Raw genomic sequence first — 56,717 nt, forward strand, 5'->3', positions numbered from 1 at the left:
GATCACTTGAGTGGCTTGGGCGGATCAGCAGTGCCTTGATGTAAGTCGAGAGTTCGGGTGTGGTGCCCTTAATTTTAGCGGCCAGGATTTCAAGTGCATTGCGATAGTGAATTTTAATTTCATCGGCAAGTGTTTTGCAAAGTGGTGCCACCCGCCTTGGTTCCCGCATAAAAATATCTTTGTCATTCACGATCATGAGATCGAAATCGTCAGTAAATAAATTCAGATCGCAGAATGCATCTCGTACTGGTCGACCTCCAGTCGTCAGATAAATTTTGAACATCAGTTGAGTGACATAAGCATTCCATGATTCACACAGCGACTTACTGTTGATCGTTTCTTGAAGATGCTGGGCTATCGCTTCTACATCTAGTTTGAATTTTTCTAGATCAAATGCGTAGGGAGAGCCAGCCAGGTTTATGCCGTCTTTGACCACAGAGTAATAAGCGCACTTTGAGTGTAGTTCTGAGCGAGCATTCTTCTGTAGCAGCATTGCCGCGGGTTCTGAATCGCCCCGTTCTAGAAGCATCAATCGGCGGCTGCTTTGGAGCCAAGCTTGCGACTCAAATCCGAAGTGTTCTTTGACAAGATCAACGACTTTTGAATCGAATTGTTTTTCAATCGCTAGATCGAGAAGACGCACATGATTGTGGGCGTCCCAATGGGTTTTCAGATAATCGGAGAGCCTGGACGGTAGTAAGCGTCGTTCTACGATCTCATGCTTTAGCAGAGACTGATGTTTGAACGTTGTTTTCCCGACATGTTGAAGTGTTGGGCGCCTCCTCCAGATTGCAGACAAGTCTCCCGTAAGTCCAAACTCTGGTTCCACAAGATGATGAACTTTGACGCTCAAGGCGCCCCTAAGGTCCGCGCCGATTTGAAATCCAATCCAAATTAGGAAATCGGCCAATTGATCATGGGTGATCGGATTGGTGTTCCCAGCCTCCAAGATCTCGTAAGCATCCTTGGGCTTAACCTTGCGAGGTAAATGGGGGTTGGTTGGGAAATAGGTCGAATGATTTAAATCCAGTAACACTTGGCCGATTGAATCTTGGGTTAATTCAGGGGCGATGTGCTGTTGGGGTGTCGCATTATTTTGCGAAGTGCCTTGTTCCGTTTTGACGGCGTCCGGATCTCTGTTGGAGTAGTTCTTTAATTGGCGGACTGCCTTGCTGTCGCTTTCAGTTATTTCATACTTAGTGGTTTCCTTTGGTCGAGCGTCTGAAGGGGTGTCTGGTCCAAAGAAAAGGGCTGGTTTGGCAGAGGATGAAAAAAATTTTAGAAAAATTTGCTGAATTTTTTTAGCATAGTTCGTTTGGTTGTCGCTTGGGACAATCGCTGTCGCACTTGATACACGAAGCTCGACTTCCAGTTTGTCTTTGAACAGCCTGTGGTTTGAAAATGGCTGATTGAGGTTCCTAAGCAGATGGGCTAGAAAATCTCGATTTAGGTTTTGGTTGACGGGTGCGAAGGTTTGACGAAGCTCGGAGAGAAATTTAAGGTGGGATTCCCGAAAGATCACACGGCCATTGCTTGAGCTATAGGACTCATACAGTTCTTTTAAAATCACCAGGACGGTTTGCGTGTAACCGAAATTTGGTTTCTGCTGCCAGCTTTGAAAAAGCAGCTCAACGATCGGATACTGACCTCGCGATATTTGCTGAGCCCTAAAGATCGGCCGTTTGGTATTTAGAGTTAAACGCTGCTCATCGCAAAGGCGGTATGCGTTGCATTGCCTGATCAGATGTACCAGTTGGTAAAGCATGCTGTAAAAGTCATCTGTATCCGACCAGATCTTTAGCGTTTGCTGATAGTTCGATGTGCACAGCCATCCTAGACAGTAGTGGAGAAACCCTCCCCCAGCGAAAGGAACCGTAACCTCAGATTCGACTTTGTGATTACGAAGGCCTTCGTGTAAGCGCAAATCTTCCCCGATTGCCCAACTCCGTCTCAAATTAGTGACAAAGTGATCCGACAGGCCTGTTTTTTCTGTTTCTGATGCAAGTGCATCCTCAAACTGGCCACAGTCCACGATTAGGTTGGGATTCCATGTCGGTATAGGGTTCACTAGGAGCGGTCCCTCCCGGGCGATATCGCCGCCGACGGCTTTGCCATCCCGTCAATAGGACTTGATCTGAGAGTTGTACATCGCTTACACTTCGGATAAGTGGATTGGGGGTTCCCGGTCGGCGTTATAGCCTCGGTGGGTTTCATCGGGGCTTTTCGCTTTTCTCAAGGGGATAAACCTTCAATCCCCAGTTTTCGTATCCGCGACCGACATTTTGCCGGCCCCCAGAGCAATAAAACTTCTCTTTCAACACGTCAAAAGCACTGTTTGGTTGACCGGGGCGCAGAATACTTAGGCCAATCGGTCTTGCAACCAGGTCAGCAAGTTGCAGCCCCGGCGAATCCACCTTTTTATCCGCGAAAACAATCTCAAAAGGAAGGTTGATTCCGGCGCGATTTGCCCCATTGGTCATTCGGCGGAACTCGAGTTCTAGCTCGTTATCCTCTTTTTTGCCCCGGCATTCAAAAACGACATGGGTAATGAGGTTTTGCTGGTTTTTCTCTTGCAAGAACTCATGCAACGTCTCCAAACAAAAGCCAAGAGCTAGGTGATAAGGATTCTTATTTTGATCAGAAGTGCCGCTTAGTTTGGATTTATCGATGACACAAGACACCAAAATAAAGTTGTGGACCCGGATCAGTTGGCTTAGCTCGTCAAGAAACTGAGTTTTTTGATGCTTACCTTTAAAGGTGAACGCACCTTTCTCTTTCCGGATTTCGTGTTCATGTAGCACGACCAAGTCATGACCGAAGTGCCGAAATTTAAATTGGTGCAGTGCGGAAACAACTTGGTTGGCGTAGTGTCTTTTGTGAAATATGCAGAAAGCAAGGACGAAAACCGGGTAGTTTGGATCCAGGTTTTGCATCCCGTGGTCACCGCTCTCATCAACATAGACGATGTAGTCGCTAAAAGCGCTGTTTGCTGTTTGGTTCAATTCGGTGCCCATCATGATCTCGCAGTGACCTTTTAAAGCTCTGTGACGAATTCAATCCAATCGTCAGCAGATACGCGAAAAGTGGGCTAATGCTCCCAGAAACCTCGAAAATAGCGAAATGATGCCGAGACGTTAACTGGTGTTATCTCACAGTTAGTGTGCGAAAGCAACACTATAGAGGTGAGGCGCTGCCCCTGAGAAGACAGTTTGACGTCGTTTCAGGCGGATATAGGGCTTTTGAGATGAATACTTCTAGCTTGGCCTCCGAAGTTCGATCCCCGCCGGCCGCGCCAACTGTTTTGAACTGGAAAGCCCCGCTGGTCGGGGCTTTTTTGTTTTTAGGGTTGGGAATTGCCAACCTGTCGAATATCTGCTGTGACAGCTCTGTGACAAATATTTGTCACAGGCCCTAGCCTGAGTATTGGTTGGCAGCTGCCTTATTGCAGGATGACGGCTTCTCGGCCGAAGGGGACATTCCACTATGATCTGCTGAAAACCTGCTTTTGGGGTAAAAAACAAGCCACGTTCTAAGCTTAAAGCACAGCGGACTAGAGGGGGGAAGAAGCGATCAACATGCATTTAAAAGTCATATTCACCCTTGACCACAAGAAAAATGGGTATTTCTCACCTCCCACCTATTTTTGTTAGGCTCCCCCTTCTTGAAAAACCCTGTGAGAAGAGCTTTGGCAACTATTCAGTTTCTAAACGCAGAAAAAAGCCTGCAGTTTGTCTCAGCGTACTCAAGGTCGGTGCTTACAGACATTATGCGAACGGCAGGTGTGCCATCGATTCTGATCACTAGTACTGCGCGTACCCCTGCGGATCAAGCTCGCATCATGTATGAAAATATTGAACGCTATGGGGCTGAGCACCAAAAATTGCTCTACAGCAATTATGGTGACCAAGTGATTGACGAGTACTTAAAGTACAAATCGAAAAAACATCATAAGCAGTTCATCATTTCAATGATGCAGGCGAAGATTATTGCGCTTGATCCATCAAAGATTTCAAATCATGTTGCTGATCCAATGAAGTTAAATGTGATCGACATTGCGCCCTCTAGCATCGACCCAGGCTTACGCGACCTGTTTGTCGCGGCAGTACAGGGTGAAAAACGAGTAGCGAAATACATTGTCCCACCCAAAGACCCTGCCTATCACCTGGAAATTCCACAACTCGAGAAATCATGATTAAGAAAACAGCTTTGTATTTTCTCTTTTGGTGTCTTTCAATTTCCCTAGCGCCTGCTTGGGCAGGTTCCGGAAGCGACTGCATCTATGAACAAAGTGGGGTTGATGTACAGCAATTTAAAAAATCGAGGCATGTGATTGGCTTTGAGAAGTTGGAGACAAACACTGGTTACATGGGTGCCCTGAAAGGCATTGGTGGTTTTCATTTGCAACTTTTCAGCTGCGCGCACTACGGTGCAACGCTGACTGTTCTCCTCGGCCCCCACCCCATGGCCGAGACAGTGACTAAAACCTTTGATGCTTTGCCAGCTTTGTTATTCCCTGCAGTGGATGTGGCAAGGGTCAAGGCAGCGTTAAAGCAATTACCGTTAAATGCTTTGTACACACCGCAGCACCTCGAACCTTTGGCTGCTAAAGTCGGCATGACTGATATAAGCGTTCAAATAATTAATGCAGGAGGTATGGGTGTGTTGGTGTTTGGATTTTATGGGGGGTGAGGCCTGTTGGGCCTGATCATTTGCCCCTCTGAGGGCCGTCGAAGCCCAACCGGTGCGGCAAAAACCCTGCTTAAAGTTGCTGTTATGCACCCAGAGGTGCTGCGAGAAATCGGTGCGTAAGAAACAGAACGTACCCCGGTTTGTGTCAAAACGCCCGTGGCTAATTGACTGCACGGCGGCTAATGGGTCCCGCCCATCGGGCAACCCCTCTCTGCATGGCAGTGGTCTCTATCGATTGTTTGAAGATTCGGAATAGGTCTGTCTGCCAGTCGTTGGCTGATAGCGAAACTGTTGAGCCCAAGAAAGCACTCGCCTGCAAATCAAACACCGCCGGTAACGCATCGCGCAAAATGCTCCAGTCTTCGAAGATGGCTGTTCGCCGTTCCTCCAGCAGTTCAATGGTGGGCAGTTTGTCTGACTTGTTCAAATTCACCTTGGGGTCTGCTTGAAGCAGGTTCCACAGGTCGTTGCTGCCCCACAGTGAAAAAGGAATGGCGTGATCCACCACAAAATTTCCGGACAGCCGTTTGCCAGTCCAAGTACACCGTTTTTGGCACCAAATTTTGCAGACAGGTTTGCCCAGCGCAAAACCACCGCTTCTGAAATCCAGTGGCCCATCAGCACCAATTCCCGCCAGATGGCGGCAGGCACCAGCACATGTTTGCTGCTTGGGTCGTATCCAAAAATGGGCCCACTGTCCAACGCGCCACCGGCGTACGTTACAGGGCCAGCCACAATTGTGTCCGCAATGTCCTTCAGGGCTTTTCGTTGTTTTAGTATGGTCTGCGGTCGCATCGTATTCGCTTGGTTTTCCAAGTACCAGGCCGTGAATCCGCCATGGGTACCTTGGTCCCTGTACTCGTCAATCAACCCCAACAATGCGGCCCGAAACTTCATGCACTTGCCACCGCTGCCTTCAGCGTTGGATTGTGGGATGAACTTGGGTGAGGCAACAATCGGCCAGTAGTAACGCAGCCACCGGTTGGCCAGTAATGCAAGCGGCACACCCACATGCCTGTTGGGGTGCCACACGGCGCTTCGTTCGTTGACCTGCGCGATGTCGGCCAAAGCACGAAACAAGGCCAGTTTGTAGGTGGCCTCTTTTCGATCGCGATTCAGCACCGCTTCAATTTGGTCCAGTGGGCGAACACCCGTTTGCGCTCTGTACTCATAAAGTTGCGTGAACCAAGAGTTGCCCGTTCTTTGAAGGGTGTCGTCTGTGTCCCACCGGGAAATCAGCACAAACCCAAGGCGGGTGAACAGCGTTTCGATCTGGTCGGGTGTGTAGGGGTAAAACAGGCGGCTATGCGGGTCTCGGTGTGTGTGGTCGGTATCGCCACGCGCCAGTGGAAGCGACAACAACAGCCGCCCGTTGACCTTTAATGAATTCCGGATTTGTAGCGCTGAATCGAACAACAAATGGGGTGCGATGTGCATGAGCACTGCGCTGCACAGCACGCCATCAAATGTGGCTTTGCCCAGATGGAGCTCAGGCAATGCGCCTTCCCGCAGTTTGCCAACAAGTTCAGGGTGAAAGTGTGTGGCTGCATCCCGCAGGGTTTTTGAAGGTTCAACGCCAAGCACGTCCAACCCACTGGCGTGTAAAGCGGCCAAGTCTCGGCCCGAGCCCGTGCCGATTTCCAAAACCGTTGAACCTGGTAGAAAGGCTTGCGAAAAGTATTGAGAGACCGGGCTGCCGACTGCTTCATATCGCTTGGCGATGTCCGCACCATGGTCGTCGTAGTATTGAATGGTGTTGCTGTCCATGCCGGCTTTTGTTCTCAATATTGGGTCAGCATACCAGAGCGAACGTCCTCGAACTTCCTGTATTGAAAGCGCACTAAACTGTTCTGAATCACCTTTCAAATCGCCATGCGCCCACGCTTGCCTCTATTTGCCGTCTGTTTGCTTGTCTGCCTGTCGGCCCTGCAACCGGTTTTTGCCGCGCAGTGCACGCTAACCCCCGTGGCAATTCAGCCTGTGGGTGCCGAGCCTGCAGAGCAATATGTGGGTTCGGCCCAAGGTGTTGAATTTCGTTTTCACAACGACAAGCGGGAATTGCCGGTCTCGGTGTTTCCCGAGCCCCCCTTGGAGGTTGTCCATTCGTCTACTCGCCAGGCTTGTGAAATCAAGCAAGGGGGTGTTTGGGTTCGCGAGCATGTGTATGTCAATCGGGATGCCTCAGTGCTCGTCACGCACGAATACAGCGGCTCGAACGACGCATTGAATTTCTACAACACACAAACCTGTCAGCGCGTGGCTTCACTGGATGTATCCGGTGCCCGCTGGGCGATTCAGCCCGGCGCAATCGTGGTCCGTCGTCTCACTGGAAACTGGGCGGTTCGGCACCTCAAGCTGAACAGCGCTTGTTTGCCTTCCGGCCGCTGATTACTTTTTCTTGCATTAGCGCCATCGTTATGTCCTTTCATTTGGAGACCATCCATGCCGAGCCTCGACGGCTGCATCATTGAGCAGTGCAATGCAGTTTGGGATGAAGAATTTCTCAGTGGTGTAAAAAACCGCAACAACTGCTCGGGCTTTGTTAAAGCAGTTGCAAAACGCTTGGGTATTCCACTGCCCGATACGGCCACTGCGGATGGCATTGCGGCTGCTGTGGAAAGCAACTGGACCAAAGTGGAGTCAGGTGCCGAAGCAGCACGGTTGGCCTACGCCGGCCAGTTTGTGCTGGCTGTGTTGAAAGCAAAAGACCACCAACCAAAGCGCAGCAACGGGCATGTGGCCATTGTGGTGTATGGAGATTTATACCGACACCGTTACCCCAAGGTATGGGGTGGAAGCATTGGCGCAGCACAAAGCCGTGGCGACAAGTCGGTGGGCGAGGTTTGGAACAATGTGGACCGCGACCAGGTGGGCTATTTCGCCTATGGGCTCAATGTGTGTAAGCGTTGAGGGTTAAGGGCACCACATCCAACCCCAACCCGTTGCAGTATCAAGGTGACCATTCACCACCCACTGCACCATGAAACTCCCTTTGCCTTGGTTTCCCCTTCAGCCTGTTGCTGATGAGTCGTTTTTCGACACCGCGCCCATTCGCTTCACCTACGTGATGAACCTGGCCGCTTCGGCCGATGATGTGTGGGCGGGCTTGGTGGCAGACCGCCCATTAACCTGGTGCAAAGCGCTCACGGTGCAATACACCTCACCACGCCCCTTTGGTGTTGGCACGCGCCGCGAGGTGGGTGCGCAGTTCAACCTGGTGCGCCTTAAGGAACGCTTTTTTATTTGGGACGACGCAGCCCGCCGCCACGCGTTTTATGTGGAGCAGGCCAATGTGCCCTTGCTGTCGCAGTTTGCGGAAGACTACCAGGTAACGCCCACCGAGCAGGGCTGCCAGTTTGTGTGGCGCTTTGCCATGGCGGGCCGCCCGGGGTTGGCCACGGCGCTGCAACTTACGCAGGCCTTGCCCAAGCGCCTGGTGTTTGATGGCTTGGTGCGCGACACCGAGCGCCATTTCAAAACAGCCTGAGTCCCTCACCTAAGCCCTCCAGCTAAGCCCTTCAACCCAAGCCGTATTCCTTCACCAGCGCGGCTTTTTTGCCGGGCAGGAAGTTGATGCGGCTGGCATCGTGCCCCACCGCGTCAATCAACCGGGGGTTCATCACGCGGAACCACAGCGGTGGAATGTAGGCCACCAGGAACATGGCGAAGTAACCCGACGGCAGGCTGGGCAGTTCCGGAAAATCCCGCAGGCTTTGAAAACCCCGCGCCGGGTTGGCATGGTGGTCGGAATGGCGTTGCAGTTGCAGCACCACCAGGTTGCTCACCAGGTGGTTGCTGTTCCAGGAGTGGTGCGGCTGGCAGCGTTCATATTGGCCGTTGGCCAGTTGTTTGCGCAGCAGGCCGTAGTGTTCAATGTAGTTGGCCGAGGTGAGCTGGAATGCACCCCACAGGCTGACCACCAGCAAGGCCGTTACCGCGGGCCAGCCAAAGGCAAACACCAAGCTGCCGTGCAACAGGGCGGTCATCGCCAGCCCTTGCAATATTTCATTGCGGGCATTCCAGCGGCTGTGCCCTTTGCGCTCCAGCCGTTCGGCTTCCAGTGCCCAGGCCCGTTTGAAGGCGCCGGGCAGCTCGCGCAGCATGAAGCGGTAAATGCTTTCGCCCATTTTTGAGCTGGCTGGGTCTTCGGGCGTGGCCACGTCGCGGTGGTGGCCGCGGTTGTGTTCAATCGAAAAGTGCCCGTAGGCCCCCAGCGATTGCGTCCACAACGCCAGCCATTGGTCGAGTTTGCGTTTTTTGTGGCCCAGTTCGTGGCTCACATTCAGGCCAAAGCCCAGCATGCTGCCCGTGGTAATGGCCACGGCCCACCAGTACACCGGGGCCAGGGGCTCGGTCGCCAAAAAGGCAATGTTGAACACAAAGCAGCCGGTGAGGATGGGCACCAGCGCGTAGGTCACCCAGCGGTAATAGGCGTCGTCTTCCAGCCGGGGCACGGCGGCCTCGGGCGGGTTGTGGCGGTCTTCACCAAACAGGCGGTCCAGAATGGGCAGGCCCACATAAAACAGTGCCAGAAATATCCACAGCCAGGTGGTGTTGCCGGTTTGCAGGTAGAGCACCGGGCCCAGTGGGGCAGCCACCGGCGCAACAACAGCCAGCAGCCACAGGGGCTTTTTGCTGTCGCGGTACTGGCTGGGCAGGGGCAGGGCGGTGTTGGGCGTGCTCATGGGGCAGGTCTCCAGGTTGTTTTTAGCAGATTAGGCCGATGGGCTTGACAGCAACACCGCCTTCTGTGGCATAAATTCGTCATTCAGTGACAAAACGGGGGCGTGCGGTATGCAAACGGTGGATTGGGCCCTGCGGCCTGCCTTGCACCCGGTTTATGCGCGGCTGCTGTGTGCCGAGCTGTTGCGTCGGGGCCTGGCCCGTGAGGCCATCACCACCGGTTTGTCGGTGGACTGGGAGGCCCTCCACACCCAAAACGGGTTTATCAGTGCGCAAACCATGCAAGCCTTGGCTGTGCGGGGCATGGCGCTGACGGACTGCCCTTGGCTGGGGTTGGAGGTGGGCTTTCGCACCCAGGCGGCTGCCCATGGTGTGCTGGGGGCCGCCATGATGGCCAGCAGCAGCCTGGCCGAGGCGGCTTTGCTGCTGCAGCGCTATGCCCGTTTGCGGCAAAACCTGGCTGTACTCAGCATTGTGCCGGGCGAGCACTATGAACTGCAGTTGGTGCCTTCGGTGCCTTTGGGCCCGGTGAATGAATACCTGCATGGCCAATTGGTGGCCGGGCTGTTGCAGTTGTTTTCCACCATCACCGGGCTGGACTTGCAGACCCACCTCACGGTGCATTGGCCGTTTGAGCAACCCGAGTGGTATGACCAGTACCAGCGGGTGGCGCGGGTGAATGTGTTTGGCGCACCGGCCATGCGCATCAGCCTGCCGGCCGATGTGGCGTTGTCCCCCTCGATTGCGGCCGATGCTCAAGCCCTGCGCGCCCATTTGCAGGAATGCGAACTGGCCTTGCACCGGGCCTGCGCGGGTGAGTCCTTGGCCGACCGGGTGCGGGTGGTGTTGGAAAGTGGAGATGACAGCTTGGGCCTAACCCTGGATGAGGTGGCCAACCGCCTGCACCTCACCCGGCGTACGCTAATCCGCAAATTGGCTGCAGAAGGAACCCGTTTCCAGGCCATTCACGACGAGTTGCGGAAAAATAAGGCCTGTTGGTTACTGATGAATACCAACACGCCGGTGGATGCGGTGGCTGCCCAGGTGGGTTGTGGCGATGCCAGCAATTTCAGCCGCATGTTCAAGCGCTGGGTGGGGGTGGTGCCGTCGCAGTACCGGCTGGTCGGGCATAGAAGCTGAATTCATTGTCATCACGAATCAGCAGTGCCATGAGCTTGGGGTGGATAAAGACTTTCTCCTTGCCCACCTGCATTTCCGTGAGCACGCCAGCCCCTACCAAGTCTTTTAGGTAGCGTGATGCAGCCTGCCGCTGAGCAATGTCTTTTTCGACCAAATTGCCAATGCGGCAATAGGGTTGTTCAAAAATCACATCCACCAGTTCACGGCTGTATATCTTGGGCAGTGTCTCGCGCACATAGGCGGTTGTGTGGTCAGCCAGTAAGCGGATTGCGCTGATCTTGGCCGTTGTCCAGCGTGCTGTTTCTTCAACCGCCGTCAGCATGAACAACACCCACGCCTCCCAGTCCTGCTTGCGCGTTACATCCAGCAGCAGGCGGTAGTAGTCAGCCTTATTGGCGATGATGTAACGGCTAAGGTACAGAATGGGCAGGGTGAGCAAGTCCTGTTCAATCAGGTAAAGGATGTTGAGCACCCGCCCTGTCCGCCCGTTACCATCCATAAAAGGATGGATCGCTTCAAACTGATAATGACCAACCGCCATACGGATCAGTGGATCAATATCTTCGGCGTTGTGAAGAAATCGCTCCCAGTTGGCCAATAAATCGCGCAGTACGATTTCACCTTCTGGTGGGGTATAGATAACCTCACCCGTCTTGTCATTGGCCAGTTTCGTTCCTGGCGTGCGACGAATGTCCATGTCAGCCCCCTTGAGGGTCTGGCAAATTTCAACTGCGGTTGCGGTACACAAGGGACGCGTTGTCAGGGAGCGATAACCCCGGTGTAATGCTGTGCGGTAGCGCAATGCTTCCTTGGTGGCAGAATCAGCGGCGTTGTCACTTTGGGCAAATTGAAACAGACGGTCCGTGGTGGTGACGATGTTCTCTATTTCGGAGCTATCCTTGGCTTCGAGCAGCGGGATGATATTGATCAGCATGCTTTGATTGGGGATCAGCTCGGCTGCTTGTTTCAATGCGGCAACAGCGGCTCGGGCGTTAATACAACGCTTGAGTACGGCCCGCGTTTCCAGCTCGGTAGCCGGCGGCAGCGGCGGCAGGCTGTTATAAGGTTGTTCTGGATGCCAAGCGTAGGCCGACATAACCTTTCCCGTTGTCATGGTGTCAAAACCGGTTTTTTGCGACAGATGGGCAGGATATGTCGCTGGCGACGACAGGTCAAGAAAATATGTCGCAGAAAGCTTGTTTTTGCGACACGACTGGAGTTGGCCATCCCGGCGGCACGGGTTTAACTGGTCGGAATGAGAGGATTCGAACCTCCGACCCCTGCGTCCCGAACGCAGTGCTCTACCAGGCTGAGCCACATTCCGATCTGAAAATTTTATCAGCTTGTTTTGGGTTTGGGTTGACGCTGCACATCGTCCCCAAAAATGCTGCTGGCCCCTGCGCGGATGAGGTCCACAAAGCGCCGCAGGCGTGCCGGGTAAAAATGGGCATAGGGGTACACCAGGCTGACGGGCAGGGGTTCGGCCTGCCAGTCGGGGGCCAGGTGCACCAGTTCGCCGGTGGCCAGGGCGTCGCCCATTACCCAGGCGGAGGCCAGCCCAATGCCCACCCCCTGCAGGGCAGCGCTGCGCATGGCGTACAGGCTGTCGGTGCTGAAGCGGGGTTGTATCGCCAGGCGTTTTTGCTTCTGCGTGGTGGTGTGGGTCAGCACCACTTCATTGCGGTAAAAGGTGCGCAAGGCCAGCCAGGGCAGGTCGGCCAACTCGTTCGCATCCTGCGGAATGGGGCGACCTTCCAGCAGCGCGGGCGAACCCACCACAATGCGGGCCACTTGGGCGAGCGGTATAGACACCAGGCCCGGGTCGGTCACCTCGCCCACCTGGATCGCGCAGTCAATGCCCGCGGCGATGTAGTCCTGAATGGCCCGGTCGTCGTGCAGCAGCCATTCCACGGCCATGCCGGGGTGTTGTCGCAGGTAGGCGGCCAGCGGCTCAATCAGCCTTTCCTGTCCAAAGGCGTGCGGCACAATCACCCGCAGCACGCCCTCGGGCTCCTCCCGTGCGCCTTTCAGTTCCGACTCAAACCGGGCCCAGGTGGTGAGCAGGGTTTTGGCTTGCTCGTAGCAGCGCTCGCCATCTTGTGTCAGGCGCATGGTGTGGGTGGTTCGTTGTATCAGCCTGAGGCCCAACGCGGCTTCCAGCGCTTTCAGCCGCCGGCTGATGGTGGGTTGGGTGGTGCCCAGTTGGCTGGCCGCGGCCGACAGGCTGCCCGCTTCCACAATGCGCAGGAAGGTCAGCATGAGCTCAATGCGCTCGCCGGTGCCGGGTAGCAGGGGGGCTGCAGGTACAAGGGGTTTGGTCATGCGTTAAATGTATAACAAATCTGCCTGATGTGGGTCTACCCATGCGCAGCCAGTAAGGCCATGATGCAGGCTGCTGGAGTTTTCAAGGTGGTACCCATGTCGTCCAATCCCGCTGTTTCCCTGTCAACACCCGCGTCCACCGCTCAACCGGCGGGCTTGTCGCCCTTGCTGGTGTGGATGCTGGCCGCTGGCGCGGCGTTTTCCGTGGCGTGCCTGTATTACAGCCAGCCCATGCTGGGGGTGTTGGCGCAAAACCTGGGCGCCTCTGATCAGGCGGTGGGCTGGGTGCCCACGCTGACGCAGTTGGGCTATGCGGTGGGCATTTTGCTGCTGGCCCCTTTGGGCGACCGGCACGACCGCCGCAACATCATCGCCATCAAGGCGGCGCTGCTGGTGGTGGCGCTGGTGGTGGCCACGGTGTCGCCCTCGCTGGTGCTGCTGTTGCCGGCTTCCTTGCTGATTGGTTTAACCGCCACCATGGCGCAGGACATTGTGCCGTCTGCCGCTGCGCTGGCCCCGGAACAGCAGCGCGGCAAGGTGGTGGGCACGGTGATGACGGGCCTGTTGACGGGCATTTTGTTGTCGCGGGTGTTGAGTGGTTTGGTGGCGGCGCAGTTTGGCTGGCGCGCGGTGTTCGGGATGGCGGCCGTGACCATTGTGCTCATCACCCTGTGCATTCGCCGGGTGCTGCCCCCCATGGCACCGGTGACCCAACTGCCGTACCTGCAACTGCTGGCCTCGTTGAAAGGGCTGTGGAATCAGCATGCGGCCCTGCGGCGCGCCGCCATTGGGCAGGGTTTGCTGGCCACCGGGTTCAGCGCATTTTGGTCAACGTTGGCGGTGTATTTGCATGGCGAGCCGTTTGGCATGGGCAGCGCAGTGGCCGGCAGTTTTGGCTTGGCCGGTGCTGCGGGCGCTTTGGCGGCTCCCTTGGCTGGCCACATGGCCGACCGGCGCGGGCCGCAAGTGGTGACGCGCCTGGGTGCCGGCCTGGCGGTGGTGGCTTTTGCGGGCATGGGCTTGGCAGCCGGTTGGCCGGTGCATTCTCAACTGGTGGTGCTGGCGGTGGGGGCAGTGTTGTTCGACTTGGGTGTGCAGGCCACGCTGATTTCGCACCAAACGTTGATTTACAGCATCGACCCCGGTGCCCGCAGCCGGCTGAATGCCGTGCTGTTTGTGGGCATGTTCACCGGCATGTCGCTGGGTGCGGCGCTGGGCAGTGCCTTGCTGGCCCATGTGGGCTGGGGTGCGGTGATGGGCATGGCCGCCTGCACCTCACTGGCTGCCTTTGGGGTGGTGTGGTTTCACCGGCCGATTCGATAAAAACGGGTTGAGCGAGGTTTACAATATTGTCGCCTTAAGTTTACAATATTGGCAATCTCGGTTTACAACACCACCATGGCCATTGAATCTCGATTTGCGCAAATTGTTCACACCGTTAGCCAAGATGTTCTAGACCACCCGCGTGATCTAACCCGGTTTTACGCCGAAAAGTTTTCCATCTCTCGGGTTGCCGCCAATAAGCACGTCAAAAAGCTGGAGGAAGAGGGGTGGATTACACGGACTGGGCCCTCCACACACCCGGTATTCATTCCCGGGCATAAGCGCAGCGTGTCGAAACTTTATTCGTTGCAGAATCTGGAGGAAGATTTGGTTTGGAGTCGGGATTTCAAGCCGCATCTCTCGTTGTCCTCCAACGTGCAAGCCATTGTGAGTCACGGCTTCACTGAAATGCTCAACAATGCAATTGACCACTCCGTGGGGCAATCTGTATTTGTGTCGGCTTGGCAGGATGACCAAACCTTCCGTTTGGTTATTTCAGACGATGGTATCGGGATTTTTGCAAAAATCACCGAAGCCCTGAAACTACCCGATATGCGACAGGCTATTTTCGAACTATCCAAGGGAAAATTAACCACCGATCCCAGTCGACATTCCGGTGAGGGTGTTTTTTTTACATCTCGAATGTTTGATAGTTTCAGCATCTCCGCTAATGGCCTTGAATATTTGCACGACGCAGTACTATCGAATGACTGGTTGCATGAATTCGAAAGTGGTTTGTTGCCGGGCACGACCGTGCACATGGGTATTCAACTGGCCAGCACGCGCACCACGAATGATGTGTATTCAAAATTTACGGACGCCCCTGAGGACTATGATTTCTCCAAGACCATCGTGCCCATGCGTTTGGCGGCGTATGGTGATGAAGCACTGATCTCTCGGTCACAAGCGAAGCGGCTCATCGCGCGGTTTGATCGATTTCGAACAGTGATACTTGACTTTGATGGGGTCGATGAAGTTGGGCAAGCATTTGCAGATGAGTTATTTCGGGTGTATGCACTGGGTCATCCTGGTGTGGAACTGCTGCCGGAGAACATGACGGCTCAGGTTGAAAGAATGTATCTGCGTGCGGTGGCCCCTCGCCAATAAACAACACATGACGGAGACTCGAATTGAACACATCCATTCTGACCCGCTTGCAAGGCCTGTTGGGCGCTGCCCCATTCATGGCTTTTACCAAGCTGGGCGCTGCCGAACGGCGCACGGGCGACGGCACGGCAACCGCCGCCACCTACCTGCCTTTTGAGCCCCATTTGAAAAACCACATTGGCACCCAGCATGCCGGTGCCCTGTTTACCGTGGCGTACACCAGTGCCCGCGCCGCTGCTGAAGAAGCCTTGGGTGGCGCACCGTTGGCGGCTGCCAGGTTTGAGTCCTCTATTCAATTTCGCAAGCCTGGCAAAGGGGCTGTGTGGGTGAGCAGTCAGGCTCATGCCGTGAGCCCAGGCGAAGTGCGCGTGGACAGCACTTTGCACAGCGAGGGTAATGAGCCCATTGCGCAACTCACCATCACATTCACCACCACACCCACTGCTTGAGGAGCCGCACATGGAAGGCTTGATGAACAAACTGATGCGCCCCGTCGTGAAAATGCAGATGGATGGCAAGGTGCCATTTGCCAAAGCCTGTGGTGTGCGGCTGGAGCACATGGACTATGGACAGGCGCGCAGCGCCATGGAGCCCAAGGCCGAGTTGCAGGACGACACCGGGCATGTGCACCCGGGTGCCTTGTTCACGCTGGCCGAAACCTGTTCGGGTGGCGCCATGGCGGGCGGGTTCGCCTCCATCATTCTGAAGGTTCGGCCTGTGGCAGCCCAGGTGGAATTTCAGTTGAAAGCACCCGCGCAAGGCCGCTGCACCGCGCATTCCCGCGTGGAGGGCAATATTGGCGAGTTAAAGCGCCTGTTGGATGCCGAGGGCAAAATTAACTTCCCGGTTCAGGTGGAGGTAAAGGATGCCCGCGGTACCGAGGTGGCCAGCATGACGGTGTTGTGGAATTTGAAGCGGACTTGAGCCCGATCGGCCTTTGGAAAGGGCGGGGCTGGTGAATTTGCTGATGAAAAATGACGGATTGTAAAAATGAGGAGGCTTGCGTACAGTCCAAACACCACAGCCACACCGCCGAGCCCCCGCCATGTTTCGTTTCTTCACCACTGCCCTTGCTGCCACTGCTGTGCTTGGTTTGTCTGCCTGCATGGGCGGGCAAGGGGACGGTTCGTCCAGCACGGTCAATTCGTCTGGCAATGGCACCCCAGTGTTGACCTCGGAAAGCCTGCTTGCGGCCATGGGTGGCAACCAGCCACCAGCCGGTGTGGGGTGTGGTTGGGGTGTGGCGTCCGACCCCGACAAGGTGAACGTGGCGTTTCCGGACAGTGCGGCCAAGTATTGGGTCACGCTGGCCCCCATCACGCCTGGCACCCGCCTGAAAATTCAAGGTAAATTTCCCGACGCCCGGTATTTCTCATTCAATGCCTACGACGCAGCCCAGCGCCCCACCGATGCGATTGCCGACGTGGAGCTGGAGCCCGATGGGGGTTCCGTGAATTCATTCCGCCAGGTGGCGGCTGCCGGTGGTGCATACACCGCGTACCTGCAATTCGGGGCCTCACCCACGCAACAGCCCAGTGTGCCGAGGGCCAAAAACACCCTCTACGCCGGGGATATTCAACTGGGCACGCGGGCGGTGCCCAACAGCGGTTTGGTGATGTTGATTTACCGCGTGTATGTGTCGGCCAAAGGCGAGTTTGCAGATGGCGGCGTGGGCTTGCCCACGCTGACCGTGGAAACGGCGGACGGTGGCCGGGAACTGGGCACCTTGCCCACCTGTGCTGAGCCACCCCTGCCCAACCTAGGCGGACAGTTGCCCCCGCTGGGCCTGAACGACCGCCTGTTGGCGCTGGACTACCCCAACCAACTGGCGCTGGATTTCCCGACCGCTGCTTACCCACCCCGCACCAATCGGTTTTATGGCTTGGGTGAGGTGGGCACGCAAGTGCTCAATGCCCGGCTGGGAACCGATATTCAAACGCCCGGTTCGGTCAGCTTGGGAGCGGGTGGTTTTTTGAGCAACATTCACAATGCGTACACGTCCACCACGTTTTCCCGACGGTTTGGCAGCCTGGCACTGGTGCGGGCCAAGGCGCCCACATTCCGCAGCCAGCCTGGTGTGGATCGGGGTGCTGAAAACCTGCGGTATTGGTCGCTGTGCGCCAATGAGTTTGCCACGCAGCGGTTCACCGCCTGTTCGGCCGATTTCCAAACCCCCGTGGATGATGACGGTTATTTCACCGTGGTGATTTCTGACCCGGCCGATCGACCTGCCAATGCAACAGCCGCCAATGGCTTTGCCTGGCTGCCTTGGGGGCCGTATGCCGACCAGGTGCTGATTTACCGCCACATGCTGGAGAACCCAGGCTTTGCACAGGCCATTCAGCGGGTACCCAAGGGCACCCCCATCCGCGAGGTGATGGGTGACTACACCCCGCTGGGCACCTACTGCAATCCAGCGGTGTTCACGCAAAGTGTGCGGCCTTCGGATGTGTTTGCGGCCTGTGTGGCTGAGCAGGCGCAAAATCCGCCCACGCTGGTGCTGGGGCGCTGATAGACTGAACATTGGTTCGCCTGCACGACATAAAATATTTACATAGTGTTGACATCCAGGCGAACTCCGTTGCAGTATCAACACAACAAGGGCCCGGTGAGGCCCACCACTGAACATGAGGAGACATTGTCGATGAAATTGAAAACGTCGGCCCGGCCATGGCGCCAGGGTATGTTGGCAGCAGCCTTGCTGTTGTCGCTGGGTGCAGCGCAGGCCCAAAGTTTGGATGAGTTGGGCAAGTCGCTCACGCCGGTGGGCGCCGAGCGCAAGGGCAATGCGGCTGGCACCATTCCCGAGTGGACAGGCGGTATCGCCAAGGCACCGGCCGGGTTTAACATCGACAAGTTTTCCACGTACCCGTTTGCCGACGACAAGCCCCTGTACACCATCACCGCGGCGAACATGGAGCAATACAAGGCCAACCTGACACCCGGTCAGATGGAGTTGATGCGCCGCTACCCCAGCTACAAGCTCAATGTGTACACCACACGGCGCACTGCGGCCTACCGCCAAAGCGTGTATGACAATGCCAAGGCCGAGGCATCCAGTGTGAAGCTGGTGGAAGGTGGCAACGGTGTGACGGGCATCAAGAAGTCCAACATTCCATTCCCGATCCCCAAGAGCGGTATCGAGGTGATCTGGAACCACATTTTCCGCGACCTGGGTGGCTCGGTCACTCGTTACTCCGCAGACTTTCCGGTGCAGTCCGACGGCTCATTCACCGCGGGTAAGCGGATTGAAACCATTTCCTGGGCGTCTTACATGGACAACCCGGAACCCAACCGCATTCTGTACTTCATGAACCAGATTACTGCGCCTGCCAACTCGGCCGGTGAAGTGGCGCTGGTGCATGAGCCCATCAACCAGGTTGAAGAGCCCCGCCTGGCCTGGCAGTACAACCCGGGACAGCGCCGCGTGATTCGCGCGCCTGAATTGGCTTACGACAGCCCGGGTATTGGCGCGGACGGCCTGCGTACCAACGACGATTTGAACGGTTACAACGGCGCCCCCGACCGCTATGACTGGAAGTTGGTTGGCAAGAAAGAAATGATCGTGCCGTACAACAATGCCAAGCTGGCCGACCGTTCGCTGAAGTACACCCAGATCATCGGCAAGACCAACATCAACCCCGACCTGCTGCGCTATGAGTTGCACCGGGTGTGGGTGGTGGAGGCCAACCTGAAGCCGGGCAAACGCCACATTTACGCCAAGCGCGTGTTCTATGTGGATGAGGACTCCTGGGCGGTGCTGCATGCCGACCAGTACGATGCACGTGGCCAGTTGTGGCGTGTTCGTGAAGTGTTTGGCACGCAGATTCCGTATGTGCCCACCTTCGCTTCGTCGGGTGAGGTGTTGTATGACCTGCAGGCCCGCCGCTACCTGGTGAATGCGCTGACCAACGAAGAAAAGCAGCCCGAATTTGGCAAGAAGTACGAAGTCAGTGATTTCTCATCCGCCGCATTGCGACGCATGGGCCGGTAACAAGAACAACAGGTTGTTGTTGTAACTTCAACGGCGCAACTCCCTTCACGGTTGCGCCGTTTTTATTGGTGCTGTTTTATTTCCAGCGGCCCTCAGGCCAGAAGGCCGCGCCACGCGGTTCGACCACTTCGTCTGCATGCTGGTGCGCCCACTGCAACGCCTTGCAAAATTCCTCGGCCAGCGGGTTCTCATCCACCACATGGCGTTCCATGAAGTTTTTGGATTTCACGAGCGCACGCAGTTCATCCAGCAAACCGGGTGTGTTGATGTAACGCACAGCACCTTGCACGTAATTGTCCACACTGGTGGCCACGCAATAGTCTTCCAAACCGAATGCGGCCAGCACATCGTAGTCGCTGCGCGAATGCGGTTCTTCGCCCAACCAGGCCACCACGGGCATGCCCAACACCATGCAGTCGATGGTGGAGGTGGCATTGCCAAACGGGAACGGGCTTAAGGCGAGGTGGTTTTGGGCCAGCAGCGCCAGGTATTGGTCGTAACTGGTGCGGCGGGCCACAATGGCATTGGGGAAATGCGCCTTTAGCCGTTTTTCGGTGGAAAGGTGGCCCAGCCCGAATTCATTGGGGAAGAACATGAAGCGAACGGGCTTCTCTGCTTGCCGTTCAATTTCCTTCAGCGCTGCAATGAAGTGCAGGTTGATTTTCATCACATTGCAGGGCACCGCAATGGACACAAACTCATCGCTGAGTACCGCTTGCTCCGGCAGCTTCAGGTGTTTGTGCTTTTCAATGAGGCTGCCGATTTCGCTGTCCAGCACCAGCATGTTTTCATGCACCACGCCAGTGTCGACCACCGTGCGGGTGTTGATGAAGGCCAGGTCCATGGTGTTTGAAAAGCTGCTGGCCGGGTGACCAAAACTCATGACCTGCAACGGTGCCCAGCGCAGGTTGGCCATGGAGATGCCCCAGGCCCGCATGCCCACGCTGGTGAAGTAGGCAATGTCGGGGGTGCACTGGTTCAGCACCGGTTGCAGGTTCATTTCGTCCACGGGTACTTCAATATAACGGTCAAAGAGTGCAATGGCGTCGTCGTCCACATCGGCCTTCAGACCGACCAGCACCATGTAGTAGTCGTGCTTCAACTGTTTGATGATGGGGGCATACCAGCGGTACATGGCATGCAGCGAGTTGAAGCTTTCGGCCACCACGGCCATCACGGGCTTGTGTTGTGTGTTGCCCGGTTGCGGCACGCTGCCGGTGGGTTTGGGGGCAATGCCTTTGGCTTTGTGCAGGCGCTTGAACCAGTCATTTAAGTGTTGCTTGATGGTGTGCTTGCGGCCAGCCGTGCTGTAGCTGCACAGCATCCACACATTGGCAATGATTTGCGCATAGTGCTCAATCGGCCGAAGCGCATGGAAGGGGTTGTACTCTTCCAGCAAAAATTTGCGGGCGGCTTCACCGTTCATCGTGACGGGCAAGCGGTCCAGCAACAGCCCCAGGGTAATGAGCGCTGCAGGCTCGGTTTCCTCCAGCGACAGTTCCACCAGGTCGGCCGTGTCAATGTCGCCCAATGTGGCGAGCAGCAGCAGGCGCAGCATGGCTGGGTTGTCGGTCAGCTTCTGGGTTTTCTTCTCGCCGGCTTTGGCCTTCAGCAGCTTCAACACATGGGTTTGGCTGCCGTAGCCAGACACCTCAAACACATAGCCGATGAAGCGTTTTTGGCAGGTGAGGTGAAACACCTCATTGATGGTGAACTTGTGCGAAAAGTCGGTGAACACGCGGATGTACAGCGCTGCAATGCGGGTGCACAACTCGGTCACACCCACCAGGTTCAGTTGCAGCAGGTTGGCGTACGGTTTGCGCTCGCACTGTTCAACCAGTTTGCCGAGCAGCCGCACAGCCTTCTCGGCCGGTGTGGTGTGCAGCAGCAAAGCATTTTCCAGTTCGCTGACCTGTTCGGCCAGTTCGGTGTAATGCACTTGAAATTGTTCTTCGAGGGTGGTGTTCATGCCGTGGCCTGTGGGGTGCGCAAGGTGTGGAGGTGGGCCTGCACAGTGTGCGGGCCAGGGGGCAAGTCGTGTTCAATGGCGGCGCGCAATGCGGGCAGTTTGCAATAGGGCACAGCCGGGTACATGTGGTGTTCAATGTGGTAATTCATGTTCCAGTACAACCAGGACCAAAAGCGGGGCAGCAGCAGCGTACGGCTGTTGGCGCGGTAATCGCTGTGGTTGGAGGCCAGCCCGCTGTGCTGCAGTTTGGCCAGCATGCGGTTGGGCAGGGTGCAACAGAAAGGGGCCAGGGTCAGCAGAAACAGCCCTTGCCAAAAACCGGTGGCGGCAAACAGCGCCAGCAACAGCGCGTGCCCGGCCACCGTGTACCGTGCTGTGCGCACCAGGGCCTGCCGTGCAGCGCTGGCAGGTGGGAATGTGGCTTCACCAAACGGACCTTTGACGCGGTTGCAGGCGTTGTCCCACACAATGGTGGTGGCGCGTTGGAAGGCGGCCCAATCAAACAGGGCAAATGCCCACCAGCGTTCCAGCAGCGGGTAGGGGGCCGGGTTCACTTCAAAGTCCACACCGGTGTGCAAGGTGTGTTTGTGGTGGTGGCTGTGGCTGTGGTCAAAGTACACCGGGTTGTTCCAGGTCAGGAAGGACACCAGCCGGTATAGCGCCTTATTCAGCCATGGGGAGGAAAACACCGTGCCATGTTTGAGCTCATGGCCCAGGCCGGCATACCCCAAAAACGTGTACACCATGCCGTGGAACAACAGCACGGGCAACGCGGCCAGCAAACGGGCATTGAGCGATTGGGTGAGTGTTGTAAACAGCCAGCCCGTCAACAGCAACAAACCGGCATGTGCAGCCAGTTTGAGGGCGCTCTGCCAGTTGTCGCGCTGCGACAGTGTTTGCAGAAATTCGCGGTTGATGGGGCTTCGGTACATGGTGTATGACTCTACAGGCTCACTTCATGAGCCCGACAGCAGGGTGGAAAAGTCACCCAGGAGTTCAAAGGCAATCATGGTGTGTTCCACATGGTAAATGCGGCGGCCCTGTGCGTGCCCGTTCAAAAACTCGGTCACATCCGAGTGGATGTTGGAGGCATAGTCGTGCCACAACACCACTGCATTCTTGCGGGCCATGCGATAAGCATTTTCCGTGTCCTTCTTCACGATGTCGAAGTGGTGTCCACCGTCGATGAAGATGAAATCAAACTGGTGCTCAAAGCCTTGTTCACGCACGTCCAGCGTGGTGCTGTCTTGCAAAATTTGTTGCACCTTGCTGTGCACGGCCGCATCGGCGCGGGCCAGGCAGCGGGCACCTTGGTCTGCAAAGGCGCTGCGCAGGTAATCATCATTGGCATCGCCGTCTTTCAGCACGTCGCCGGTGTGGGTGCTGCTGACTTCGTCAGGCGGCAGGTCGATGGTGACCACCTGCGCATCCACGGGTGTGTTTTGCGCTAACAACAGCGTGGTGGCACCCATGAAGGTACCGAATTCAAACAGGGAGCTTGCACCCGTAAGTTTGGCCAGGCTCACCAGCACACTGCTTTCCAGCAGGGTCATGCCCCCAATGTCCGGGCTGGGAATGTTCACGGTAAAGCCCACGTTCTGCCCGGGGAAGCGGTTTTCAATCGCTTTGAACAGCACTTTGGGCCGAATGGCTTGAATCACGGTGTGGTCGGGAAGGCGTGCGTTCATGCAGGTATGCTCCGGTTGGTGGGCGTGGGGTTACTGCTGGTGTGGACGGTATTGCCCAGTTCAATGGTGTGGCCTGTGGCGGATGCGCGTGCAATGGCCTGCGCCAGTTCAAGCCCTTCGGTGGCCACGCCCACCGACAGGGTGTAAGGGTTGAGTTGACCTTCGCGCAATGCACGGGCAATGTCGGTGTAGTAATTGGCAAAGGCTTCAATAAAGCCAGCCGGGTGGCCTGCTTTGAAGCGTTGGTATCGGCCTTGTGGGGTAATGCTGGAGCTCGATGAAATGCGGTCCAGAATCATGCGGTTGCCCAAGGCATCGGCAGCCCGAAGCAACTCGGGTTCTTCTTGAAACCATTCCAGGCTGCCTTGCGTGCCAAACACACGGATGCGCAGGCCATTGCGCTGGCCCAGCGCGGCCTTGCCATACCAGGCATTCAACAGCAGGTTGTTGTCGTAACGCACCACGGCGTCCACATCGTCAATCAAGCCGGGCGACACGCCACTGATGGAGCGTGACCAGGCATTCACCGACACCGGTTTGGCCTTGCACAGAAAATTCACCAGGCTATGCACGTGAACAAACAGGTCCAGCGATACACAGGCAATGTCGCCATCGCGCAATCGCCAATCCTGAATGGCGGTGGTCTTGTTCTGGTTCTTCAGGCGCATGTAGCTGTCCTGTGGCATTTCTGCCATCACCCGAAACACCTGGCCAATCTGGCCTTGCTCAATGCGGGCTTTCATTTCACGCACCACGGGGTAGCCGGTGTAATTGAACACCGAGAACACCTCGGTGGTGTCGCTGTCCACGCGAGTCAGCAAATCACGGCACTGTGCCACATTGGCCAGCAGCGGTTTGTCTGAAATCACGGCCAGACCATGGTCCAGCGCGAGGTGAATGTAATCGGCGTGCGAGTCAATTGGCGTGGCAATCACCACAGCATCCAGTTCGTCGGCTTCGGCTTGAATGAGGTGCTCAGCACTGGGGTACACCCGGTTGGCGGTAACACCATACTGACGCCCGCTCTCGGCATTGAACTCGGCATCCCGGCTGAAGCAACCGGCCTGCAGGTCGAATTCGCCATCCATTTTCAGGGCAATTTCATGCACCCGGCCCACGGCCGAGTTCACGCCACCGCCAATCATGCCCACGCGGATGGGTTTGCCAAAACGGGGCTGTGTGTGATTGTTCATGGCTCATTCCTCCGTGAAAAACATCACGGTTTCTGACCAACCCTCGGTGTAATGGCGAAGGCGGACTTTGTAACGTGGGTTCAGGCTCATCACGTGAGCCCACACCTCCCGAAAATGCGAGGCCTGGTGGTAGACCGAAATAGCCAGTTTGGGCTTGTGCTTCAAAATCTGTTGGCGACAACCCGCCAGTGCATGCAGCTCCCAGCCTTCCAGGTCCATCTTGATGAAGGTGGCGGCTTCGGTTATTTCGGCGTCCACCGTGTTGACCCGGATGCTGTGTTGACCACCCTGGCCCACGGCCGAGGCCGAGCCTGCGTCGGGATCGAAGTCCAGTTGACCGGGCGCATCCGACACGCCCAGCGGTTTGAACACAATGTCGCGATGCTGCGCCAGGCGCCGCTGTGCCGCCGCCATGTTCACCGGCGACGGTTCAAACAGATACACCCGGCGGTAAGCTGGGTCTCGCTTGCAAAATTCTTCGGTGGTGTCGCCATCAAATCCGCCGCAATCCACAAACACTTCGCGGTTCAGGTTCAGGAAGTCTTCAAAATATTGATCACGGAACCGAACCGTGTAACCCTGCATGCTGGATGCGTCTGCACTCAGGCGAAAGGCCAGTGTATTGATCAAGGTGTGCCGTGATTCATCGTCGGCCAGTTGGGCAAACAGGGTTTCCCAATCAGCCCGGTGCTTCATCCATTCCAGCCGTTGTTCACGCACAAAGGCTGGCATCAGGGTGTTGGCGGTGGCCGGGTAACGCAGAAAGTCTGCCAGGCTCAAAATCCGTTCGAACCCGCGCGCGCTGAGGGCTTTGTGAACACTCACCGGAACAATCGAGGTTGAGCAGTTCACCACCCAGGCATGGGTAGGGACCTGTTTCATGGTCAGCACGGGCAAACCTGCCCACTCGGTGCCTTCAAAACGGTCGTCAATCCAGCCATCCAGCCGCACCTCACGGGCCAGGGCCAGGCCTTCCGGGTTGCGGCCAATCGCATAACGCAGGGCGGGTTGGCGAGGGTCGAGAAATTCCGCAATCCAGCGTGTGGTTTTCGGGTTGTTGGGCTGGTGCAGCTGGGCATCCAGTTGCTCGCCCAGGGTGTGTTCCATCACTGGCATGTGGGCCTCGCAGGGTGAATGTCGTACAACTGGCGCTGTTGAGCAGCCTGGCTCAGGTCCAACAATTCGCTGCTGGACGCGGCCTGCGCAAACAGAATCGCAATCCGGCTTTTGGGGCTGGGCGCAATGGCATCACCACTCACCGCCAGTGGCACCCAGCGCGTGACCATCAGTGGGCGCTTAAAGTCCAGGTGCGCCATCACCGCGCCCTTGGGCAGGGTGAGGGTGTGTCGCAATATCCATCGGGCATCGCCCCCTGGCATGGACGCTGCCTTCAAGCCCACAAAGGGGCTGGCATAGCTGGCTGCATAGGGGTAAGCGGTGGACAGTTCAATCAGTTGGCTATACAGGTCGCCCGGGCAACGGCGGGTCATTTCAACCCAGGCAAAGCCCTGCTCGGTGAGCAAAAACTGGCCATGCACCAGGCCATCGGTCAGGCTCAAACGTTGAGCCATGTGCTCCACTTCGGCGCGCAACTGTTTCAATGTTGTGTTGGGAAAATCAATGGCGAGGTGGCTGGTGTCGACCACAAAGGGGTTGGCTGAGCCGTGTTCTATCACGACGAAGTCCTGCACCACACGGCCTTGTTGGATGAATGCCGAATGGCTGTGCAGTTGCCCTTGAACATGGGTTTCGATGACACAGTTGCCGGTTTTGCTCACGGCTTTGGCTTGTTGTACCGCCTGCTGAAGGCCCGCTGCGTCACCCGCGCGAACCACCGTGATGCCCAAGCCACTGAATGCGTCGACAGGTTTGACGATTACCGAGTCGTGGGCTGGCACGGCGTCTTCGGTATGCAGTGCGGGTGTGGACAAACCCTCGCGCAGTGCGAGTTGCCGGAATGTCGCTTTGTTGGACAGCGCCAGGGTGGCTTCCAGTGTGTCAATGCCCTGAAATGCCTGCTGGGCGTTGACCAGGGCACAACTCAGGTAAGAACGGTCATTGCAACCAGGCACCAGGTGGTCCACATGCAGCTCGCGGGTCAAGGCCAGCAAGGCTTCAGCGTCTGAATAGTCCAGTTGAATATAGCCGGGGTCGTTTTTGGCCAGATAGTCCTGGGGGTTCCCGCCGCAGCAATACACCGTGTGGCCCAGGCTCCGGAGGAACTCCAGAATCGGCCCCGATGAAAAGTTGGTGTCAACCACCAGCACCTTAGCCACGGTCAAGCTCCGACGTTGATTTGTTTAAAGGGTGGAACACCAGTTCTGGCCGGTTGGGCGACAGGTCCAGCGCAATTTCAGCATCCAGGTCCTCGGCTTCGTGTTCAGCCAGTTCCAGCGCATGCATTTGCGCGGCTTTCAACGGCGAGACGATGCAGTCGCACACCTGTTCAATGTCTTTGAAGGTGAGGGCCGGGTAAATCGGCAGGCACAGCACCTCGGCGGCTGCTTGTTGCGCCACCGGTAGACGGTCGGGGCTGGCCGATGGCAGCCCTCGGTACATGGGCATGTCGCTGATCAGCGGGTAAAAATAGCGGCGAGCATAAATGCCGTGTGAGCGCAGGTGTTGGTACAGGGCATCCCGATTCATCGGGAAGGTGTCCTTCACAAACACGGGGAAATACGCACCATTCCATTGAACCGTGTCCGGAATGTCCAGCATCTGCAAGCCGTCCACGCCCGCCAGCAATTCGCGGTACATGGAGGCAATCTCCAGGCGGCGGGTCAGTGATTCATCCACGGTTTTGAGCTGCAGCAAACCCACGGCGGCATTGATTTCACTCATCTTGCCGTTGATGCCGGGGGCCATCACAGTCACTTCATCGGCAAAGCCGAAGTTTTTGAGGTAGTCGATCCGTTGTTTGGTTTTGGCGTCTTTGCAGACAATCGCACCGCCTTCAAAGGTGTTGAACACCTTGGTGGCATGCAGGCTGAGCACCGACAGGTCGCCCGCATTCAGCACGCTGTCATCGGCCTGCCGTACACCAAAGGCGTGGGCTGCGTCGTAAATCACTTTCAGGCCGTACACATCGGCAATCCGTTGAATTTCGGCGGTGTTGGCCGGCAAGCCATAGCAATGCACCGGCAAAATGGCGGTGGTTTGGGGCGTGATGGCTTCTTCAATGCGCCGTGGGTCGAGGTTGAACGTTACCGGGTCGATGTCCACAAACACGGGCTTGAGGTTGTTCCAGATCAGCGAGTGGGAGGTGGCCACAAAGGAATAGGGGGTTGTGATGACCTCACCCGTGATCCGCAGGGCTTTGAAGGCGGTCATCAGGGCCAGTGTGCCGTTGGCGAACAGGGATAGGTGTTCCACACCGAGGTATTCACACAAGGCCGCTTCCAGTTGTTGGTGGAAGGGACCGTTGTTGGTCAACACCTTGTTGTCCCAAATTTGTTCGAGCAGGGGGACAAACTCCGCCAGCGGCGGCAGCACGGGCTGGGTCACGTAGATGGGTTTGTCGCGCATGCCGGTCTCGAAAGGCAGTGGTCAGGCTTTCATTATTGACAGGCTGAGCGATACCCCATGGCTTGAAAATCAGGGGTTTATCCCCTCAGTCTTGGGCTTTCCACCCCTACAAAGGGGCGGAAAGGGCGGTTTTCTCCCCCAAAAGTCGGATAATGGCGGCTTGTCCTCAATCCAGCCTGTTTCCCCATGGCCCTGCGCGCAACCGTTTACAAAGCCCAGTTGGATGTGTCCGACCTGGACCGCCCCCACTACGGCCAGTACAGCCTCACCCTGGCCTTGCACCCCTCCGAGACGGAGGAGCGGCTGATGGTCCGTTTGCTGGCGTTTGCCCTCAATGCCGGTGAGGACCTGCAATTTGGCAAGGGCATTTCGGCAGAGGATGAGGCGGCCGTGTGGGAAATTGACCCCACCGGTGCCATCCGCTTGTGGATTGAACTGGGGCAACCCGATGAGGCCCGCGTGCGCAAGGCCTGTGGCCGTGCAGACCGGGTGTGGGTGGTCAGTTATGGCCGTTCAACGCCGGTGTGGTGGAACAATAACCAAAGCTGGTTGAACAAGCTCGAGAAAGTCGCCGTGTTGCAAATTACCCCTGAGGATGGGGCGGCCATGGCTGCACTGGCCCAGCGCAACATGGCGCTGGCGTGTACCGTGCAGGAGGGCGACGTGTACCTGGGCGAGGCGCACCTTCAACCGGTGTGGTTGAAGGCTCCTTCATAATCAGCGATCAGGCGCTGCGTTCAATGGTGTGGTGCATCACCGCACCGGCTGCAATGCTCAACAACCAGGTGCCCACAAAAGCCGCGACATGAAACCCCAGGTTGTCATAGCCCAACCACACCACCACACCGCTGGTGAGCATCAGCAGCGGGTAGTGGATGAGAAACACGGAATACGAGATGTCGCCGAGTGTTTGAATGGCCCGGGAATGCACTTTCTCCACCCATGGGCGAATAAGGTCGCTGCCCATCAGTAGCAGGGCGGTGATGCCAGTCAATATCAGGCGTTCACGCCAATTGAACCACAGGGCGGCCAGCACCATGCAGGCCACCAGTGCCATCACCGGTGCCCGGCGGTGTTTTTTTACTGCCCAAAACGACAAAATGCCCAAACCGTACGCACCGAAAAAATAAATGCCCCATTCGTCCAGCTTTGGGTTGGTGTTCCACCAGAACAGCGAACACACCGTCAGCCCCAGCGCCAGCAGCATCCACACCCGGGCGGGCTCCAGCCAGGCCAGCAAGGCCGTACCATTGAGGTTGCGGCTGAACCACACCATGAGCACCAGCAGGGCGTACAGTTGAAAATCGATGGCCACGTACCACACGCCAGCCGACAGCGCATGCACACCGACAATGTCGTGCACCATGAAAATGTGCGAGAAAATTTGCGCCAGGGTTGGGGGCTCAACCAGATCCGGGAATGCATCAAACCAGGACAGCCCGGCCGCCAGCGCAGCCGCTGCCGCAATGGCCACCCAGTAGGGTTTGGCCAGCCGAATGTAACGCTGCCAAATCAGCTTGGTGGCGGTGGTCAGCTCACTGGCCTGGGGTTGTGCCAACAGTTTCCACATGGACTGCGCTGCCAAATAACCCCCGATCACCAAAAACACCTGCACCACGTACCGCGCCTGGTCGCCCAATACGGCAAACAACCCTGGCCACAGGGGCTGAAGCTCTTTGGCCATGGGGCTGTACAACACCAGGTGGTGCAACACAATGATTTGCGATGCGACAGCCTTCAGGCAATCGACGAGTGGGTTGCGCATGGATGGGTACTGCATGAAATCAATAAGTTGCGCGAAGTATAAGGCGGACTTGCCCGGTGCTCTTGCACCCACACTCTAATTCAGGCCATTCCGTGCATGCATGGAATGTGCGGCCAGGTGTTCCCGCAGGATTCGGCGAATTTCCACAATGGCCTGTGGCCGCTCCTGCACGCTGTGCCAGCTGGGAATCACCAGTTCTGACGCAGCCCCTTCCAGGTGGGCGCTGCGGTAGGGCACCACACCGTCGTTGCTGTCTTCCAATGGCAAGTCCGGCGTGTCGTTGCCCACAATCGTGTGGTACTTCACCCGGTTGGAAATGGGCAAGGTGGCTGCCAGGTTGACAAAGGGGTCTTGATTGCTGAGGTTGTTGATGCTGTTCAAGGGCCGGGTGAGTGCGGCCGGTGCGGCCGAGTCGGGGTCGACCAACAACTGGGCAATTTCCGTGACCCTGGACAACACGCTGGCTGGCAGCCGGATGATGCCGGAAACAAACCGCGCGAACCGGTTTTCTGCAAATTCAGTGCCTCGGTGGGGGGTGGCCACAAAAATGGCCCGGCTCACCTGGGGCATGGCCGAAAACTTCAGCAAGGGCTCCAGTTTTGAGCGCAAGCGCTGTTCGCGGTCCGGCGTCACAGCGTATTCGGAGAGCAGCCCATCCCACAGGGTGCTGCCCGCGTCCGACACCATCAGGCGTGCAATTACGCCGCCCATGCTGTGGCCCAGCAACACCATGTCGTGCGAGGCCGGGTTCACGCCTTTGGGGTCGAAGGCTTTCAGCGTCTCGGAGAGGGCATCCCGAATGGCCCGGTTGTTGAAAGCCAGCGGAAGGTTGGTGGGGTAATACACCTGCCAAATCTGGTAGTTTTCCCGCAGCACGGCGTCACCCAGCACTTCGTTGGCCACGTTCACCCAGGCCTCCGGGCTGCTGGCCAGGCCATGCAGCATCACCAACACCTTGCGTTTGGGGTCGTAGGGTTGCATCAGGTAAATGCGGGGTTTTTCCAGCGCATCGCCCCGGCCCACCAGTGTCAACAGGCTTTGCTGCGCAAAACCCGAGCGCGCCAGCCACAAACCGTAGCCCGCTGTGAAATTGGCGGCCAGCGGTACCTCGGTACCCGCCATGAAGGTGGACTTGGACCGGTAGGGGTCGTAGCCCAACCATTCCACGTTTCGGGTTTTCAGCACTTCGTCCAGGCTGTTGCCCTCAAACTTCAGCAGGACCGTAAACACTGGGAAGGTCATCTCGTTCCAGGGGGTGTTGGCGTCGGTCGCATTCACCACCCGGTCGCCAAAAGCGGCCACCAGTTCTGCGCCCAGGCCGTCGCGTCGGTATTGGTTGCGCAGCCCGCCAAATTCCAGTTCGGTGGCTGTCATCAGGCTTTTGGGCAGACCACTGAACGCATTCAGGCTCATGGCCACCGTGCTGCCCCGGATGGTCCAGTCTTCCAGCGCAAGCTGATAGAGGCCCTCGCTTTGGCTAGCGTCCTGCAGTTCGTCCTGATAAAGCCCAAACAGGCCGATTGCGGCTTGTTGTGTCGAGAAGTTGTAGTAATCGCGAACTTGGGCCTGTCGGTCCTCCAGGGCGCGTTGGGTGGGGCCACGGGTGGTGAAAAATAGGTAGGCGTACGCATACCGTGCGCTTTCCAGGTGCGCGGCCATGGTGTGTATCTTCAGCGCGCCAGAGCCCGGTGTGAGGCGGCTTTCTGTCTCCCGTCTCAAGGCCTCTTGCAACCACAGCTCAGACAGGCTGGCCATGCGTTGTTCATCGCTAAGCCCCGGCTCGGTGCGCAGGCGGTTGCGACAGGTCTCCGCCTGGGCCTCACAGGTGTTCTCATCCAGGCCCAACACCTGAAGGGCTGAGCGTGTTGAATTGCTCAGTTCGCCGGTGGTCAGTACATCACCGCGCCGCAGGGCAACAAACTCTTTGGAGCTGACCGAGCTGACGTCCACCATGGCGCAACCCGCCAGGCTCAACAGGCCAGTGAGCAGGCCACTGAGCAGGCAGACCCTCATCAGTCTGCGACAGAATGTCGCGTGGAAGCAAAACACAGCAGAACCCCACCGGTGATTGTGTTGGGAAAACAGTGTCAGAATGACACCCCATGAACCCAGCCCGCCCATTCGAACCTTGGCCCGTTAATCGCCATGTGCAGTTGCGCACGGTGTGGTCCCTGCGCAACTTCGCCATTGGCGCGCACCTGTTGGTTTTGTTGACCCTGGATTGGGTACTGGGGGTTCAATTGCCCTGGGCAGCGCTTGGAGCCATTGTAGGGGGTTTGGTTCTGCTCAACATGCTCACCGGAGCCAAGTTGAAGCGATCCTCGATTCAGTACCGGGTGGGGCCATTTGAAGTGACAGCCCAATTGCTTGCTGACCTGGCGGCCTTTTCATTCATCCTGTATTTCACGGGTGGGGTTACCAATCCCTTTGTGTCGCTGTACCTGCCGCTTCTGGGTTTGGCCGCCGCCCTGTTGCCGTTGGGGCAGGTGGTGTTGCTCTCGGTGGCCAGTGTGTTGGCTTACAGCATCCTCATGCGGGAATACATCCCCCTTGTGCTGCCCAATCCCGCCAGTGGTGTGTATTTTCATTTGGTCGGCATGTGGCTGAACTTCATGGTGAGTGTGCTCATTCTGGTCGGCTTTGTGGCGCGGCTCAGCAATTCACTGCGCCAGCGGGAGCAGGCCTTGGCCCTGGCCCAGTCGCGGTTGGCCAGCGAAGAACGCTTGGCGGCTTTGGGCAACCAGGCTGCCTCGATTGCGCACCAACTGGGCACGCCAGTGTCGACCATGGCGCTGTTGGCCGATGAGTGGTTAGAAACCCTGCCCACACCCGTGCCTCAGCAGGACCTGCTTCAATTGAAAACGCAGGTGCAGGTGGTTCAGGGTATTTTGCAACAGCTGCGAGCCCAGGTGGACACACAGCCCAGTGAGGTCGAGCGCGAGTCCACCGCCTGGCTGACGTGGTGGGCCGACGCACTGCGCGACTGGAATAACACCCACCCAACCGCCCATGTGCATGGGGTGGCCGAGGGTTTCGTTGGCACGGGGCTTCGGGTTGCAGTGCCACCGGCCGTATTGGGCTTGGCTTGGAATACCTTGCTCGAAAACGCGGCACACAGCCAGGCGCGTGCGGGTGCTGGGGCCCCCATCAACACCGGTTTTCACTTAACACCGGGCGCTTTGGTGTGGTGGGTGCAAGACTTTGGCGGTGGTGTGGCGCCTGAGCTGTTGCCCAAGCTGGGGCATGAAACCGTGAATTCTGAGCGCCAGGGCATGGGCCTGTATTTACTCACCTCGCTGTTGGACCGCCACGGTGCGCGGGCAAGATTCGAGAATGTGCAAGGTGGGTTTCGGGCGACGGTTGAATTGCCGGTGTTGCCCCAGGAGCTGGTTGCATGACCCAACGCCGGTTGCTCTTGATTGATGACGACCCAGTGTTTGGTGAAACCCTGGCGCGAACATTGAGCCGCCGAGGTTTCGATGTGCAGTGGGTCGGCAATCGGGCGGCGGCTTTGTTGCACAGCAGCCGGGGCGCATTCACCGACATCACGGTGGACTTGAACCTCGGTGAGGACTCCGGCCTTTCCCTGATCGCCCCGTTGAGGCAAGCCCATCCCCATGCCCGCATCCTCGTGCTGACCGGCTATGCCAGCATTGCCACCACGGTGCAGGCCATGAAGCTGGGGGCCAACAATGTCCTGGCCAAGCCGGCGGGTGCTGCTGACATTGTTCAGGCACTGAACGATGACGGGCCAGAGCAAGCAGGCTCAGGCGATGAGCCTGATCTTCAGCCCATGTCCGTGTCGCGTCTGGAGTGGGAACACATCGCCCGCGTGCTGCATGAGCACGGCGGCAATGTATCGGCCACCGCGCGTGCGCTCAACATGCACCGTCGAACCTTGCAGCGCAAGCTGGCCAAAAAGCCGGTTCAGCGGTAGTGCTTCGTGTGCTTCACGATGCCAAAGCCTCAGGCTTGGGCAGCCAGCGTGCCACCCAGTTGGGCAGCTTTTGCAGCCCCAGCACATTCTCTTCTCGCACACCACCGGCCGAGAATATCCGTGTGCCCATGATGTAGTCAAACCATGGTTTGGTGACACACCAGTTTGCACCGGGGTTGTTGCCCATGTGGTGGTCATAGTGCCAGGGCACATGGGCTTTGCCCCAGTCCGGGTTGTTGTGAGACTTCTTGTGCACGCGGTAATAATTGCCCGCGCAATACCACAAGGTGCCCACAAACCAGGGGGCCACCGGGAAGGCAGGAATCAAGGCCACACTGGTGGCCAGCAAGGCCCAGGTTTCTTTGCCCTGCGCATGCAGGCCCAGTGGGAAGCGCTGGTAGTTGGGGTCGTAATAGCCGTGCTGGCGCACTGCCTTGTGGTGTTCATGAAAATGAAAGGCCCAAAAGGTACCTTGCTGTTTGCCCAGCCCATGCAGCACATACTTGTGCATGGCCCATTCCACCGCATTGGCGGTCAGCAGGGCGGCTGGAATTTCGAGTGGTCCAAACATCCGTGTCTCCTCGGGGGTATTCAAACCATCAGGACAAACCTGACAGGGTATTGAGTGTGTTTTGAAGGGCTCGGCTGCCCAGCTCCACATGCTGTCGGGTTAGCACTTCACAACGCCGTACTTCCCCCGCACGGAAAGCCTCGGCCAGCAGGGCAAGGGTGCCCACGTCGCGAAATTCATCTTGCATCAGGTGGGTCATCAAGCCCCACACCGCGCGGTAGGTCTCGTTCATTGAATTAAATGCCAGGCGAAACACCACATTGCCACTGTGGGCCACCACAGCACTCCAGTAGTCGAATGCCAGTTGTTGCAGCGTGGGCAAGTCGGTGGTCGCCTGCATGGCCTGCAGAATCGGGTGCAATGCATCGGCGAGCACTGGGCCCTGGTGCGCTGCGGCTTGCCCTGCCACCAGGGGGGCCAGTGTTTTGCGCAATAGCACCATGCCTTTGGCCAGTTCCATGTTCAGCTGCCCCCGGTCATTCACCACCAGGCTGGGCAGCAGTTCCAGGCCGCCTTGTTCAGCAAATTCTTCAACCACAGTGGCACCGCCATGGCGAACCTTCACCAGCCGGGCTTGTTGCAGCCGCTTGATGGCCTCCCGAATGGCCCCGCGGTTCACGCCCAGTTGCACCGACAGTTGCCGCTCGGAGGGCAATTCATGGCCAGCAGGCAAGCGGCGGCTCAGGATCTGTGATTGAAGCTGTTGAAACACCTGGTCCGAGATGGCGGTTTTATCGATGGGGTGCACGTGCAGGTGTCCTCAGTCACTGGTCAACTGATCATACCAGTTGACCGAATGTACAGCAAGCGCACCTGGGTCAGGCTGCGCAGCGGCAGCGTTTCAGTTCCACGGCCAGTTGCTGAATCATGAAGTCGAACTTGGGGTGGCTTGCCCGAGTTAGCAGTGCGATGGTGCGGGTGGGTAGGGGCGCCTGAAGCGGTACCACGGTCGTGCTTGTGCCCGTCAAAATGCCTGCCTGCACGGCCATTTCGGGCAGTAGCGCGCAGCCCAAGCCCGCGTTCACCAATTGCACCATGGTGCTCAAGTTGGTGGCTTCAATGGCATGGTTGTCGTCGCTGTTGGTCCGGGTGGTGCAGGCGGCCAGTGTGTGGTCGCGAAGGCAATGGCCTTTCTCCAGCAGCAGCAGTTTGCCACTGTCCAGGTTTTCGAGCGAAAACGTGGCGTGCAGGGCCATTTGGTCGTCGGCATGGGCCACCAGTTGCAGCGGTTCATCGTACAACACCTCTGCATGCAGTTTGCCGGTGTCAATCGGCAGGGCCAGCACCGCTGCGTCCAGCTCTCCACGGTCCAGTTCGGCCAGCAGCACGTGGGTTTGACTTTCCCGAATATTCACTTGCAGCAGCGGAAACCTTGTTCGCAGTGTTTCCAGAATGCGGCTTAGCAAAAACGGGGCAATCGTCGGGATCACGCCCAAGGTGAGTTCCCCCCGGGCAGGGTCGCTGGCCTGGCTGGCGATGTTCAGCAGGTCCTGGCCTGCAGCGAGCAGTTCACGGGCCCGTCGCGCCACCTCCAGGCCGATCGGTGTCAGGGCCACCCGTTGCCGGTCCCGTTCCACCAATGTCACGTCCAGCTGACGCTCCAGTTCGGCCAAACCACCGCTCAGGGTGGATTGGGTGACAAAACACAATTCGGCAGCCCGGGTGAAATTCAATGTTTCGGCCACAGCCAGCAAGTAGCTGAGCTGCTTTAAGGACAGGCTGGCTGCTTGGGTAAACCGGTTGTTCATGGGGGTCTGCCTGTGCATCGGAAAATCCGATTATAGCCAGTGGAATATCCCGTTGGACCTGCTGCCTGAACTTGCCGAAGATGCCTTCACCCGCAACACCACGCCAGACCACGCCATGAATACTCGAACCTGTCCTGTCATGACCACCACCGCCGGCGCGCCGGTTGCCGACAATCAAAACAGCCTGTCGGCTGGCCCCAACGGCCCGCTATTGATGCAAGACTGGCACCTGATCGAGAAGCTGGCCCATCAAAACCGGGAACGCATTCCCGAGCGGGTGGTGCATGCCAAGGGTTGGGGCGCGCATGGCGTGTTCACGGTGACCCACGACATTACGGCGTACACGTGTGCGGATGTGTTTGGCAAAGTGGGCCAGAAAACGCCGCTGCTGGCCCGGTTTTCAACCGTGGCTGGCGAGCAGGGCGCGGCTGACGCAGAACGCGATGTTCGGGGCTTTGCACTGAAGTTCTACACCAGCCAGGGCAACTGGGACTTGGTGGGCAACAATACCCCGGTGTTCTTTATTCGCGACCCACTGAAGTTCCCCGATTTCATTCGTACCCAGAAACGCAACCCAAAAACCAACCTGCGCAGCAACACCGCCATGTGGGATTTCTGGAGCCTGTCGCCCGAGACGCTGCACCAGATCACCATTCTCATGAGTGACCGGGGCATTCCCGCCAGCCCCCGGTTCATGAACGGATATGGCAGCCACACGTTCAGTTTTTGGAACCGTCACGGCGAGCGGTTTTGGGTCAAGTTCCATTTCAAGACCCAACAAGGCCACAAAACCCTCACCAATCAGCAAGCCGAGCAGGTGATCGGCAAAGACCGCGAGAGTTATCAGCGTGATCTGTTTGGCGCGATCGAAGCTGGCCAGTACCCCAAGTGGACGGTCATGGTGCAGGTCATGTCCGAACTGAATGCCCTGCGCACCGCATTCAACCCCTTTGACTTGACCAAGGTTTGGCCGCATGCCGACTATCCATTGATTCCCGTGGGCGAGATCGAACTGAACCGCAACCCTGACAATTATTTTGCGGAAATTGAGCAGGCCGCATTCAGCCCCAGCAACGTGGTTCCAGGCATTGGTTTCAGCCCGGACCGCGTGTTGCAGGCGCGCCTGTTTGCATACGCCGATGCACACCGTTACCGGATTGGCACCCACTATGAAGCCCTGCCGGTTAACCGCCCGAAGTGCCCGGTCAATCACTACCACAAAGACGGCGCCATGCGGTTTTTTGAGAACAACCCCAACCCGGCGGCCTATTATGAGCCCAACAGTTTTGGTGGGCCGGTTCAGGCGCCAGAATTTCAGGAACCGCCGCTACGCCTGTTTGGTGAGGCTGGTCGTTTTGACCAACGCGATGCCAGTGATGACTATGCACAACCCCGGGAACTCTTTAAGCGGATGGACATTGAACAGCGCCAACGCCTGGGCAGCAACATTGCAGCCAGCATGCAAGGTGTACCCGGTTTTATTGTGGACCGCGCCCTGGCGCACTTTGATTGCATTGACCTGGCCTACGGGCAATGCATTCGTGCTGGCCTGGACCAGCATGGTGTGGAATACAGCACGCGATAAGGCAATTCATCACTGTGAACGCTTGAACACATGACTTTGCATGGACAGTGCCCCGTAGCGCACCTCTTCCGGCAGTGTTTCAAGCTCCCAAGAGCCTGCTGCCGCTCCCACCGCAAACGGCAATGGTAGGTAGTGATCGTCGTCGGGGTGTGCCCGGTGAAAGTGGGGTGCCTGTTGTGCGGCCTTCACGATGGCCAGGGTGTCTTGTGCTTGCAGACGACCTCGAATCCAGTCGGTGAATTCGGTCACATAGCCAGGCAAGGCTTGGCTGTGTGCGGCACCACCGAGCTTCAGGTCGTTGAAATTGTGGGTCAAGCTGCCACTGCCCACCACCACCGCATGGTGGTTTCGCGCAAAGTCCGACAGCGCTTCCCCCACGGCGAAAGCGTCCTGTGGCGTCCAGTGCGCCGGCATGCTCAATTGAACCACGGGCGGCCCACCCTGGGGAAACAGGTGCAGGTACGGCACCCAGACACCGTGGTCAAAGCCCTGCTGGGGCGCTGCCTCCGCCGGTAAACCGTGCAAGGCCAACCGCTCCATCAATGCCAGTGCCAGTGCAGGGTCTCCCTGAATGTCCGGGTTCAAGCCATACAAAACGTTGGGGAAACCAAAAAAATCATGAACAATCGCGGGCTGCGCGTGGGTGGTCACCTGCAAATGCTGGCTGCGCCAGTGCGGGCTCAGGACGATCAATGCCCGCGTTTTCTGGGCCAGCAAGCGTTGTCCCACCTGTTTTAGCGCGTCACCCGGGGCGCCAGGTTCCAATGCAAAGGTGGGCGCACCGTGGCTAATAAACAGGGCATCAATGGGGGCATGGGTGGGCACATCAAACTCCTGCACAAGCGCACCGACTCAGTGTAACGTAGACCCCAATCTTGCTTGTCGTAACTTTTTGAACGACATCGACGAAATTCCAGCAGCCCACACACTCGGACCTGTTCATGAAAAAAATTCTCCTGCTGGCCATTGCCGCAGCACTGGTGGCGGTTTTTGCCTTCGATCTGCAAAACCTGCTCACGCTGGATTCCCTGAAAAACAGCCTCGATGATTTTCGGCGCTTCCAAGCCCAGTCGCCCTTTTGGGTCTCTGGCATTTACTTCGCCATCTATGTGGTGGTCACCGCGTTTTCCATTCCCGGGGCCGCTGTCATGACCCTGGCTGGTGGCGCATTGTTCGGACTGTGGCAAGGGCTCTTGCTGGTGTCGTTTGCCTCAACCCTTGGCGCCACGCTGGCCTTTTTGGGCGCCCGTTATTTTTTGCGTGATGCAGTGCAGGCCAAGTTTGGCGGCCGACTGAATGCCATCAATGCCGGGGTTGAAAAAGAGGGTGCGTTTTATTTGTTCACACTGCGCCTGGTGCCCGTGTTTCCCTTCTTTCTCATCAACCTCTTGATGGGTTTAACCCGGATGAAAGCCTGGACTTTTTTCTGGGTCAGCCAGCTGGGCATGTTTGCCGGCACGGTGGTGTACGTGAATGCAGGGACTGAACTGGCCAAGATCACCAGCCTGGCCGGCATTTTGTCGCCGGGTCTCATTGCCTCATTTGTGGTATTGGGCTTTTTCCCGTTGGTGGCCAAGAAAATCATTGATCGCATCCAGGCCCGTCGGGTGTACGCACGGTGGGCCAAGCCTGCCCGATTCGACCGCAATCTCATCGTGATTGGCGGCGGCGCTGCAGGCCTGGTCTCCGCCTACATTGCAGCGGCGGTCAAGGCCAAGGTGACTTTGATTGAGGCCCACAAAATGGGTGGCGATTGTTTGAACTACGGTTGCGTGCCCTCCAAGGCACTGATCAAAAGCGCGAAACTGGCGCATCAAATGAGCCTGGCTGATCGCTATGGTCTGCAGGCCGCAACCCCCCGTTTCAGTTTCAAAACGGTGATGCAGCGGGTGCAGGATGTGATTCGCGCCATTGAACCGCATGACAGCATTGAGCGTTACACCGGTTTGGGTGTGGAGGTGTTGCAAGGCCATGCCACGCTGGTCGACCCATGGACGGTGGAGGTTCGCCACACGGGCGGAGGGACGAGCCGCCTCACCGCCCGTAGCATTGTGATTGCTGCGGGTGCCCAGCCGTTTATTCCCCCGTTGCCGGGTATTCAGGACGCAGGGGTGCTCACCAGCGACACGTTGTGGGAAGCCCTCGCCCAGCGGGATGAGGCACCCAAGCGCCTGGTGGTGCTGGGCGGAGGCCCCATTGGCTGCGAATTGGCGCAGGCGTTTGCCCGCTTGGGTTCGCAGGTGGTGCAAGTGGAAATGGCGTCACGCATTCTGGTCAGGGAAGACGATGACGTGGCCGCGTTGGCCCTCCAGAGTTTGCAGGCCGATGGTGTTCAAGTGTTGACCAGCCACAAAGCCCTGCGTTTTGAATGCACCAACCAACACAAGGTGTTGGTGGCTGAGCATGCCGGTGGTGAGGTTCGAATCCCCTTCGATGACGTGATTTGCGCGGTGGGGCGCAGTGCCCGGCTCACCGGTTATGGGTTGGAAGGATTGGGCATTGAAACCCAGCGCACGGTCGTCACCAATGAATATCTTGAAACCCTGTATCCCAACATTTTTGCAGCCGGCGACGTGGCTGGCCCTTACCAGTTCACCCACACGGCAGCGCATCAAGCCTGGTATGCCGCTGTCAACGCCTTGTTTGGACAATTTAAAAAGTTCAAGGTGGACTACTCGGTCATCCCGTGGGCGACGTTCATCGATCCTGAGGTGGCCCGTGTGGGTTTGAATGAGCAGGATGCCAAGGCGCAAGGCGTTGCGTATGAAGTGACCCGGTATGGTATTGACGACCTGGACCGCGCCATTGCTGACAGCGATGCCCATGGGTTTGTCAAGGTACTCACTGTGCCCGGCAAAGACAAAATCCTGGGGGTTACGATTGTGGGCGTTCACGCGGGTGACCTGCTCGCCGAATTTGTGCTGGCCATGAAACATGGTTTGGGCTTGAACAAAATTCTCGGCACCATCCATACCTATCCGACCCTGTCCGAAGCCAACAAATATGCAGCGGGTGAATGGAAACGCGCGCACGCACCGCAACGGGTTTTGGCCTGGTTGGCCCGATACCACACCTGGCGGCGGGGTTAATCCACTCGCTATTCCATGAAAAAACGGTTGGAGTGATGTGACGGGTGATTGCCCTTGGGTGACGTATTTCGTGAACACAGACAGGGGTTGTTAGAGTCAGCCACTTGTCTGGATTTCTCGGCCTGTTCCCGTGACCACCGCAGTGCACACCCTCCATCCCGACCTGTCTTCCACGGCTTTGCTGGATGCCGCACTGCCAGATTGGTCGTGCGCATTGCCCAGCCCCAGTGGTGCCTCCAGTGGTGGCCCCAACCTCGAATACGACAACCGCTTTCTGGCCTTGGTTCAGGCGTCTCATGGTCGTCCTGAATCCCAGTTTGAACCTGCCGTACCCCCAGACTGGACCGTGGTCGAGCGGGATTCGCTTCGGCTTCTGAACGAGAGCCGGGATCTCCGGCTGGTGTGCCTGCTGCTGCAGTCCCAATTGGCGCTCCATGGGCTAGCCCATGCTGTGCCGGTGCTGGTTGGCTGGGCTGAGCTGGTGCGTCGCTGCTGGCCTGTGTTGAACCCCCCGCTGGACGATGGTGACCCCTATCCGCGCTTGCAGGTTATTGAATCCATGGGCAGTGGAAGCCCTTTTTTTCAGACCTTTCGCGGCGCACGGGTGTACCAGCATGTGGCGCTGGGTGATTTGCGCATTCGTGATTTTGAACCTTCTGCTGGCACGGTGCAGGCTTCTGGTTCAGCGTTTAATCGCGATCAACTGGTGCAGTTCCTGCACGACCATCCCGCTGTTTTGGCCGAACTCCTGAGCACGGTGCAGGCCAGCCGTGCCGCACTGGATGACCTGTCTGCCGCGTATGCCCACTGGTTGCCAGGCGAGCCTTTGCCGGCGCTGGAGGCCCTGAGCAAGGCGATTGACCACATTGCCCATGTTCTACCGGAACTTCCACCTGTGGTTAAAACACCCAATGGGCTTGATGTGAGCGCCGTTCCTGAGCCAACGAATGCCACCGCAGCCGCCTTGCACAGCCTGACGATGGAGGTGCACAACCGAGCCCAGGCGCTGCAAGCGATCGACGCGGTGTGTCGGTACCTTGAACAGGCTGAGCCCACCAGCCCAGCACAGTGGTTGTTGAAGCGGGCTCGTCGGCTGATTGACAAAAACTTTCTGGAGTTGGTCAAAGACCTGGCACCCGACGCGCTGAGCGACGTGGCTCGCATCATGGGGGTGGACCCCGAATCCCTGAACCAGTCCGATGGGTCGGGGTAACGCCTGGGCGGCCGTGGATCAGGCACGGCTCCCACTGTTCTGTTTCAAAACTGCCCAACTTTCAATAAGGCCTGCCCATGAGTGGACAAAAATTTCTTGCTCGCAACCGCGCACCCCGCGTTCAGATTGAATACGACGTGGAGGTGTATGGTGCTCAGAAGAAGGTGCAACTGCCCTTTGTCATGGGCGTCTTGTCCGACTTGTCGGGTCAGTCCGAGGTTCCCTTGGCGCCACTGTCCGAGCGTGACTTCCTCGAAGTGGACACCGACAACCTGGATGCCCGCATGAAAAGCATTCGCCCGCGTGCTGCATTTCACGTGGCCAATGCGCTCACTGGTGAGGGTAGCCTCGCGATCAACCTCACATTTGAATCCATGGATGACTTCAGCCCTGCAGCGATTGCCCGGCAGGTGGAGCCCTTGCGCCAGTTGCTGGAAGCCCGTCAACAGCTGGCCAATTTGCTGACCTACATGGACGGCAAAAATGGTGCTGAGGCATTGCTGGCCAAATTGCTGGCAGACCCCGGTTTGCTGAAGGCACTGTCGGGTGCCGCCAAGCCGGTTACCAATGCGGACGCCACACCACCCAACCCTGTCGGAGAATGACATGTCCAACTTGCAGAAAAGCCATGCGCTTGACGTGCTGGAACTGGATGGCAGCGATTTGTCTGCCTTGTTGAATCGTGAATTCAAACCCAAAACTGAGGAGGCCCGCTCGGCCGTTGAATCCGCCGTGGTCACCCTGGCGCATCAAGCACTCAGTAGCGCGGCACGGGTGTCCGACGATGTGGTGGATTCCATTGAGCGAATGATCTGCGCGATTGATGAAAAGCTCACCGCACAAATCAATGCAATCCTGCACCATCCTGATTTCCAGCAATTGGAAAGCGCTTGGCGCGGGCTCCATTACCTGGTCAACAACACCGAGGTTGATGAGTTCCTGAAAATTCGTTTCATGAATGTGTCCAAGACCGAACTCGCCAAGAGCTTGAAACGGCACAAGGGTGTGTCTTGGGATCAAAGCCCTGTATTCAAAAAAATCTATGAGGCCGAGTACGGGCAGTTTGGTGGCGAGCCCTATGGTTGCTTGGTGGGTGATTATTACTTCGATCATTCCCCGCAGGATGTTGAAATGCTGGGTGAAATCGCCAAAATTGCAGCAGCAGCGCACGCACCTTTTTTGTCAGCGGTGTCACCTGCCACCTTGCAAATGGACTCCTGGCAGGAGCTGTCCAACCCCCGAGATCTGACCAAAATCTTCTCCACCCCGGATTACGCCGCCTGGCGAAGTTTGCGGGAATCGGAAGATGCCAAGTACCTGGGTATGACCATGCCCCGTTTTCTGGCGCGTCAGCCCTATGGCGCCAAAACCAATCCCGTGGAGGCTTTTGCATTCGAAGAGGACACCGGGGTTGCAGACCACAGCCGATATGCCTGGGCCAACTCGGCCTATGCCATGGCCGTCAACATCAACCGCTCGTTCAAGCAATACGGCTGGTGTTCTCAAATCCGGGGTATTGAGTCTGGAGGTGCAGTCCCCAACTTGCCCACCCACACCTTCCCCACCGACGATGGGGGCGTGGACATGAAATGCCCCACTGAAATCGCCATTTCGGATCGTCGGGAAGCCGAGTTGAGCAAAAGTGGTTTCTTGCCCCTGGTTCACAAGAAGAACAGCGATTTGGCGGCATTCATTGGTGCGCAGTCCTTGCACAAGCCCGCCGAGTACGATGATCCGGATGCCACTGCGAACGCCAAGCTGGCAGCGCGCTTGCCCTACCTGTTTGCCACCTGTCGGTTTGCGCATTATCTGAAGTGCATCGTGCGCGACAAAATCGGTTCCTTCAAAGAACGCTCGGACATGCAACGCTGGTTGCAGGACTGGATTATGCAGTACGTGGATGGCGATCCAGCCAACTCATCCGATTCTGTCAAAGCCACTCGCCCGCTGGCTGCTGCCGAAGTGGTGGTTGAAGACATTGAAGGCAATCCAGGCATGTACGCCTCGAAATTTTATTTGCGCCCCCACTACCAACTGGAGGGGCTCACCGTGTCTTTGCGGTTGGTCAGCAAACTGCCATCTGCCAAAGCATCTTGATGCATCACGTATTCCAACAACTTATTTGAGAGGGATTTATGGCAGTTGATATGTTTCTGAAAATCAAAGGTGTCGATGGCGAGTCTGTGGATAAGGTTCATGCCAAGGAGATCGACATCCTGTCCTGGAGCTGGGGCATGTCCCAGTCCGGGACCACACACACGGCCCGTGGAGGTGGTGCTGGCAAAGTGAGCGTGCAAGACCTGTCCATTACCAAATACACCGACAAATCCACACCCAACCTGATCAAGGCCTGCTGCAATGGCAAGCATTTTGAAGAGGCAGTGCTGACTGTGCGCAAAGCGGGTGAGCAGCCGCTGGAATACGTCATTTTGACCATGAAAGACGTGTTGGTGACCAATGTGTCCGAAGGCGGTTCGGGTGGGGACGACCGTCTCACCGAAAACATCACCCTGAACTTCGCGGAGTTCAGCTATGTGTATGTGCCGCAAAAACGCGACGGTGGTGCGGATGGCAAGGTGGAAGCCACCTTCAACATCGCCACCAATTCCGAGAAATAAGCGGCAAGGCCGGGAGTTACCATGTCCAAAGTCGACATGTTCCTGGCTCTGGATGGCAGCCGTCAGGGCGCCATCCGGGGCGAAAGCGCGGGCGTGGGCCATGAAGGTGAGTGCGAGATTCTGGGTTGGAGTTGGGGCATGTCCCAGCAGGTTCATTCTCTGTCCCAACAGCATTCCAAGGCCTCGGTGCGCTCAGTCACGATTCGGAAACATCTGGACAGCGCCAGCACTGCAATCATGAGTGCCATGCGTTCGGCCGAGAGCCTGAATTCAGTGGTGATCACTTGCCGCGACCCGGCCGGTATTGCAGACATTGATTACCTTCGGATCACGCTGAAAAAAGCGCGAATTTCCGACTATGACATCCAGGCTGCTGCGGACGATGAACGCCAGGTGAGTGAGTCTTTTTCCATCGCGTTCAAGGAAATCGAAGTGGTCTACACACCCAAAGCGGGTGCCAATAGCAAAGCGGGTGTTTGCACCTACATTGATCACTATGAGTGAAGCTCGTCAGTGGCATCGGCCCACCTTGCTGGAACGCCTCCTGGGGCAAGCCGCTGAGCAAGGTTTAACCGCTAAGAATGATGGGCATGCGGCGTGGTCCCGGGACGCGCTGCGAGCCTCGGTCATTCACGACCTGGAGCATTTGATGAATGCCAGTCCGTGTGACACATCCGGCTTGAGCGGGCCGGCCCGGCACAGTGTGTTGGCGTATGGTCTGCCGCCGATGGCAGGCCAATTGGCGTCCAGCGTTCATGTGCGCCAATTGGAGCAGACGGTGCATCAGGCCCTGGTTCATTTTGAGCCCCGCATTGTGCCGGGCAGCCTGCAAGTCAAGGCCGAAGCAGATCACGCCAGCTTGAACCATCACAATGTGATTCATTTGCAGATCACGGCCGCATTACACGCACACCCGGTTCCGGTGGAACTGGTGTTGCGCAGCGAAATTGACCTGGAGACCGGACGGGTGGCTTTGGTCCCGCTCACCGGTTTTTGAGCAGGGCATTGAACCGATGGACCCGCGTCTGCTCGTGTTGTACAACCAGGAATTGACCCATGTTCGCGATGTGGCGAACGAGTTTGCCCAACGTCATCCCAAAATCGCCGCAGGGCTTGGTCTGGGCTCCCACTCAGCTCAAGACCCCACGGTTGAACGTCTGCTGGAAGGATTTGCCTTTTTAACGGCGCGCACCCAACTCAAGCTACAGGCCTCTTTTCCAGAGTTCACCGGGCAGTTGCTGGAGCGTTTGATGCCGGGGGTACTCGCGCCCACGCCATCCATGGGGGTGGTGAAACTGTCGCTGGACGGACAAGACCCAGCCCTTGGCAAGGGGCTGACTGTACCCACGGGTGCTGTTTTTCAGGCCCCGGTGTTACCAGGCGCAGTCGCCCCAGTGACTTTCCGCAGCGCGCAAGCGTGCACACTGTGGCCATTGCAGATGGAAACCGTGCGGCATGGTCCTCCACATGGCGATGGCCTTCAGCATCTCCGCTTGAGCAGTGCTCTTCAATTGTGTTTGAAGCGAACCGGGGCGGGTTCGGTGTCCGACTTGCCGATGGACTGTCTGGATTTTTACGTGTCGGCCCCGCAAGAATGGGCTTTTGAACTGCATCAGCGCATTGCACATCGGTCGACCGTGGTTGCTGTTCGGGGCTCAAGCGATGAGCCTTGGCACATCCTGCCCCCCGGTGCACTGAGTACCCCAGGATTTGAAGATCATCAAGCCGTGTTGCCTGAGCACAACCAGGTATTCAGCGGATTTCGACTGTTGCACGAATTGTTCAGCCTGCCTGAGCGATTTCTGTTTTTTCGGATTCAGCACTTGCTGCGCCACTGCCAACAGGCCAAAGGGCCAGGTCTGGAGATGTTGATCGGCTTTCCGGACACACATCCCCAGATGGACCGTTGGGTGGATCTGGACAGTGTGGCCTTGTATTGCATCCCGGTGGTCAATCTGTTTCCCATGGCCTGTGATCGCATTCAGGTGGACCCGTCCCTGCATGAGCTCCACCTCATCCCCAACCGGAGTCGACCCACCGATTTCGAGGTTTATGCGGTGCAATCGGTGATAGGGCATGGTACCCAGCACCGGGAGGCGCTGCTCCCATTGTATTCAAGCAGTGCAGCCAGCCTGGAGATGAACCAGGCGGCTGTGTTCTATGCGCTTCGACGGCAAACCAGTCTATTGCCCGAAAACCAGAAGCGGACGGGTGGTCGAAGCAGCCATGTGGGCACTGAGGTGTTCATTGGGCTGTCGTCAGCCCATGGCCGTTTGCTGTCTGAGCGGGCCATCCAGCAGTTGTCGGTTCAGGCGCTGTGTACCAATCGTGATTTACCCCTGTTGTTGCCCCTGGGGCGGGGCAACACTGATCTGCAGGCCAGCGCCAGTTTCCCGGTACAGTCCATTCGGTTTGTTCGGGGCCCAAGCCGACCCTGTCCGCCACTGGCCGAGGGGCGTGCCAGTTGGCAACTCATTGAATTGCTCGCCTTGCACACCCATGGCCTGCATTCGCTTGAATCAGCGCCCGACCCGCTCAATCCGTTCCAACGCTTGTTGAGCCTGTTCTCACGGTCTGATACCCCGGCGCATGAGCAATGGGCGAAGGCCATACAAACAGCCCGTTTGCGGCCGATGACTCAGCGGCTGATTCAACACGGTCGTCCAGCCCTGTACCGAGGGCTGGAACTGTGCCTCACGCTGGACGAAGATTGCCTTCAAGGCCTGAGTGCCGGCTTGTTGGGACAGGCGCTGGCGGTGTATGTGCGTCGCAGTCTGTGCGTGAATACCGCGCTCGCGGTTCGATTGGTGTGCGAACCATCCGGACAGGTCATGCTGTTGAATCCGGACCTTGGTTTGAGGCCGCTGGTGTGAACAGGGCGCCAAAAACCGGGCCGGTGTTGCCCACCGCGAATTTTTACGCCGCATTGCGGGCCCTCGAGGAGGCAAACCCCACGGCCGCCCCGTGGGGGGACAGCCTGCGGTTGCGAGAGGATGCAGCCCGATTGGGTCAAGGTCCGTTCTTGGGCTTTGCAACACAGGATTTACAGGCAGTCGCTCATCCGTCCACGGCCAATGGACTTCACCACTTCCATGTGCAAGTGAGCAACTTTGGCTTGCTGGGCCCGCAGGGCGCCTTGCCCTTGCATTGGACGGAACTGGCCTATCAACGCGCTCACCATCACAAAGACCTGGCATTCATTCATTTTCTGGATGTATTTCACCACCGGCTCTTCAGCCTGTTCTACAAGGCCTGGGCGCAGGCCTTGCCGCACATCGGCCTTCATCGGGCGCAACCCAATACCTTTGAGTGGGCATTGCACAGCCTTCTGGGATTGTCGCCCCGGTCTCAGGAAGCCAGCGAGGCCCTGCCCAACCATTTTTATCCAGGCCTTGCCAGCCACATGGCCAGGCCGCAGCCCTCTGCCGAGCGCCTGCGAAAAGGTTTGTCGGCGTTGTGGGGCTGTCCAGTGCAGGTCATCGACCCGGTGGGACGGTGGTTGCCTGCACCCGGCTTGCTGCAAGGTTGTCCGAGTGACCCCACACACCGTCGCTTGGGCGGCGGCGCTCTGTTGGGCCGCCGTTGCTGGGATCCACAAGCCGCAGTCCGAGTGGTGCTGGGGCCGTTGCCCTGGGATTGCTTTGCTGCGTTGAGTCGTGGTGGCCGCCACCATGCCTGTTTGCAGCACGCGGTGGGTGGGCTTCTGGGCCCCGACTGGCAGACCGATACAGCCTTGTTGCCTGATGTGGCGCAAATACCGCCGCTTCGGCTGGGTCGAGACCAGTCCCAGGCCTTGGGGCGAACTGCATTTTTGGGCCGCCCCACGCGCATGCCGTCGCGTCCCGTGCCCCTGTCTTTCATGTCAAAGCCAATCACCCTGGAGGGGTCATGACTGGTATTCGTCGAGCCGCCTTGTTTGGAAAACTCAATGCCACCGCTTTCAAAACCCTGGAAGGAGCCACCACGCTGTGCAAATTGCGGGGCAATGCACAAGTGGAATGGCCCCATTGGCTGATGCAAATCCTTCAGCAAGATGACAGTGACTGGCATTGCGTGCTGCGCGCTTGCGGTGTGGACCTGCCGGGCTTGTTGACCGATGTTCAGCGCGCGCTGGACATGTTGCCCGGTGGGGCACAGTGCATTCGGGATTTGTCTGAGGACCTCACGCACCTTGTCGAGCGGGCCTGGTTGTATGCATCGCTCAAGGATGGCTGCGATCAGATCCGCACAGGCCATTTGCTGTTGGCCCTGTTGGACAGTGATCGATTGAAGACGCTGCTGCAGCGTTGCAGTGCCCAATTTCGACGCCTGGATCCCGAACAGCTTCGCCAACATTGGACCGTCTGGCTGGGCGGGTCTCCCGAAGCAGGATTGGCGATACCACCCACTGGTGCCGTGTGGTCGGGCGATGCGACTGGGGCAGCAATGCCAGCTGCCCAGTTGGGTGCAGAGGCAGCGCTCAAGCGGTACACCACCGACCTGACGGCACAGGCCCGCGCTGGCGAGCTGGATCCAGTGACAGGTCGTGATGTGGAAATAGCCCAGGTCGTGGACATCCTGTTGCGGCGTCGGCAAAACAACCCGCTAATCACCGGCGAGGCGGGCGTTGGCAAAACAGCCGTGGTGGAGGGTTTGGCCCAGCAGATTGTGCAAGGGCAGGTACCGCCATCGCTCAAGACGGTCCGTTTGTTAAGCCTGGACATGGGGTTGCTGCAAGCAGGGGCTTCGATGAAAGGCGAGTTTGAGCAGCGCTTGCGACAAGTAATTGATGAGGTTCAAGCCAGTGAGCAACCCACGGTGCTGTTCATTGATGAGGTGCACATTCTGGTGGGCGCTGGTGGGCAGCAGGGCACCGGCGATGCTGCCAATTTGCTAAAGCCTGCATTGGCCCGTGGCCACCTGCGCACCATTGGGGCAACCACCTGGTCGGAATACAAACAATACATTGAGAAAGATCCCGCACTCACACGGCGTTTTCAAGTGGTTCAGGTGGTCGAGCCGTCCGACGATGTGGCCATTCGGATGTTGCGTGGTGTGGTGGCCGCCATGCAGGCGCACCATGGCGTGCTGGTCTTGGACGAGGCCGTGCAGGCGGCTGTTCGGTTATCCCGGCGATACATACCGGCACGCCAGTTGCCAGACAAAGCCATCGCCCTGCTTGACACCGCCTGTGCCCGGGTGGCGGTTTCGCAACATGCCTCCCCACCGGCGGTTCAGCAGCTTCGGCGCCGTTGTGAGGCGTTGCAGCAGAACATCGACCAGCTCATGACAGAAATCGATCTCGGCATTGTTCATGCAGAAAGTCTGGACAGCAAACAGGCGGAACTGGGTGAGGTGCGGATATCGCTTGAGCAGGCCGAGGCCCGTCACGCGCAGGCCATGCGTTTGTTGAACGATATTCTGGCGCTTCACCGTTCATTGCAGGGGGATGCTGACGATTCCGACCGGCTGCTTCAGGACCGGGCCAACCTGCGCGCCCAACTCACGCAGTTGGAGCAAAGGCTTGCCGTGGTTCAAGGTGAACAACCCATGGTGTTTTCCAAAGTGGATGCGCAGTGCGTGGCCACGGTGGTCTCTGACTGGACCGGCATACCCTTGGGCAACATGCTTCGGGATGAGGTGTCAACTGTGTTGTCGCTGGCAAACCATTTGGGTCAGCGGGTGGTGGGCCAAACCCATGCCCTGCAACAGATTGCGCGCCGCATTCAGACCAGTCGCGCCGGGTTGGATGATCCAGACAAACCCAAGGGTGTGTTTTTGCTGGCTGGCACTTCGGGTGTGGGAAAAACAGAAACAGCTTTGGCACTGGCTGAACAACTGTATGGGGGTTCGCACAACCTCATCACCATCAACATGAGTGAGTATCAGGAAGCCCACACGGTTTCCACGCTCAAGGGGGCGCCACCCGGCTACGTCGGTTACGGTCAGGGCGGTGTGCTGACCGAGGCGGTGCGTCGCCGGCCCCACAGTGTGGTGTTGCTCGATGAGGTGGAGAAAGCCCATCCCGATGTGCATGAACTCTTCTTTCAGGTGTTTGACAAAGGCTGGATGGACGATGGGGAGGGCCGGCGGATTGACTTTCGCAACACGCTGATTTTGCTGACCACCAACGTGGGCACGTCACAACTCATGGCCCTGTGTGAGCAGGGCCGCGCTCAGCCAGCCCCCGAATTGTTGGTTCAGGCCTTGCGCCAACCCCTGCTGTCGGTGTTTCCACCGGCCTTGCTGGGGCGCTTGGATGTGGTGCCGTATTACCCCCTGTCGCCGGCCTTGCTGGCCCGCATTGTTCGCCTTCAACTGTCACGGGTCGCTGAGCGCCTGGCCCGGGTACACCAGCTCACGGTCACCATCGACGATGCGCTGGTGGAACACCTGGTGGCGTGTTGCACTGAGTCGGATTCTGGTGCGCGGCTGGTGGGATCGTTGATCAGTAACCAGGTGTTGCCCGGAATCAGTCAACGTTTGCTCAAGGCCATGCTGGATCAGGCATCCATCGCGCAGGTCACATTGACAGCAGGGCCCCAGGGGGTGGTAGCCGAGTATGCCTGAGGGGTTTTGCCGAAGTCCAGGGCGCCGTGCCTTGTTGGTTCGCACCCTGTCGTGCCTGGCTGCACTAGCCCCCGTGGGTGGCCTGCATGCAGCGACGGAACGGTCCAACGGGCGGCGGCATGCCTTGCTGGTCGGCAATGGTGCTTATCCCAGCCCGTATGACTTGCCGCCCGTGCCCAAAAATGTGATGGACCTGGCTGATGCACTGGCATTTCGGGGGTTTGACGTGACTAAAGCGTTGAACCTGGACGAAGCTGGTCTGGCATCCACCGTGGCCGAATTTGTTCAGCGGGTGGCGCTGGCACCAGCCCATTCGGTCACCCTGTTTTATTACGTGGGCCATGGCCTTCAACTGGCCGCCAACAATTTGTTGTTGAGCTCGGGTACCCACCCGGCAGCACCCCGTCCAGACTTGATTGCCCGAAGCCTGGTGTTGCAGCAGCGTTTGCTGGCTGCGCTGCCAGCACGCCCCGACGCACTGAACATCACAGTCATTGACGCCTGCCGCACGGATTTGGGCGCTACCCTTGGGGATGCTGATGGTTTGAATCAGGTGGAGGCCCCGGTGGGTTCCATGGTTTGCTTCTCGACCGCGGCGGGCAAGCCAGCCGTGTCGCCTGTATCGGCCGATCAAAACACGTTTTACACGGCCTCCTTGGTTCGTGCCTTGAGAGAGGCACCGCCTGAAATGACTTTTGATGCCTTGTTTCGGCATGTCAAGCAGGATGTTGAGCAAACCATGCGAACCCACCCGGTGGCGGCCATTCGTCGGCTGGCTCAGTCGCCATTCATCGCGGACAATGCCCGTCTGAAAGTGACCCTGTTCGGTCCAGGCGAGCCCCCTTGGCCCTTGCGGCGGCCCGAATCGGACACCACCGAGGTGTTGGCAGCGTGGTTGGCCTTGGAAGCAGCGGGCTGGCCGCTGGATGTCATTCGACTGGCGGAGTCATTTCTGCGCATCCATCCGACTGGCTGGCGAGCGCAACAGGTCAGCATGGACCTAACAGGCGCACGTCAGGCACTGGCTGCATTGCGCAGCCGCGATGTTCGTTTGTTCAAAACCAGTTTTGTTGCACCCCATGGGGCGCCTGCCGAAGCCCAGGTGGACTTGCTGCGGGCGGCGCGCGGCGACAAGGATGCCGCGATGCGCGTGGCGCGGTTGCACCAAGCCGATGCGTCCGAGTTGGGGCAATTGCGCTATGAAGGTTGGTTGCAGTACGCGACATGCTTGGGCAATGGAATCGCCAGCTATGCACTGGCACTGCATTACCGCGCCCAGGGGTTGTCCATTCTGGCGGCACGGGCCGAAGCGCAGGCGATCGCTTTGGGGTACTCCCCGCCGCGTGCACTCACGCATGAGCGCAAGTAACAGAATTTTTCAAAACAGCAAATGCCCCAATTTTTTGGGGCTATTTGGCATTTGATTGATCGGTCAAATAAGGCACACTCTGAAGATTGCCGAACTTTGTCCTGCACCTGAATGCCCCAGACCCGATTAACCCGCCTGTTGACCCTGGTTGCCAAAGCAGCAACCGGGTGGGCGCTCGCCATGGGTCTGTCGGCTTGTAACCCCCGCAGCATGTTGACCAAAGACAATCTGTTGGATGGTGCGCGGGCCGAAACCTTTATTTTGAGCCATGGCGCCTTGTGCGCCCGCTTGCCCACCGGTGAGGCCATCGACCTGTATGCACGGGACAAAATACCGGAGAACAGTGCCGTGGGGCGGGAAGTGAAAGCCTGGGATTTGTCGGGATTGCTGGACATCATTCAGACCCGCGATGGCCGCTGGGTGGTGTTACCGTCTTCAGGCTTGAAGGCGTTGGAAGGCGTGCATTTTCGCAAGGCCCCCAGCGGTGAAAACGACGCCTTGTGCTTTGGCCGCTTGTGGATTGAAAGTACGGTGGACTACACCGAAAACAAGCCCTTTGGTCAGTCCGATGCAGTGACTGCGCGTTTTCAGGCCAGTCTGAAAGATGCCCACATGCTGAAGTACTTCAAGGACCTGAAGGTGGAGTCCTTTGATCCCACCATTTTTGTGTTGAGCACCGGGACTGCCTACGGCAGCACTTTGGAGCCAAATTTCACGGTGGAGATGGCCATGCGCCCCACCACCACTGGCTGGTATCTGGCCAAAGGTGCTGTCACTGTGGCCAATGCACCGGTCGAAAAGGGACCCAGCGTGGCCCCCATATCGCCTTGATGGTGGCTCTGTCATAATTCCGGTGACGTAACCCGGAGTTGTACGATTGAGCCGCAGTAAACACACCAAACCCGCCCCCGCACTCACCCCCAACGGCAAAGTGGATTTTTCTGCACCCGGTGCCCGCGTGCGCATTGACAAATGGTTGTGGGCTGCCCGTTTTTACAAAACCCGTAGCCTGGCCACCGAGATGGTGGATGGTGGCAAGGTCAAATGCAACGATGAGCGGGTGAAGCCAGCCACAGCGGTGCAGGTGGGCGATGTGCTCAGCATTCCCGTGGGGTGGGATGACATGGTGGTGACCGTCACGGGGCTGTCCGACAAGCGGGGCAGTGCGACATTGGCGCAGGCGTTGTATCAGGAAACAGTGGAGAGCAAGGCCGAACGGGCGCGGCGGGCCGAAAACCGAAAATTGATCAAAGACCCGGCGTTGGGCATCAAGGCGAGACCCACCAAGCGGGACCGCCGCGCCATGGACGATGTGCAGTGGGGTGGCACCGAGTAAACGCTGCGCTGGCGTCCCCGTCAGGGCTTTTCCGCCAGGGCCTGTTGAATCAAGCCGTGCAGGGCCTGGAACTCCGGTTCCCCAACATAGGTTTTGATGATTTCACCCTTGCGGTTGATCAGGTAGGAAGTCGGGGTGATTTTCACATCATCGTAGGCCTTGGCAATACTGCCATCGAGGTCCAGTGCCACATCAAAGGGCAGCTTCCGGGTTTCCGCAAAATTGAGCACGTAGTCGGGGCGGTCATAGCTCATGGCCACTGCCACGGTGCGAAAACCTTGGTCTTTGAAGGTGTTGTAGGTGTCGACAATGCCTGGCATTTCTTTCACGCAGGTGGTGCAACTGGTGGCCCAGAAGTTCACCAGCATCACTTGGCCCTGGTAGTCGGCCGGTGCGATGGTCTGGCCGGTGATGGTTTTGAAGATCATTTGGGGGGCCTGTTTGGAAAAGCAGGCACCCAGCACCACGACTGACAATGCCATGAACATGGCTCGACCGGTGCGCATCAGCATGGATTGATTCATTCCGTTGTTCTCGCAAAAACCCGCTGGGGCACTTGAGGCCCCTTTCATCCCTTAGCGTTGACTGCCCGCTTCGCGGTTGGTTCCATTGTTCGGCGTCGTGGTGAGCCGGGTCAGTTCAGCTTCGGAAATGGTGTCCACCACTTTCACCACTTTCACCACGCCGGCCACACCCGCTGCAATTTGTGCTGCGCGGTTGGCTTCCCGTTCGGTGACCAGGCCCATGATGTAAACCACACCGGCTTCGGTGGTGATTTTGAATGCGTTGGCGAACAAATCTTGTGCATCAAACAACGAGGCCTTCACCTTGGTGGTGAGCACCGCATCGTTGGAGCGATTGCCAAAGGTACTGGGTGCGCCCACCTGCAAATCATTGACCAACAGGCGGACGTTCTGCACGTTGGCCGCTGCCGCTTCCACCTTGTTACGGGTCTCAGAATCAGGCACCTCCCCGGTCAGCAGCACTTGGCGGTTATACACCGTGGTGTTGACATGCACGTTGTCGCCAAACTTTTCATTGATGGCGCTGGTGACTTTGAGCTGGATGTTCCGGTCCTCGACCTGAATGCCCACGGTGCGACGATCAATAGCGGCCATGGAGCCAGCGGTGAGTGCAGCGGCAGCGCCGAAGAAACAGCCGCCCAGCAAGGGGGCAGTCAGGCTGGCACACAACACAGCGGCCAGGGTACGGGTTCGAACAGTGGTTTGGATACTACGCATGGTCTTCTTCTCCCAACAGGCAGACATCAATGCCATCGCACAAACAATGGATGGTGAGTAGATGAACTTCCTGAATGCGGGCGGTCCGCTGGTGCGGCACGCAAAGGTGGATGTCGTCGCCTTGAAGGGCCTGGGTCATGAGACCACCCCCTTTGCCGGTCAGGGCAATCACGGTCATTTCGCGCTGGTGAGCGGCTTCAATGGCCATCAAGACGTTCTTGGAGTTTCCGCTGGTCGAAATGGCCAGCAGAATATCGCCGGGTTGGCCGATGGCCTGCACCTGCTTTGAAAACACCTCGTTGAAACTGTAATCGTTGCCAATCGCCGTCAACGCCGAACTGTCGGTGGTCAGCGCAATCGCCGCAAGGCCTGGGCGTTCACGCTCGAAGCGACCCACCAGCTCAGCGGCAAAATGCTGGCAGTCGCCGGCAGAGCCGCCGTTACCACAGGCCAGGATTTTTCCGCCATTGGTGAGCGTTGCCACCATGACTTCGACAGCATTGGCGATGCCGCCTGCCATTTCTTCCGTGGCGACTTGCTTGGCTTTGATGCTTTCGTCGAACTGGTGGGTGATTCGAGTGATGAGATCCATGGCGTTTGCCCCAAGGGTGGAATTGGTTTGCCTATTATAGGTGAGGCACTGGGCAGGCATTCGGCTGGGCTGCCCGATTGCCTCATGGTTTGCACAGCGTCAACAACCAGGCATTCTGAATCCACTGGGGCTCTGTTTCGTTGAGAATGCTGACCACATCAAAACGCAGGTGCTTGAACTGGCGTTGACCTTGACGTATCCACCACAACTGGGCACACAGACTGATGCGCTGGCGCTTGAAGGGGTCGATGGTTTCCAGTGGATGGCCGTGGCTGGAGCTGCGGCGCTTGCGAACCTCCACCACCACCGCGGTGTCGCCATCGGCCATCAGCAAGTCGAGTTCGCCGCATTTGCAGCGGTAGTTGCGTGCAATCGGCGCAAGCCCATGGTGCTGTAGAAAGGTCTGCGCACGGGCTTCAGCTTCTTGTCCACTATGGCGTATGTGCCGCTGGCGGGCCGAAGGAACAGATTCAGCCGATGGCGTGGGTTTGGCAGGGGCCCACGGAATGCGGGACAATGGTGCCTGACCATTGTTTTTTGGAGATTTGCTGCGCATGGATGATTCCGGGAAGGGCCTGGAGGTTCGACAGTCTGACGCAACGCGTCGGGCAACCCTCTATGTGGTGGCCACCCCCATCGGCAACCTGGGTGACATATCGTTGCGGGCACGCGCCACGCTGGAGTCGGTGGACCGTGTTGCCGCAGAAGACACCCGCAACACAGCGCGATTGCTGGAGCAGTTGGGCCTGCGCAAACCCTTGATGGCGCACCATGCCCACAATGAGCAAGCCAGTGCGCAGGGCATTCTCCAATGTCTGGAACGGGGCGAAAGCATTGCGTTGGTGAGTGATGCAGGCACGCCGGCGGTGTCAGACCCGGGTGCTGTGGTGGTTCGGGTGGTGGCACAGGCCGGGTATCCCGTGGTGCCGGTGCCTGGCGCCAGCAGTGTGCTCACCGCCTTGGCGGCCAGTGGCCTGGTCGACGGTGCTTTTACCTTCCGTGGATTTTTGCCAGCCAAAGGCAAAGAGCGGTTAAACCTGCTGGCGCATTGGGTGAGCCTGCCCGAACCACAAATTCTGTTTGAGGCGCCACACCGGGTTTTGCAGTTGGTGGATGAGCTTGCACAGCAGGGTTTGAACGACCGAGCCGTGTGTGCCGGGCGTGAGATGACCAAGCAGTTTGAAACTTTTTACCGAGGCTTGGGGGCCGACGTGTTTGAACAGGTTCGCTCAGACCCCAATGCCGAGCGGGGTGAGTGGGTGTGGGTGATTTCAGGCGCACCGCCTGAGCCCGAGACGGCTGATGGAGTAAACGTCGGTCTGGACGACTGGTTAAAGCCGTTGCTGGCAGAATTGCCGTTGAAATCGGCAGTGGCTGTTGCGGTGAAGGCCACGGGCCTGCCCAAAAACGCCGTCTATGAACGGGCGTTGCAGTTGAAAGGCCCATAAAAAAAGCCAGCCGAGGGGGCTGG

53 protein-coding genes, 1 tRNA gene and 1 pseudogene (1 of these 55 cut by a window edge) are annotated in these 56,717 nt (G+C 57.8%); 30 read left to right on the forward strand and 25 right to left on the reverse strand.

What is annotated here, in order from left to right; translation table 11 throughout:
• Positions 1-1,765 carry the start of a hypothetical protein gene (locus tag NQT62_RS04590; RefSeq protein ID WP_256763425.1) on the reverse strand. Its footprint begins 3,335 nt before the window's first position, so 1,765 of the gene's 5,100 nt are visible here — the first part of the coding sequence; it begins with the start codon at positions 1,763-1,765; its stop codon lies off the left edge, out of view.
• Between the two features lie 445 nt (positions 1,766-2,210).
• On the reverse strand, positions 2,211-3,017 hold the full coding sequence (locus tag NQT62_RS04595) for a DUF3800 domain-containing protein (RefSeq protein ID WP_256763427.1): 807 nt from the start codon (positions 3,015-3,017) through the stop codon (positions 2,211-2,213).
• 644 nt (positions 3,018-3,661) lie between these two features.
• On the opposite strand from NQT62_RS04595, the gene NQT62_RS04600 reads away from it, so the two are divergent.
• Positions 3,662-4,192, forward strand: a complete 531-nt coding sequence (locus tag NQT62_RS04600) for a hypothetical protein (protein WP_256763428.1) — start codon at positions 3,662-3,664, stop codon at positions 4,190-4,192.
• On the forward strand, positions 4,189-4,689 hold the full coding sequence (locus NQT62_RS04605) for a hypothetical protein (protein WP_256763429.1): 501 nt from the start codon (positions 4,189-4,191) through the stop codon (positions 4,687-4,689). The genes NQT62_RS04600 and NQT62_RS04605 overlap by 4 nt, the downstream gene beginning before the upstream one ends.
• A 160-nt stretch (positions 4,690-4,849) precedes the next feature.
• Here the strand turns inward: NQT62_RS04605 and NQT62_RS04610 are convergent, their stop codons facing one another.
• Both NQT62_RS04610 and NQT62_RS04615 read right to left on the reverse strand, forming a co-directional pair.
• Positions 4,850-5,197 carry an HNH endonuclease domain-containing protein gene (locus NQT62_RS04610; RefSeq protein ID WP_370569126.1) on the reverse strand — a complete coding sequence of 116 codons (348 nt, stop codon included), beginning with the start codon at positions 5,195-5,197 and terminating at the stop codon, positions 4,850-4,852.
• Positions 5,119-6,456, reverse strand: a complete 1,338-nt coding sequence (locus NQT62_RS04615; RefSeq protein ID WP_256763431.1) for a class I SAM-dependent methyltransferase — start codon at positions 6,454-6,456, stop codon at positions 5,119-5,121. The genes NQT62_RS04610 and NQT62_RS04615 overlap by 79 nt, the downstream gene beginning before the upstream one ends.
• Positions 6,457-6,561: 105 nt before the next feature.
• On the opposite strand from NQT62_RS04615, the gene NQT62_RS04620 reads away from it, so the two are divergent.
• From NQT62_RS04620 to NQT62_RS04630, 3 genes are all read left to right on the forward strand, one after another.
• Positions 6,562-7,077, forward strand: coding sequence for a hypothetical protein (locus NQT62_RS04620; RefSeq protein WP_370569127.1), 516 nt, complete (start codon positions 6,562-6,564; stop codon positions 7,075-7,077).
• A 54-nt stretch (positions 7,078-7,131) separates the two neighbouring features.
• The gene (locus NQT62_RS04625; RefSeq protein WP_256763433.1) at positions 7,132-7,599 is read left to right on the forward strand and encodes a hypothetical protein; all 468 of its coding nucleotides are present in this window, start codon (positions 7,132-7,134) and stop codon (positions 7,597-7,599) included.
• 70 nt (positions 7,600-7,669) lie between these two features.
• A complete protein-coding gene (locus tag NQT62_RS04630) occupies positions 7,670-8,176 on the forward strand; it encodes an SRPBCC family protein (protein WP_256763435.1) in 507 nt (168 codons plus the stop codon).
• 31 nt (positions 8,177-8,207) lie between these two features.
• On the opposite strand, the gene NQT62_RS04635 is transcribed toward NQT62_RS04630, so the two are convergent.
• Positions 8,208-9,374: an alkane 1-monooxygenase gene (locus NQT62_RS04635; RefSeq protein WP_256763436.1), complete on the reverse strand. Its 1,167-nt coding sequence runs from the start codon at positions 9,372-9,374 to the stop codon at positions 8,208-8,210.
• 109 nt (positions 9,375-9,483) lie between these two features.
• Between NQT62_RS04635 and NQT62_RS04640 the strand changes: the two genes are divergently transcribed.
• On the forward strand, positions 9,484-10,512 hold the full coding sequence (locus NQT62_RS04640) for a helix-turn-helix domain-containing protein (protein WP_256763437.1): 1,029 nt from the start codon (positions 9,484-9,486) through the stop codon (positions 10,510-10,512).
• Here NQT62_RS04640 and fic read toward each other — a convergent pair.
• The 3 genes from fic to NQT62_RS04655 form a co-directional block, all read right to left on the reverse strand.
• The gene (gene fic, locus NQT62_RS04645) at positions 10,454-11,608 is read right to left on the reverse strand and encodes a protein adenylyltransferase Fic (protein ID WP_256763439.1); all 1,155 of its coding nucleotides are present in this window, start codon (positions 11,606-11,608) and stop codon (positions 10,454-10,456) included. The two genes, NQT62_RS04640 and fic, sit on opposite strands and share 59 nt — an antisense overlap.
• 151 nt (positions 11,609-11,759) lie before the next feature.
• Positions 11,760-11,836: transfer RNA gene (locus tag NQT62_RS04650), tRNA-Pro, on the reverse strand.
• A 14-nt stretch (positions 11,837-11,850) separates the two neighbouring features.
• A complete protein-coding gene (locus NQT62_RS04655; protein ID WP_256763440.1) occupies positions 11,851-12,834 on the reverse strand; it encodes a LysR family transcriptional regulator in 984 nt (327 codons plus the stop codon).
• A gap of 96 nt (positions 12,835-12,930) precedes the next feature.
• On the opposite strand from NQT62_RS04655, the gene NQT62_RS04660 reads away from it, so the two are divergent.
• From NQT62_RS04660 to NQT62_RS04685, 6 genes are all read left to right on the forward strand, one after another.
• Positions 12,931-14,157 (forward strand): MFS transporter, encoded by a 1,227-nt coding sequence (locus NQT62_RS04660; protein WP_256763441.1) that lies wholly within the window; start codon positions 12,931-12,933, stop codon positions 14,155-14,157.
• Positions 14,158-14,232: 75 nt separating this feature from the next.
• Positions 14,233-15,264: an STAS-like domain-containing protein gene (locus tag NQT62_RS04665; RefSeq protein ID WP_256763442.1), complete on the forward strand. Its 1,032-nt coding sequence runs from the start codon at positions 14,233-14,235 to the stop codon at positions 15,262-15,264.
• Positions 15,265-15,287: 23 nt separating this feature from the next.
• A complete protein-coding gene (locus NQT62_RS04670; protein WP_256763443.1) occupies positions 15,288-15,713 on the forward strand; it encodes a PaaI family thioesterase in 426 nt (141 codons plus the stop codon).
• Positions 15,714-15,723: 10 nt separating this feature from the next.
• Positions 15,724-16,188 (forward strand): PaaI family thioesterase, encoded by a 465-nt coding sequence (locus NQT62_RS04675; RefSeq protein WP_256763444.1) that lies wholly within the window; start codon positions 15,724-15,726, stop codon positions 16,186-16,188.
• Positions 16,189-16,309: 121 nt separating this feature from the next.
• The gene (locus NQT62_RS04680) at positions 16,310-17,776 is read left to right on the forward strand and encodes a hypothetical protein (RefSeq protein ID WP_256763445.1); all 1,467 of its coding nucleotides are present in this window, start codon (positions 16,310-16,312) and stop codon (positions 17,774-17,776) included.
• 132 nt (positions 17,777-17,908) lie between these two features.
• Complete coding sequence (locus tag NQT62_RS04685) at positions 17,909-19,258, forward strand: DUF1329 domain-containing protein (protein ID WP_256763446.1); 1,350 nt, start codon at positions 17,909-17,911, stop codon at positions 19,256-19,258.
• A gap of 76 nt (positions 19,259-19,334) precedes the next feature.
• Here NQT62_RS04685 and NQT62_RS04690 read toward each other — a convergent pair whose 3' ends face one another.
• The 7 genes and pseudogenes from NQT62_RS04690 to NQT62_RS04720 all read right to left on the reverse strand — a co-directional run.
• Complete coding sequence (locus NQT62_RS04690; protein ID WP_256763447.1) at positions 19,335-21,227, reverse strand: tetratricopeptide repeat protein; 1,893 nt, start codon at positions 21,225-21,227, stop codon at positions 19,335-19,337.
• Positions 21,224-22,159 (reverse strand): fatty acid desaturase, encoded by a 936-nt coding sequence (locus NQT62_RS04695; RefSeq protein WP_256763448.1) that lies wholly within the window; start codon positions 22,157-22,159, stop codon positions 21,224-21,226. Before NQT62_RS04695 ends, NQT62_RS04690 begins: the two co-directional genes overlap by 4 nt.
• A gap of 24 nt (positions 22,160-22,183) precedes the next feature.
• Positions 22,184-22,915, reverse strand: a complete 732-nt coding sequence (locus NQT62_RS04700; protein WP_256763449.1) for an O-methyltransferase — start codon at positions 22,913-22,915, stop codon at positions 22,184-22,186.
• The gene (locus tag NQT62_RS04705) at positions 22,912-24,108 is read right to left on the reverse strand and encodes a Gfo/Idh/MocA family protein (RefSeq protein WP_256763450.1); all 1,197 of its coding nucleotides are present in this window, start codon (positions 24,106-24,108) and stop codon (positions 22,912-22,914) included. Before NQT62_RS04705 ends, NQT62_RS04700 begins: the two co-directional genes overlap by 4 nt.
• 3 nt (positions 24,109-24,111) lie before the next feature.
• Positions 24,112-25,224, reverse strand: coding sequence for an FkbM family methyltransferase (locus tag NQT62_RS04710; RefSeq protein ID WP_256763451.1), 1,113 nt, complete (start codon positions 25,222-25,224; stop codon positions 24,112-24,114).
• Positions 25,215-26,384, reverse strand: coding sequence for an ATP-grasp domain-containing protein (locus NQT62_RS04715; protein WP_256763453.1), 1,170 nt, complete (start codon positions 26,382-26,384; stop codon positions 25,215-25,217). Before NQT62_RS04715 ends, NQT62_RS04710 begins: the two co-directional genes overlap by 10 nt.
• Before the next feature lie 163 nt (positions 26,385-26,547).
• A pseudogene (locus NQT62_RS04720) lies at positions 26,548-27,633 on the reverse strand (DegT/DnrJ/EryC1/StrS family aminotransferase); the annotation flags it as partial.
• Between the two features lie 186 nt (positions 27,634-27,819).
• On the opposite strand from NQT62_RS04720, the gene NQT62_RS04725 reads away from it, so the two are divergent.
• Positions 27,820-28,350, forward strand: coding sequence for a YaeQ family protein (locus NQT62_RS04725; RefSeq protein ID WP_256763455.1), 531 nt, complete (start codon positions 27,820-27,822; stop codon positions 28,348-28,350).
• A gap of 7 nt (positions 28,351-28,357) precedes the next feature.
• On the opposite strand, the gene NQT62_RS04730 is transcribed toward NQT62_RS04725, so the two are convergent.
• Positions 28,358-29,398, reverse strand: coding sequence for an acyltransferase family protein (locus NQT62_RS04730; protein ID WP_256763456.1), 1,041 nt, complete (start codon positions 29,396-29,398; stop codon positions 28,358-28,360).
• Between the two features lie 75 nt (positions 29,399-29,473).
• On the reverse strand, positions 29,474-31,411 hold the full coding sequence (locus NQT62_RS04735) for an esterase/lipase family protein (RefSeq protein WP_256763457.1): 1,938 nt from the start codon (positions 31,409-31,411) through the stop codon (positions 29,474-29,476).
• Positions 31,412-31,500: 89 nt separating this feature from the next.
• Between NQT62_RS04735 and NQT62_RS04740 the strand changes: the two genes are divergently transcribed.
• Entirely contained in the window at positions 31,501-32,796 is a 1,296-nt protein-coding gene (locus tag NQT62_RS04740) for an ATP-binding protein (protein WP_256763458.1), read from the forward strand.
• Positions 32,793-33,335: a response regulator transcription factor gene (locus NQT62_RS04745; protein ID WP_256763459.1), complete on the forward strand. Its 543-nt coding sequence runs from the start codon at positions 32,793-32,795 to the stop codon at positions 33,333-33,335. The genes NQT62_RS04740 and NQT62_RS04745 overlap by 4 nt, the downstream gene beginning before the upstream one ends.
• Positions 33,336-33,348: 13 nt before the next feature.
• Here NQT62_RS04745 and NQT62_RS04750 read toward each other — a convergent pair whose 3' ends face one another.
• The 3 genes from NQT62_RS04750 to NQT62_RS04760 form a co-directional block, all read right to left on the reverse strand.
• The gene (locus tag NQT62_RS04750) at positions 33,349-33,906 is read right to left on the reverse strand and encodes a hypothetical protein (RefSeq protein ID WP_256763460.1); all 558 of its coding nucleotides are present in this window, start codon (positions 33,904-33,906) and stop codon (positions 33,349-33,351) included.
• Positions 33,907-33,934: 28 nt separating this feature from the next.
• The gene (locus NQT62_RS04755; RefSeq protein ID WP_256763461.1) at positions 33,935-34,654 is read right to left on the reverse strand and encodes a FadR/GntR family transcriptional regulator; all 720 of its coding nucleotides are present in this window, start codon (positions 34,652-34,654) and stop codon (positions 33,935-33,937) included.
• A gap of 70 nt (positions 34,655-34,724) precedes the next feature.
• The gene (locus NQT62_RS04760) at positions 34,725-35,654 is read right to left on the reverse strand and encodes a hydrogen peroxide-inducible genes activator (RefSeq protein ID WP_256763462.1); all 930 of its coding nucleotides are present in this window, start codon (positions 35,652-35,654) and stop codon (positions 34,725-34,727) included.
• A gap of 115 nt (positions 35,655-35,769) precedes the next feature.
• On the opposite strand from NQT62_RS04760, the gene NQT62_RS04765 reads away from it, so the two are divergent.
• Complete coding sequence (locus NQT62_RS04765) at positions 35,770-37,239, forward strand: catalase (protein ID WP_256763551.1); 1,470 nt, start codon at positions 35,770-35,772, stop codon at positions 37,237-37,239.
• A gap of 9 nt (positions 37,240-37,248) precedes the next feature.
• Here NQT62_RS04765 and NQT62_RS04770 read toward each other — a convergent pair whose 3' ends face one another.
• Positions 37,249-38,064: a DODA-type extradiol aromatic ring-opening family dioxygenase gene (locus NQT62_RS04770; protein ID WP_256763463.1), complete on the reverse strand. Its 816-nt coding sequence runs from the start codon at positions 38,062-38,064 to the stop codon at positions 37,249-37,251.
• Between the two features lie 116 nt (positions 38,065-38,180).
• On the opposite strand from NQT62_RS04770, the gene NQT62_RS04775 reads away from it, so the two are divergent.
• The 13 genes from NQT62_RS04775 to NQT62_RS04835 all read left to right on the forward strand — a co-directional run bounded on the left by NQT62_RS04775 (position 38,181) and on the right by NQT62_RS04835 (position 53,413).
• Complete coding sequence (locus NQT62_RS04775) at positions 38,181-40,328, forward strand: dihydrolipoyl dehydrogenase family protein (protein ID WP_256763464.1); 2,148 nt, start codon at positions 38,181-38,183, stop codon at positions 40,326-40,328.
• 130 nt (positions 40,329-40,458) lie between these two features.
• Positions 40,459-41,541 carry a type VI secretion system protein TssA gene (locus tag NQT62_RS04780; protein ID WP_256763465.1) on the forward strand — a complete coding sequence of 361 codons (1,083 nt, stop codon included), beginning with the start codon at positions 40,459-40,461 and terminating at the stop codon, positions 41,539-41,541.
• Between the two features lie 77 nt (positions 41,542-41,618).
• Positions 41,619-42,146, forward strand: coding sequence for a type VI secretion system contractile sheath small subunit (gene tssB, locus NQT62_RS04785; protein ID WP_256763466.1), 528 nt, complete (start codon positions 41,619-41,621; stop codon positions 42,144-42,146).
• 1 nt (position 42,147) lies between these two features.
• Positions 42,148-43,638, forward strand: coding sequence for a type VI secretion system contractile sheath large subunit (gene tssC / locus NQT62_RS04790; protein ID WP_256763467.1), 1,491 nt, complete (start codon positions 42,148-42,150; stop codon positions 43,636-43,638).
• A 38-nt stretch (positions 43,639-43,676) separates the two neighbouring features.
• Positions 43,677-44,159, forward strand: a complete 483-nt coding sequence (locus NQT62_RS04795; protein WP_256763469.1) for an Hcp family type VI secretion system effector — start codon at positions 43,677-43,679, stop codon at positions 44,157-44,159.
• A 21-nt stretch (positions 44,160-44,180) separates the two neighbouring features.
• Positions 44,181-44,663 carry an Hcp family type VI secretion system effector gene (locus NQT62_RS04800; RefSeq protein ID WP_256763470.1) on the forward strand — a complete coding sequence of 161 codons (483 nt, stop codon included), beginning with the start codon at positions 44,181-44,183 and terminating at the stop codon, positions 44,661-44,663.
• Positions 44,656-45,156 (forward strand): type VI secretion system baseplate subunit TssE, encoded by a 501-nt coding sequence (gene tssE / locus NQT62_RS04805; RefSeq protein WP_256763471.1) that lies wholly within the window; start codon positions 44,656-44,658, stop codon positions 45,154-45,156. The genes NQT62_RS04800 and tssE overlap by 8 nt, the downstream gene beginning before the upstream one ends.
• 16 nt (positions 45,157-45,172) lie before the next feature.
• Complete coding sequence (gene tssF, locus NQT62_RS04810; RefSeq protein ID WP_256763472.1) at positions 45,173-47,032, forward strand: type VI secretion system baseplate subunit TssF; 1,860 nt, start codon at positions 45,173-45,175, stop codon at positions 47,030-47,032.
• Entirely contained in the window at positions 47,029-48,051 is a 1,023-nt protein-coding gene (gene tssG / locus NQT62_RS04815; protein ID WP_256763473.1) for a type VI secretion system baseplate subunit TssG, read from the forward strand. Before tssF ends, tssG begins: the two co-directional genes overlap by 4 nt.
• Complete coding sequence (gene tssH / locus NQT62_RS04820; RefSeq protein WP_256763474.1) at positions 48,048-50,708, forward strand: type VI secretion system ATPase TssH; 2,661 nt, start codon at positions 48,048-48,050, stop codon at positions 50,706-50,708. The genes tssG and tssH overlap by 4 nt, the downstream gene beginning before the upstream one ends.
• Before the next feature lie 31 nt (positions 50,709-50,739).
• Entirely contained in the window at positions 50,740-52,077 is a 1,338-nt protein-coding gene (locus NQT62_RS04825) for a caspase family protein (protein WP_256763475.1), read from the forward strand.
• A 111-nt stretch (positions 52,078-52,188) separates the two neighbouring features.
• Positions 52,189-52,908, forward strand: coding sequence for a hypothetical protein (locus NQT62_RS04830; RefSeq protein WP_256763476.1), 720 nt, complete (start codon positions 52,189-52,191; stop codon positions 52,906-52,908).
• Between the two features lie 100 nt (positions 52,909-53,008).
• Positions 53,009-53,413 (forward strand): RNA-binding S4 domain-containing protein, encoded by a 405-nt coding sequence (locus NQT62_RS04835; RefSeq protein WP_256763552.1) that lies wholly within the window; start codon positions 53,009-53,011, stop codon positions 53,411-53,413.
• A 20-nt stretch (positions 53,414-53,433) separates the two neighbouring features.
• On the opposite strand, the gene NQT62_RS04840 is transcribed toward NQT62_RS04835, so the two are convergent.
• The 4 genes from NQT62_RS04840 to NQT62_RS04855 all read right to left on the reverse strand — a co-directional run bounded on the left by NQT62_RS04840 (position 53,434) and on the right by NQT62_RS04855 (position 55,802).
• The gene (locus NQT62_RS04840) at positions 53,434-53,937 is read right to left on the reverse strand and encodes a peroxiredoxin family protein (protein WP_256763477.1); all 504 of its coding nucleotides are present in this window, start codon (positions 53,935-53,937) and stop codon (positions 53,434-53,436) included.
• Between the two features lie 51 nt (positions 53,938-53,988).
• Positions 53,989-54,654 (reverse strand): BON domain-containing protein, encoded by a 666-nt coding sequence (locus NQT62_RS04845; RefSeq protein WP_256763478.1) that lies wholly within the window; start codon positions 54,652-54,654, stop codon positions 53,989-53,991.
• Positions 54,647-55,246 carry a phosphoheptose isomerase gene (locus NQT62_RS04850; RefSeq protein ID WP_256763479.1) on the reverse strand — a complete coding sequence of 200 codons (600 nt, stop codon included), beginning with the start codon at positions 55,244-55,246 and terminating at the stop codon, positions 54,647-54,649. The genes NQT62_RS04845 and NQT62_RS04850 overlap by 8 nt, the downstream gene beginning before the upstream one ends.
• An 82-nt stretch (positions 55,247-55,328) precedes the next feature.
• A complete protein-coding gene (locus NQT62_RS04855; RefSeq protein ID WP_256763480.1) occupies positions 55,329-55,802 on the reverse strand; it encodes a YraN family protein in 474 nt (157 codons plus the stop codon).
• On the opposite strand from NQT62_RS04855, the gene rsmI reads away from it, so the two are divergent.
• Positions 55,801-56,694, forward strand: coding sequence for a 16S rRNA (cytidine(1402)-2'-O)-methyltransferase (gene rsmI / locus NQT62_RS04860; RefSeq protein ID WP_256763481.1), 894 nt, complete (start codon positions 55,801-55,803; stop codon positions 56,692-56,694). The two genes, NQT62_RS04855 and rsmI, sit on opposite strands and share 2 nt — an antisense overlap.
• The last annotated feature ends 23 nt before the right edge of the window (positions 56,695-56,717 follow it).

It is taken from the genome of Limnobacter humi (genome assembly GCF_024518835.1).
Lineage (GTDB): Bacteria > Pseudomonadota > Gammaproteobacteria > Burkholderiales > Burkholderiaceae_B > Limnobacter > Limnobacter humi.

Bases quoted from the DNA above. Each gene is read 5' to 3' on its own strand.
- NQT62_RS04850 (WP_256763479.1), bottom strand. From the start codon at position 55,246: ATGGATCTCATCACTCGAATCACCCACCAGTTCGACGAAAGCATCAAA.
- fic (WP_256763439.1), bottom strand. From the start codon at position 11,608: ATGTCGGCCTACGCTTGGCATCCAGAACAACCTTATAACAGCCTGCCG.
- NQT62_RS04725 (WP_256763455.1), top strand. From the start codon at position 27,820: ATGGCCCTGCGCGCAACCGTTTACAAAGCCCAGTTGGATGTGTCCGAC.
- NQT62_RS04710 (WP_256763451.1), bottom strand. From the start codon at position 25,224: ATGCCAGTGATGGAACACACCCTGGGCGAGCAACTGGATGCCCAGCTG.
- NQT62_RS04640 (WP_256763437.1), top strand. From the start codon at position 9,484: ATGCAAACGGTGGATTGGGCCCTGCGGCCTGCCTTGCACCCGGTTTAT.
- NQT62_RS04800 (WP_256763470.1), top strand. From the start codon at position 44,181: ATGTCCAAAGTCGACATGTTCCTGGCTCTGGATGGCAGCCGTCAGGGC.
- NQT62_RS04765 (WP_256763551.1), top strand. From the start codon at position 35,770: ATGAATACTCGAACCTGTCCTGTCATGACCACCACCGCCGGCGCGCCG.
- NQT62_RS04660 (WP_256763441.1), top strand. From the start codon at position 12,931: ATGTCGTCCAATCCCGCTGTTTCCCTGTCAACACCCGCGTCCACCGCT.
- NQT62_RS04680 (WP_256763445.1), top strand. From the start codon at position 16,310: ATGTTTCGTTTCTTCACCACTGCCCTTGCTGCCACTGCTGTGCTTGGT.
- tssE (WP_256763471.1), top strand. From the start codon at position 44,656: ATGAGTGAAGCTCGTCAGTGGCATCGGCCCACCTTGCTGGAACGCCTC.
- NQT62_RS04735 (WP_256763457.1), bottom strand. From the start codon at position 31,411: ATGAGGGTCTGCCTGCTCAGTGGCCTGCTCACTGGCCTGTTGAGCCTG.
- rsmI (WP_256763481.1), top strand. From the start codon at position 55,801: ATGGATGATTCCGGGAAGGGCCTGGAGGTTCGACAGTCTGACGCAACG.
- NQT62_RS04705 (WP_256763450.1), bottom strand. From the start codon at position 24,108: ATGAACAATCACACACAGCCCCGTTTTGGCAAACCCATCCGCGTGGGC.
- NQT62_RS04760 (WP_256763462.1), bottom strand. From the start codon at position 35,654: ATGAACAACCGGTTTACCCAAGCAGCCAGCCTGTCCTTAAAGCAGCTC.
- NQT62_RS04730 (WP_256763456.1), bottom strand. From the start codon at position 29,398: ATGCGCAACCCACTCGTCGATTGCCTGAAGGCTGTCGCATCGCAAATC.
- NQT62_RS04700 (WP_256763449.1), bottom strand. From the start codon at position 22,915: ATGAACGCACGCCTTCCCGACCACACCGTGATTCAAGCCATTCGGCCC.
- NQT62_RS04830 (WP_256763476.1), top strand. From the start codon at position 52,189: ATGCCCCAGACCCGATTAACCCGCCTGTTGACCCTGGTTGCCAAAGCA.
- NQT62_RS04855 (WP_256763480.1), bottom strand. From the start codon at position 55,802: ATGCGCAGCAAATCTCCAAAAAACAATGGTCAGGCACCATTGTCCCGC.
- NQT62_RS04630 (WP_256763435.1), top strand. From the start codon at position 7,670: ATGAAACTCCCTTTGCCTTGGTTTCCCCTTCAGCCTGTTGCTGATGAG.
- tssC (WP_256763467.1), top strand. From the start codon at position 42,148: ATGTCCAACTTGCAGAAAAGCCATGCGCTTGACGTGCTGGAACTGGAT.
- NQT62_RS04620 (WP_370569127.1), top strand. From the start codon at position 6,562: ATGCGCCCACGCTTGCCTCTATTTGCCGTCTGTTTGCTTGTCTGCCTG.
- NQT62_RS04745 (WP_256763459.1), top strand. From the start codon at position 32,793: ATGACCCAACGCCGGTTGCTCTTGATTGATGACGACCCAGTGTTTGGT.
- tssH (WP_256763474.1), top strand. From the start codon at position 48,048: ATGACTGGTATTCGTCGAGCCGCCTTGTTTGGAAAACTCAATGCCACC.
- NQT62_RS04625 (WP_256763433.1), top strand. From the start codon at position 7,132: ATGCCGAGCCTCGACGGCTGCATCATTGAGCAGTGCAATGCAGTTTGG.
- NQT62_RS04795 (WP_256763469.1), top strand. From the start codon at position 43,677: ATGGCAGTTGATATGTTTCTGAAAATCAAAGGTGTCGATGGCGAGTCT.
- NQT62_RS04740 (WP_256763458.1), top strand. From the start codon at position 31,501: ATGAACCCAGCCCGCCCATTCGAACCTTGGCCCGTTAATCGCCATGTG.
- NQT62_RS04595 (WP_256763427.1), bottom strand. From the start codon at position 3,017: ATGATGGGCACCGAATTGAACCAAACAGCAAACAGCGCTTTTAGCGAC.
- NQT62_RS04840 (WP_256763477.1), bottom strand. From the start codon at position 53,937: ATGAATCAATCCATGCTGATGCGCACCGGTCGAGCCATGTTCATGGCA.
- NQT62_RS04685 (WP_256763446.1), top strand. From the start codon at position 17,909: ATGAAATTGAAAACGTCGGCCCGGCCATGGCGCCAGGGTATGTTGGCA.
- NQT62_RS04675 (WP_256763444.1), top strand. From the start codon at position 15,724: ATGGAAGGCTTGATGAACAAACTGATGCGCCCCGTCGTGAAAATGCAG.
- NQT62_RS04665 (WP_256763442.1), top strand. From the start codon at position 14,233: ATGGCCATTGAATCTCGATTTGCGCAAATTGTTCACACCGTTAGCCAA.
- NQT62_RS04690 (WP_256763447.1), bottom strand. From the start codon at position 21,227: ATGAACACCACCCTCGAAGAACAATTTCAAGTGCATTACACCGAACTG.
- NQT62_RS04695 (WP_256763448.1), bottom strand. From the start codon at position 22,159: ATGTACCGAAGCCCCATCAACCGCGAATTTCTGCAAACACTGTCGCAG.
- NQT62_RS04605 (WP_256763429.1), top strand. From the start codon at position 4,189: ATGATTAAGAAAACAGCTTTGTATTTTCTCTTTTGGTGTCTTTCAATT.
- tssF (WP_256763472.1), top strand. From the start codon at position 45,173: ATGGACCCGCGTCTGCTCGTGTTGTACAACCAGGAATTGACCCATGTT.
- NQT62_RS04750 (WP_256763460.1), bottom strand. From the start codon at position 33,906: ATGTTTGGACCACTCGAAATTCCAGCCGCCCTGCTGACCGCCAATGCG.
- NQT62_RS04615 (WP_256763431.1), bottom strand. From the start codon at position 6,456: ATGGACAGCAACACCATTCAATACTACGACGACCATGGTGCGGACATC.
- NQT62_RS04635 (WP_256763436.1), bottom strand. From the start codon at position 9,374: ATGAGCACGCCCAACACCGCCCTGCCCCTGCCCAGCCAGTACCGCGAC.
- NQT62_RS04845 (WP_256763478.1), bottom strand. From the start codon at position 54,654: ATGCGTAGTATCCAAACCACTGTTCGAACCCGTACCCTGGCCGCTGTG.
- tssB (WP_256763466.1), top strand. From the start codon at position 41,619: ATGAGTGGACAAAAATTTCTTGCTCGCAACCGCGCACCCCGCGTTCAG.
- NQT62_RS04655 (WP_256763440.1), bottom strand. From the start codon at position 12,834: ATGACCAAACCCCTTGTACCTGCAGCCCCCCTGCTACCCGGCACCGGC.
- NQT62_RS04775 (WP_256763464.1), top strand. From the start codon at position 38,181: ATGAAAAAAATTCTCCTGCTGGCCATTGCCGCAGCACTGGTGGCGGTT.